The 47,000-nt window shown below is 55.3% G+C and carries 39 protein-coding genes; 14 read left to right on the top strand and 25 right to left on the bottom strand.

Annotated elements, in window-relative coordinates; genetic code table 11:
• Window positions 1-188 (top strand): isocitrate dehydrogenase (locus LAO76_26415; protein MBZ5494474.1); only part of this gene is annotated, 188 nt, incomplete at its 5' end.
• A gap of 58 nt (window positions 189-246) precedes the next feature.
• The gene (locus LAO76_26410) at window positions 247-495 is read left to right on the top strand and encodes a (4Fe-4S)-binding protein (GenBank protein ID MBZ5494473.1); all 249 of its coding nucleotides are present in this window, start codon (window positions 247-249) and stop codon (window positions 493-495) included.
• Here the strand turns inward: LAO76_26410 and LAO76_26405 are convergent.
• The 10 genes from LAO76_26405 to LAO76_26360 all read right to left on the bottom strand — a co-directional run bounded on the left by LAO76_26405 (window position 492) and on the right by LAO76_26360 (window position 5,236).
• Window positions 492-752 (bottom strand): translation initiation factor, encoded by a 261-nt coding sequence (locus LAO76_26405; GenBank protein MBZ5494472.1) that lies wholly within the window; start codon window positions 750-752, stop codon window positions 492-494. The two genes, LAO76_26410 and LAO76_26405, sit on opposite strands and share 4 nt — an antisense overlap.
• 434 nt (window positions 753-1,186) lie before the next feature.
• Window positions 1,187-1,435, bottom strand: coding sequence for a helix-turn-helix transcriptional regulator (locus tag LAO76_26400; GenBank protein MBZ5494471.1), 249 nt, complete (start codon window positions 1,433-1,435; stop codon window positions 1,187-1,189).
• Between the two features lie 220 nt (window positions 1,436-1,655).
• Complete coding sequence (locus LAO76_26395) at window positions 1,656-2,030, bottom strand: hypothetical protein (GenBank protein ID MBZ5494470.1); 375 nt, start codon at window positions 2,028-2,030, stop codon at window positions 1,656-1,658.
• A gap of 62 nt (window positions 2,031-2,092) precedes the next feature.
• The gene (locus LAO76_26390) at window positions 2,093-2,350 is read right to left on the bottom strand and encodes a hypothetical protein (GenBank protein ID MBZ5494469.1); all 258 of its coding nucleotides are present in this window, start codon (window positions 2,348-2,350) and stop codon (window positions 2,093-2,095) included.
• Complete coding sequence (locus LAO76_26385) at window positions 2,347-2,694, bottom strand: hypothetical protein (GenBank protein ID MBZ5494468.1); 348 nt, start codon at window positions 2,692-2,694, stop codon at window positions 2,347-2,349. The genes LAO76_26390 and LAO76_26385 overlap by 4 nt, the downstream gene beginning before the upstream one ends.
• A gap of 89 nt (window positions 2,695-2,783) precedes the next feature.
• Entirely contained in the window at window positions 2,784-3,047 is a 264-nt protein-coding gene (locus LAO76_26380; protein ID MBZ5494467.1) for a KTSC domain-containing protein, read from the bottom strand.
• The gene (locus LAO76_26375) at window positions 3,044-3,703 is read right to left on the bottom strand and encodes a hypothetical protein (GenBank protein MBZ5494466.1); all 660 of its coding nucleotides are present in this window, start codon (window positions 3,701-3,703) and stop codon (window positions 3,044-3,046) included. The genes LAO76_26380 and LAO76_26375 overlap by 4 nt, the downstream gene beginning before the upstream one ends.
• Window positions 3,704-3,806: 103 nt before the next feature.
• Window positions 3,807-4,040 carry a helix-turn-helix domain-containing protein gene (locus LAO76_26370; protein ID MBZ5494465.1) on the bottom strand — a complete coding sequence of 78 codons (234 nt, stop codon included), beginning with the start codon at window positions 4,038-4,040 and terminating at the stop codon, window positions 3,807-3,809.
• A 64-nt stretch (window positions 4,041-4,104) separates the two neighbouring features.
• On the bottom strand, window positions 4,105-4,884 hold the full coding sequence (locus LAO76_26365; protein ID MBZ5494464.1) for a hypothetical protein: 780 nt from the start codon (window positions 4,882-4,884) through the stop codon (window positions 4,105-4,107).
• A gap of 151 nt (window positions 4,885-5,035) precedes the next feature.
• Window positions 5,036-5,236 (bottom strand): hypothetical protein, encoded by a 201-nt coding sequence (locus LAO76_26360; GenBank protein ID MBZ5494463.1) that lies wholly within the window; start codon window positions 5,234-5,236, stop codon window positions 5,036-5,038.
• 364 nt (window positions 5,237-5,600) lie between these two features.
• Between LAO76_26360 and LAO76_26355 the strand changes: the two genes are divergently transcribed.
• Window positions 5,601-5,972, top strand: a complete 372-nt coding sequence (locus LAO76_26355; GenBank protein MBZ5494462.1) for a hypothetical protein — start codon at window positions 5,601-5,603, stop codon at window positions 5,970-5,972.
• 23 nt (window positions 5,973-5,995) lie between these two features.
• Here LAO76_26355 and LAO76_26350 read toward each other — a convergent pair whose 3' ends face one another.
• From LAO76_26350 to LAO76_26335, 4 genes are all read right to left on the bottom strand, one after another.
• On the bottom strand, window positions 5,996-6,580 hold the full coding sequence (locus LAO76_26350) for a hypothetical protein (GenBank protein ID MBZ5494461.1): 585 nt from the start codon (window positions 6,578-6,580) through the stop codon (window positions 5,996-5,998).
• 180 nt (window positions 6,581-6,760) lie between these two features.
• Entirely contained in the window at window positions 6,761-7,114 is a 354-nt protein-coding gene (locus LAO76_26345; GenBank protein ID MBZ5494460.1) for a hypothetical protein, read from the bottom strand.
• 162 nt (window positions 7,115-7,276) lie between these two features.
• Window positions 7,277-7,882, bottom strand: coding sequence for a hypothetical protein (locus LAO76_26340; protein ID MBZ5494459.1), 606 nt, complete (start codon window positions 7,880-7,882; stop codon window positions 7,277-7,279).
• A gap of 3 nt (window positions 7,883-7,885) precedes the next feature.
• Window positions 7,886-8,194 carry an HU family DNA-binding protein gene (locus tag LAO76_26335; protein ID MBZ5494458.1) on the bottom strand — a complete coding sequence of 103 codons (309 nt, stop codon included), beginning with the start codon at window positions 8,192-8,194 and terminating at the stop codon, window positions 7,886-7,888.
• Between the two features lie 56 nt (window positions 8,195-8,250).
• Here LAO76_26335 and LAO76_26330 point away from each other — a divergent pair, with 56 nt between their 5' ends.
• A complete protein-coding gene (locus LAO76_26330; GenBank protein MBZ5494457.1) occupies window positions 8,251-8,529 on the top strand; it encodes a hypothetical protein in 279 nt (92 codons plus the stop codon).
• A gap of 48 nt (window positions 8,530-8,577) precedes the next feature.
• Here the strand turns inward: LAO76_26330 and LAO76_26325 are convergent, their stop codons facing one another.
• The 5 genes from LAO76_26325 to LAO76_26305 form a co-directional block, all read right to left on the bottom strand.
• Window positions 8,578-9,042, bottom strand: a complete 465-nt coding sequence (locus LAO76_26325) for a hypothetical protein (protein ID MBZ5494456.1) — start codon at window positions 9,040-9,042, stop codon at window positions 8,578-8,580.
• Window positions 9,043-9,290: 248 nt separating this feature from the next.
• Window positions 9,291-10,520 carry an ImmA/IrrE family metallo-endopeptidase gene (locus tag LAO76_26320; GenBank protein ID MBZ5494455.1) on the bottom strand — a complete coding sequence of 410 codons (1,230 nt, stop codon included), beginning with the start codon at window positions 10,518-10,520 and terminating at the stop codon, window positions 9,291-9,293.
• A 516-nt stretch (window positions 10,521-11,036) separates the two neighbouring features.
• Window positions 11,037-11,663 (bottom strand): hypothetical protein, encoded by a 627-nt coding sequence (locus LAO76_26315; GenBank protein MBZ5494454.1) that lies wholly within the window; start codon window positions 11,661-11,663, stop codon window positions 11,037-11,039.
• Window positions 11,664-11,682: 19 nt separating this feature from the next.
• Window positions 11,683-11,826, bottom strand: coding sequence for a hypothetical protein (locus tag LAO76_26310; GenBank protein MBZ5494453.1), 144 nt, complete (start codon window positions 11,824-11,826; stop codon window positions 11,683-11,685).
• Window positions 11,827-11,942: 116 nt separating this feature from the next.
• Window positions 11,943-12,539, bottom strand: coding sequence for a hypothetical protein (locus LAO76_26305; protein ID MBZ5494452.1), 597 nt, complete (start codon window positions 12,537-12,539; stop codon window positions 11,943-11,945).
• An 830-nt stretch (window positions 12,540-13,369) separates the two neighbouring features.
• On the opposite strand from LAO76_26305, the gene LAO76_26300 reads away from it, so the two are divergent.
• The gene (locus LAO76_26300; protein MBZ5494451.1) at window positions 13,370-14,368 is read left to right on the top strand and encodes a hypothetical protein; all 999 of its coding nucleotides are present in this window, start codon (window positions 13,370-13,372) and stop codon (window positions 14,366-14,368) included.
• 2 nt (window positions 14,369-14,370) lie between these two features.
• On the opposite strand, the gene LAO76_26295 is transcribed toward LAO76_26300, so the two are convergent.
• From LAO76_26295 to LAO76_26285, 3 genes are read right to left on the bottom strand one after another with little or no spacing between them, the layout of a single operon-like run.
• The gene (locus LAO76_26295) at window positions 14,371-16,047 is read right to left on the bottom strand and encodes a hypothetical protein (protein MBZ5494450.1); all 1,677 of its coding nucleotides are present in this window, start codon (window positions 16,045-16,047) and stop codon (window positions 14,371-14,373) included.
• A 44-nt stretch (window positions 16,048-16,091) separates the two neighbouring features.
• Complete coding sequence (locus LAO76_26290) at window positions 16,092-22,703, bottom strand: hypothetical protein (protein ID MBZ5494449.1); 6,612 nt, start codon at window positions 22,701-22,703, stop codon at window positions 16,092-16,094.
• On the bottom strand, window positions 22,703-23,092 hold the full coding sequence (locus LAO76_26285; protein MBZ5494448.1) for a hypothetical protein: 390 nt from the start codon (window positions 23,090-23,092) through the stop codon (window positions 22,703-22,705). Before LAO76_26285 ends, LAO76_26290 begins: the two co-directional genes overlap by 1 nt.
• 128 nt (window positions 23,093-23,220) lie before the next feature.
• Here LAO76_26285 and LAO76_26280 point away from each other — a divergent pair, with 128 nt between their 5' ends.
• From LAO76_26280 to LAO76_26240, 9 genes are all read left to right on the top strand, one after another.
• Window positions 23,221-23,718 carry a YajQ family cyclic di-GMP-binding protein gene (locus LAO76_26280; protein MBZ5494447.1) on the top strand — a complete coding sequence of 166 codons (498 nt, stop codon included), beginning with the start codon at window positions 23,221-23,223 and terminating at the stop codon, window positions 23,716-23,718.
• A gap of 12 nt (window positions 23,719-23,730) precedes the next feature.
• Window positions 23,731-24,720, top strand: a complete 990-nt coding sequence (locus LAO76_26275) for a polyprenyl synthetase family protein (protein MBZ5494446.1) — start codon at window positions 23,731-23,733, stop codon at window positions 24,718-24,720.
• 90 nt (window positions 24,721-24,810) lie between these two features.
• Window positions 24,811-25,581: a LytTR family DNA-binding domain-containing protein gene (locus tag LAO76_26270; protein MBZ5494445.1), complete on the top strand. Its 771-nt coding sequence runs from the start codon at window positions 24,811-24,813 to the stop codon at window positions 25,579-25,581.
• A gap of 180 nt (window positions 25,582-25,761) precedes the next feature.
• Window positions 25,762-26,115 (top strand): metalloregulator ArsR/SmtB family transcription factor, encoded by a 354-nt coding sequence (locus LAO76_26265; GenBank protein ID MBZ5494444.1) that lies wholly within the window; start codon window positions 25,762-25,764, stop codon window positions 26,113-26,115.
• Between the two features lie 115 nt (window positions 26,116-26,230).
• Entirely contained in the window at window positions 26,231-26,641 is a 411-nt protein-coding gene (locus tag LAO76_26260) for a hypothetical protein (protein ID MBZ5494443.1), read from the top strand.
• A gap of 189 nt (window positions 26,642-26,830) precedes the next feature.
• A complete protein-coding gene (locus LAO76_26255; GenBank protein MBZ5494442.1) occupies window positions 26,831-28,186 on the top strand; it encodes a TolC family protein in 1,356 nt (451 codons plus the stop codon).
• Window positions 28,183-29,298 (top strand): efflux RND transporter periplasmic adaptor subunit, encoded by a 1,116-nt coding sequence (locus LAO76_26250; protein ID MBZ5494441.1) that lies wholly within the window; start codon window positions 28,183-28,185, stop codon window positions 29,296-29,298. Before LAO76_26255 ends, LAO76_26250 begins: the two co-directional genes overlap by 4 nt.
• Window positions 29,298-32,579, top strand: a complete 3,282-nt coding sequence (locus LAO76_26245) for an efflux RND transporter permease subunit (GenBank protein MBZ5494440.1) — start codon at window positions 29,298-29,300, stop codon at window positions 32,577-32,579. Before LAO76_26250 ends, LAO76_26245 begins: the two co-directional genes overlap by 1 nt.
• A gap of 16 nt (window positions 32,580-32,595) precedes the next feature.
• Entirely contained in the window at window positions 32,596-32,829 is a 234-nt protein-coding gene (locus tag LAO76_26240) for a DUF2892 domain-containing protein (protein ID MBZ5494439.1), read from the top strand.
• A gap of 475 nt (window positions 32,830-33,304) precedes the next feature.
• Here the strand turns inward: LAO76_26240 and LAO76_26235 are convergent, their stop codons facing one another.
• The 3 genes from LAO76_26235 to LAO76_26225 all read right to left on the bottom strand — a co-directional run bounded on the left by LAO76_26235 (window position 33,305) and on the right by LAO76_26225 (window position 46,492).
• Window positions 33,305-33,967, bottom strand: a complete 663-nt coding sequence (locus LAO76_26235; protein MBZ5494438.1) for a DUF4304 domain-containing protein — start codon at window positions 33,965-33,967, stop codon at window positions 33,305-33,307.
• Window positions 33,968-34,042: 75 nt separating this feature from the next.
• Complete coding sequence (locus LAO76_26230) at window positions 34,043-34,378, bottom strand: hypothetical protein (GenBank protein MBZ5494437.1); 336 nt, start codon at window positions 34,376-34,378, stop codon at window positions 34,043-34,045.
• A gap of 21 nt (window positions 34,379-34,399) precedes the next feature.
• Window positions 34,400-46,492 (bottom strand): Ig-like domain-containing protein, encoded by a 12,093-nt coding sequence (locus LAO76_26225; protein ID MBZ5494436.1) that lies wholly within the window; start codon window positions 46,490-46,492, stop codon window positions 34,400-34,402.
• Window positions 46,493-47,000: the final 508 nt, after the last annotated feature.

The raw sequence follows: 47,000 nt of genomic DNA, 5'->3' as shown, positions 1-47,000 counted from the left end.
GATCTGTTTATACCAACCTCGTGAATCAATACAATGCCCGGTTTGAAAGCGTTGATGCCGAACCGGTGCGTCAGCAGGATGTGATAGGACTTTATATCGGCTTAAGTGGTGATTTCAAAGTTTGTTCGTTGGAACTATTGAATATGTGGGGAGATAAAAGGGCTTATAGTCTGGCGCAGGGGCAATAACTATTTGAATGTTTATTTTTCTTGCTGTAACTTAATATAGATTATTACTAATTATTTCATGTCTCAAAAAACTTTCAAATACAGCAACGATGACATAACGGTTGTCTGGAAACCAGATGTATGCCAGCATTCCACTCTTTGTTGGAAAGGATTGATCGAAGTTTTCAGTCCAAGAGAACGGCCCTGGATAAAAATGGATGGCGCCAGCACTGAACGTATCATTGAACAGGTAAAAAAATGTCCCAGCGGTGCGTTGAGTTATTTTGAGAATGAAAAAGAAATCATTTCCGAAAACAAAATAGATTAATTAATTCTCTTTGATTTAGCATAATTATTTTTCTGCAACCACTGCATCACCTTTTCTCTCTGATCTCCCTGTATAATAATTTGGCCATCCTTTGAAGAGCCGCCGGTTCCGCAATACGATTTTAATTTTTTCTCCAGTTCTTTCAAATCTTCTTCTTTTCCTACAAATCCTTCGACCAGCGTAACAACTTTACCGGCCCGTTGTTTTGTATCTCGGTAAAGCAGTGCCGCGAAGCAACCGTGAGCCGTTAAGCTCATTCTCTTGGTATCAGCTAAAAAATCGCGTCACTAGCAATCCATCTCCGCGAGTAACTGCCGCCGGATCACTACGTTCTTTCTCACTTCAGTATGGGTAGCCTTGACATGGTGCGGGTACGTTCCTGGAGTGATTAGCGGGTAGGGGGCAGGCGCGCACACAGGACCATCGTTCCGTGGACGGCGCGATTCTGTTCGCGCACTTGATGACTTGCCTGATGAATTGACGACTGGCAGAGGGCGCGCAGTGGCGCCCATAATCTGCCCGCCATTTTGAATACTGCTGTTGTTTTTGCCGGGATGCTCGGCTAAAATCCTCATCAGGCTACTACCTCTGGGTGCTCTTTACACCCGGTTGAATTTGAATTGTGGGTTCGAAACATCCAGGCCATTCGCCTTCCATGCGGATGGCCTGACTATTTGACGACGAAGTTCTCCTACGCTGCTACAGCACAAAAATTTGATTTCAGTAATTGGTTGAATACGGACACTCGCGCTGCAAGGATCTTGCGGAGAGCGTCTGAACATCGGGCCATTTCATCAGGCGATAACTCAGTCTTGCCGTGAACCGCCAGATTCAACTTGGAGCGATTCACGCCGGCGATGCGCGCCCATTCGACTTGGTTTAAGCCAGCTTCTTCAGCGGCTTTCTGCATTGTCTTTAGATCAGCAATTTTTGCTGCCATCTCATTCCCTCGCTTGAGCGGGGACCAAAAAGAAAAGCCCCGCCGAGTTGGCGAGGTCGATGGAGCATTTTAGGAAGTCAGCCCCTACAATGGCCCTCGGAATCTCGCCCAAGTTGCATCTGCACCTTCACCGTCTGGATACCGCTTGGGAAATTCCGGGGACAAATAAGAACAGATCAGACACTAGCAGAACACGGCTGTTAAAAGCAACCATGCCAATTTACGGGCTTCCCGCGGTCGCGACCTTTGGCGCGCCCATGCCGACGAGCTTGGGCTGATCTGGCAGCGGCGACGGTGATCTCTTGCCGGGTGAGTGTGTGGCTTCGCCGGGTTCTTCTTCCTCGCCGCCCTGGTGGTCGTACTTGTTTCCCGTGGTCCCTGCCGGGTTGATGTGTTCTGGCGATTGCTTTTTCAATTCCTCCCATGCTTCGCTCATGGTTCCCAACTCACTTGCTAGTGCGCCGAGCATTTCAGCATCTTCCGCATTGAAGTGGAAAATGGGTTCGTCCGGGTAGTCCACGCTGAAGAGTACGGCCCGCCCGTCAATGTGCAGTTCGATCCATCCGCGATCTTGCCCCAGTGGGATCTGTATCATGCCTGCGAACCTCCCGAGTCCTGCCTGAAAAGGCGAATAATCTTCTAAGAAGTTGGCCATGTTTACCGGGCCTCCGCTTTCTGCTGCATCAGTTTGGCTGCATGCTCGACGGCTGCGATGACGTTTTCTGCCGTCACTTCATGCGACTGCAGCAGGGCGAACCGGCGCAGGCCCACGGCAAAATACAGCGTGATTGCCGGTGTCCTGGGTGGCGCGGACTGCTGCTTTTCTCTTTGTGGTGGCTTACGCTCTGCCGCGTTGGATGGAGCGGTGGCGGTTGCCATGCCATTGCGCCAGTGATTCTCAAGGGCTGCTTTCATGCGGCACGCTCCGAACCGCTGGCGGTTGTGGCCGTGGTGGGCTTTTTGGCTAACGGCTGTTGCAGAAGTCGCAGCGCCTGATTGATACTGTGCGCGATCCGCACGTTTCCGAAGTCGTGAATCATCCTTGTCACCTTCGAAGTCGCCCGGCAGAGGTCGAACCGGTTGGGCCAGAGAGGTAAAGCTGACTGAATGACCTGCACTCGGAAGGAACGCGGGTTGTAGTCAATCGCCGGATAGCGGCGCACTTTGTCAAGATTAAGTACTCGGATCGCGCGTAACTCTGCTTCGCTTGAGCGATCGAGGCGATGGTCTTTCCGTTGGGTTGGTGATAACGTAGTCATTGGGTTGATTGACCTTTCATCGAAGTTTCCAACCTGGCTCGGTGGCAACCGGAACAATCAGGTAGGAGATTTTTGAAACCGGGCGACCGTTAAACCTGACGGACCGCCCGGCCCGCCTCTAACGTCTTTCCCTGCTGCTTCCTCGTTTCACTGACCTGGGTAAACTTCCCCATGATCACGCGGCGATAAAACCGCCCCACGCTTCGAGCGCGAACGAGTTGCAGGAATGTCATGCGGGATACGCTGCAATATGTTTTCTTGGTGCCGTTCACGAACTGGACTTGCATCTCCCGCCGGCGAGCGTCGAATGAGGCTGACTGCAAGAGTGTGCTTTTCACCCGGACGGTGATCATCGCTTGCCCCTTTCGCCAAAATCGGGATCGCGCCATTGTTCAGCCCGATAGCTAAATAGCCCGGTCTGTACGCCCTTCAGTGTGGCCAGCGGGTCGGGACGAACCGGAACAGAGCTCGCCTTTGCAGGGGCATTTGCTTTGGGACTGGCACTGGCGCCGAACAAGAAAGGCTTTCGCCGCGGCTTGCGTCCGTCCTGGGGATTCGTCAGATCAATCTCATCCGTGCGGCACAGGCGATAATAGGGAACGAACCTTTCCCCGCTGCGGTCCAGGGCGCAAGCGATGCTCAGGCCAGCAGGCGCAAGCAGTTCAATCAGTTCAAAAATTCTGGTGTTTGCCGCCATCTGCGCGCCCGAGTCCACCGTCTCGACGAGCGCCAACTTGTCGGCCCAGTAGTTGAGATTACGCAGCAGTCGGACGGCGATATCGGCTCTGTCTGTTTTGACGTAGCCCGGAGCAGCGCCATAAGAGCGAACCGCGCCCACGGTGCACCGCAATACCCTTGCGATGGCTTGCTCTACTGTGGCGTGTTCAAGGTGGGCGAACGTGCGCCCGATCATGGAATCGATTTCGCGGGAAAGCTTTGGATCCGCTGAAGGCGCGAAGGGTGGCGAGAATCTATTGCCAGCGGCCGGATTTGGTGATACTTTTTCCATGTTCTCGTTCTGGTCTGAACTTTCTGGCTCACGGCTGCGAACCGTGAGCCTTCGCTTTTGTGGGTGCGAAGGCGAACCCGATTCTTAGACTGCTACTCTCCCCTTACGCGCTAACCGCCTGTCTGTCGGTATTCTGCTCAATGAATCGCTCGATCTCGGCGCAACTCACCAGGACGCGCGCACCAATGCGCGTGACGGCGATCCGTTTCAGCCGAATCAAGTTGTCAAGGTAGCGTGTGGTAATGCCCAGGTTGGCGGCTGCGTCGTCCCGACTGATAAGCCTGTTCGGAAGGATGGTCGGGGATGGATTGCTGCGCTCTGTGTTGATGTTCGCCATACTGTGACGGCGACTATGCGCTCCTATTCGAGTGCATTCAACTGCGCAAAATCCGCGAAACTATTTAGCGCGTTTTGCGCACTCGGAGCATGTTGCGGTAAGCGGACACCGTGCGAGTGGTTCCGGTTTCAGCGTCAAGGGCGGCGGCTACTTCTTTCCACTCGCCTCCGCTGCTGCGCAGTTCGCGGAGTCTGGCCTTGATCGCTTCAGGTGTGGCCGGCCTTCCAGCGCGAACCTTTGGGCGTTCGTCTGGCACGGTCGCGGAGTAACCGGGGCCAGCAATCAAGAGACGGTCGGCCAAGGCTCCAATCTCTTCACGTAGCACGTACTCCAAGCGCTCACGTAAAACATTCTGTCGATCACGGATGAAAAGCGCTGCTCCATCTTCCAGCTTCGCGTATGGGTTCATCCAGTGCGGAATCGCCCAGGCGTCGATGCTTTCCTTCCACGTTGGGCCTTTGGTGCGTGCCGCGTCCATGACGACGCTACTACCTTCGCAAGCGACCATAAACCACCATCGCGTGTGATCAGATGCAGGCCCAATAATCCAATCCGAGAGGCAGCTTTCCACAAAGCACTTTCGCTCGCTCACTGAGTTGGGGCATGTCTGCTTTGAGAGATTGATCGCTTCCGGCACGGCTTCGCGGACGAGTGGCGCGAGATGGTCATTCAGATAGTCGTCCCACTGTTCCAGCACAGCCGCGGCGCGCTTCTTCTCGGGCAGTGTCCGGGTCTGCTGGTAGGCAGCGAGATCCGTGTCGCTCCACGCGGTATAGGTTTTCCCTTTGAAGTGTGTCGCCTTCAGACTTAGAACCGCTTGCAGATCATCGGTTAAGGTGGGCATTATTGTCACCCTCCAGTGACTCTCCAGTTTTAGGACATGGGCGGCGCGACCTGGAGGGGCCGCGCTTTTCAGTCTAGAGCCGTCGCCCTGGACCTATCCCAATCTGAACAAGAGTACACCCGTTGCTGGTCGGATTGAGATGGTAAATCTATTACGCGGTGCGGCCAGCCCAGCCCATCGCCTTCTGCATGCGTTGAAGCTCGTCAATGACCTGTTGCGTTTTTTGCTGGTCAAGTAGGACGACTCCGGCATCTCCGCAGTCGAAGCGCAGGCCGATCTTATCCGGCAGATCGTTTGTTGCCCAGATCGAATCCGGCTCATGCTCAAGATGGATGCAGGTTCTATCAGCCATGGGCTCTATTTTAGCGGGGTAGCTTGCATTGATGGGTTTCGTGCCACTCCATGATTCTCTTCATAATACTTTCGTCGGTGTCGTCCGGCTTGCGGAAGTCTGGCGGCGTTTCCTCATTACAGAATGAGCAGCGGCCACCGGCAATCTGTTTGTTGCGGAAGAATGGGTAGAGGCCCATAAGGGATGGTAAACTTTTCCGGCATGTTCCGTGGCCTGCTCATCATCTGCGGTGGTCTTGCCCTGGCTGTGCTGGCTTCCATGCTCGGACGCTGGGCGCGTGAGTCTGTGCGCTGGTACAGGCGTTAGTCATTCCAGATTTACTTTCGCGTTGCATCCCCCCAACGTGTAGAATCGATTCCTGTTTATGAAAGACGCACCTGAAACGGCATCTCCAGTCAGGCAGTTTCTTGCAGCATCCCGCCCAGATAATGTCCCTTCCGAACAAATTCTCAGAAGCTCCGACAGTGGGCTAGATAAAGCTGCCGTTTTCACCCTTATCGTTGTCATGCAAGCCGCAGTCGTCATCTGGTTTGGTTACCATCTACATGGCAAACTTGAAGAGATACTGAGTGAGCACTCCGATATTCTGCTGGCTGGTGCGCATGAAAACCACAATGGAATAACGCTAGTGGCGCTCGCCTTTTTCGACCTTTGCTCAAAGATCGCTATCTCTCTCTCATGGTGTGCCGCTATTTTGTGGTGGCTTGGCCAGCAGAAGAAGCTTTTAAAACCGTGAACGGGGTTCTCCCGCGCCAGCAATCACTGAATGGTGGATTGTTCTAACCGATTCTTAATCGTTGCTGGCTTCTCGACGGTGACCGGTTTTCCAAAGACTCGGACGCGCGCCGGCAGTGGTTCACTGGGATCCATGATGCGGGCCTTGATCTTTCGCGCTTGCACAGCAACGTGAATCCGGAATTTGCGTTCCTCGTCACCCAGGGATTCCGAACCGAAAGTAATAGCTTGGCCGAAAATCGCCTCACGCTTAGCGTCGTTGGCAGCCATCAGGTAAGTCGCCATCCTGCAGCGATCCTCATCCCCAAAAACCTGTTGTCTGTATTCCAAGCGGATTTGGGCAGCGTACAGGTCTATCGCTGCCGTGATAGCTTCGTCCACTCTACGGAGGAATCGTGTGAATTTCGAACTTGGATAGTCCCGGAGCGTAGCCTGCCGGAACATTGCAGCCAGATTCGGCGTGACGATTTTCTTCAGGTCATCGGCAAAAGTGTATCCCCATAATTTCAGCCACCGTCGGGCATCAACCTCTGATACCTTCATACGGTACTCTTTCGAAAAGAACGCGATCACGTGCTTTGTGGTGATCTTAAATGTCGGTTTTGCCATTCGCCCTCCGCAGGGCCGCTATTTTAGATCACTCAACCGACGTTCTAAAGTCGAAAAAGTCGCTAAAAACACTAGTTCACCACTCACTTACAGTCGATAGCCTGACTCATCCACAGTCAGCGTAACGCGGTGGGGCCAGCCCAACCCACCTAAATCATCGTCGGGGAAACTACGTGATATCTACCTGTAAACGTGGTTGTCGTCGTCCTGCCCGCCGGCCCGATTACAGCCAAAATCAAGCCATGTGTACGGGTCGCCGTACATGATATTCGAGTACCGCTGTAGAACCTCTGCCGTATGTGGTTCAAATAGCCAGCCCTGAAACTGTAGGAGCGTCGTAGGCTTCCAGCCGTCAGGCCCACGGTTGCCCCGGTCACTCTTGAACGCCATGCGCTGAAACTCGGGATCTTCCTTCATGGCTTCCAGCGCGTCGACGGCGCGCTCAGCCCGGCGGAGCTGCAGGTAGTCAGCTATGGAAGTCGCCAGCGCGTTCCCAACCCCAACACTCTTTCGAGCATTCGAGCATTCGAGCATGAGTCGTTTGGTCGGTGCCTACTTCTGTGGCTTAGGCGGCGCGGGTGTTGGCCTTGGTGATGGTGCTGGCACGGGCCCAGGTTTTGGTGCCGGTGCAGGTGGCGATTTGCGCACCGGGTCCGGTCCATGGTCTTTCCATCCATTTGTCATTTCAAACAATCCTCACTTTACGGTAGACACAGTTGCCAGTTTTTCACGACCTGCTTCTTCCTGGAGGTGCGCAACGATCACTTTGCTGCGGCCGCTGTAGTCAACGAAACAACCCTGGGCCGTTACGATCAAAAATCCTTCGAGAAGCAAGAAACCTCCCACCCAGAAAATGATGTGAGCCGAGCCAGCGGTAGTCCATTTATCCCGCATCCAGCCTGCGAACATGACCGGCATTGCGACTGCACAGCCGCCATAGAACTGGTGATATCGGTAATGCTCGTCAACGACCGCTTTAAATGAGGTTAGCCGATCGCCAGTGAGTCCTTTGAACATTTCATGACCGAGCTTGTGTTTCCGGCAAATCCATTCCTGAAAGACGTAAAACCTGATGCCACCAACCAATAATCCGACGGTCAGTGCTGACAGCAGTAAGAAAAAACTTGGTCCTAGTGTGGCGTCTTTTGAAGTTGCCGGCTGCAATAAAGAGTGGACTTCAGGAAACCAGAAGCCAAGTGCGTACAGGCCGAGCATTCCCGGTAGCAGGAACCCGATCACGTAGCCGAATGATGTGGCGCTAACATCTTTCATTTCAACCGCCGGTTTGCCGTTTTCTGGCATGGTTTATTTCTTCGGATTGATTACGTCTTTTACGGCCTTGGCAACGCGGAACTTTACCACGGTCTTGGCCGCGATTTTAATGGGTTTTCCGGTTTGCGGATTGCGTCCCATACGCGCTTTCCGGTTGGACTTTACCAGGCGTCCCAGGCCAGGAATCACGAACACACCGTTCTTTTTGGTTTCTTTGATCGCGGTCTCCGCCAGGTGTTCCAGGAACGTTGCGGCGGTCTTATTGTTCGTTTCCAGTTTCTCCGCCATGTGGCGTACGAGTTGGGTCTTGGTCATGGTTTTGCCCTTCCAACCATTCGTCATTGTATTTCCTTAGTTCAATTTTCTAACTACACGCTCCAGTTTATAATGCCACGCTCGTGCGCTCCCTGATTTACTTTACCCGCCAACTGCCCGGCCTCAGCGAGGATCTGAGCGAGCACGGCCTCCAGGTCTATGAGGAGCTCGCTGTCAGGGAGGTTCTTTATCTCTGCGAGCAGCATCCAGGCTTGATCGTTGTAGTGGACCACACGGTTGAGTCCGAAGCGGCTAAGGAGGTAGCCGGGAGGCACATCACGCTCAGGCTGAAGAAGAAGGCGACGGTTCGAGACGTGGTGTGGGAGTTGTCCGGGCTCCTGTCGAACGTCCAGGTACAGTGACTACCGCCGGCACCCGGGGCAGCATTTTATCCGTGGCGGCATCCTCTGCTACACCAATTCTGCCGTCCTACGGATAAGAAGCCTTGTTTTGAAAGGTTTCAGATCGGCTTCTTCCGCGCCGACAACAGCACGATCACCATCGAGCAATCGCGGACAAAACTGTGGTAGTCCGTCTGCAAACGAGGCATTTCTAAATTCCTTAGGAAGATATTCATTTCGTTCTAGGGCCATCTGATGACGGAAGTTGTCGCAGTCCGCCTCGCGAAGAATGCCGCTCTGATATCCAAACACAAGCAGATCAAACGCTCGAATGGTAGGAATTGCCACATCATGGCCGTTTAACATCAGCTTCCGAATAGCGTCGAAATCATTGCTCATCACTGGCGCGTTAAGGATTACGCCGACCGCATGCGAATAGGCTTCACCTGGCTGGACGTGCAGTTTGTATTTTGCTCCCAAGCCCTGAATTGCTGGGAAGTACACGTCGGCCGAAGGCCCGATCAGTTTCTTCAACGAGTGAGGACTCAAAACGGTTAGGACATTCTTTGAAATCGCCTTCAGGACGGACGGCCCAACGCGCTTTCCATATCGTTGGTTTGATCTCAGTTCTATTTCCACTTCTTGAGTGATGATGGGCTGAAGGCCGTACAGCCTCTTGATCTCTCGCAGAGGGGCCACAAGATTAGCAATGAAAAGCTGAAACAGAGCGTCAGAATCACAAGCAAGAATGCCGACTCCAACGCGCGGAGCCGGTTCTAGCTCTACCACTCCTCTTGGACCTCTGCGTATGCGGGGAATCGTTCGATGAAGGTGTCTTTGTGGATCATCAGCAGTTCCGCCGCCCTGCCAATGCTTATTTTGTCTGCTCTGACGGCGTCAAGTACTCGATTGATGTAACCAACCGGAAGAGTCAGTTTGCGCGTCGGGATCGTAGTCGACCGCTTTCCTGCGAAGGGGGCATCCTTGAGACCTAAACGGCCAAGATACTCGTCTGTGGTCAGCGCTCGCTCGTCTATGTCCCGCAAAAGTTGGCCAATATCCATCATGGAGTAAACGCCAGCCTGTTCGTGGGTAATGTAGTCCGCCTCAACTGCGGCAGTCAGCACTGCACCAGCTTCAACCGTTGTCAATTGAACAAGCATGGCCAACTGCTCAGGCTGGAGACGGCTCCAATTGATGCCCTTCGTTTGAGTGGCGTGCCTGAGCACCTCTTTGGGAATTAAACACTCTAACGCAAACGCTTGTGCCCGCTGTTCCTTTACGTCATCGGTGTAACATCCAGGAGTAATAGAATCCACAGCTCTATAATCGAGCGATGCCGCGTCTCCGGGAGCATCGAAAATGGCGTGAGCAAGCTCGTGCATCAAGGTCATGTTTCTTCGGTGCCAAGTCGTCCTGTAGTTGTTCGCGAAAATGCATGGCCGATCATTCGGTCGCTGCCCAACATAAAAAGAGCACCCCTCCAAAACGGATTCGGGTATGTTGCTTTCAATTACCAATAGGCCCAGCATACGAAGGTGAGGGCGAATTACGCCACCGATTCCAGTTGCGCCATGCGTAAGGCCCCGTTCAGACCTGAAGATTCGAGCAGCTAAGCGACCCTGTTCGCGCGGTGCTGATTGCGTATCGACATTCTTAAAAACCGTGTCAAATGAGCTCCGCCAGGCAATCGAGCGCTCCTCAGTGACCTCTTCCAACTCGTTCAGATAGTGGGCAAGCTGCCGAATGAGGAAGACATATTCACGGTCAGATTCGCCCAATTCATTTGCTCTCAACTTGTACCAAATGGCACCAGCTTGGGTCACTTTTTTCGAGGGGACCAAAAACACGTCTGGTTCGACTCCAAGAATTGTCGCGAGCGCTGGAACGATGGATTGCGGGATCAGGCGCTGTCCGGATGCCCACTCGTCAAAGATTGATGGATTTATTCCAAGTAGGCCGGCGCAGGCCTTTGCGTCCAGGCGAGCGTCACTGAGTATTTGTTGTAGCATTAGCCGAATACCTCAAAGCCGTTCAAGCGCTTCGCTGGAGAGGTAAGTTGTATTGGACGAGCGGTTGACAATGTTTTGTCGGTCAAAATCCTCTTTTAGGAGACCCCAAGAATAGCAAAATGTTTCGAAAATACCTAGTCGCAAAATCAATAAATTAACACCAAGGTTACGTCATATCCGATCTGGGAGTACAGCAATATTACTGAATTTGAAGCACTTACGCTACTAACGGTTGTCTCGCCCTCTTCTATTGGATGGCGCAAACCGCTCCAGGACGCAGCGAAAGTAGAGTCTGACGCCTTCGATCTTCTCTGGCTAAAGGGCCATGATCTGAGGGGCCGGGCCCTGGTCGAGCGTAAGCACATTTTGCAGGAAGCCCTCAGCGGGTGTGGTCCGTTCGTCCGGTATGGAGTGCATCGTTGCCAATTGGAGGGACAGCACCTACTTGGAAAGCGATCGCGCGCCGGCCTTACTGAAGATCAAGAATCGCGATTACACCGGGGCAGCGGGTACTCGTCAATGTCGCGCTGGGTGAGCTTGGCCGGTTTCATGGCGTGCCGGTTCCAGTTTGCAGGCAATCGCCAGCACGATCAGCCCAGGCACATCTCCAAGCTGCAAGGCCAGCGGTGACACTGTGCCGGTAATCCATTGGATTTCAGGGAGCAGGTTGCCAGCGAGTACGGCGGCAAGCCCTACGGTTGCCAGCGCGTAACCTTTGGGCCATGTGATCTCAGAGACGAAGGCCAAAGCCAACAGAAGCAGCCCGGCGGTTGCGGTTGCTGAGATGCTGAGATTGAGCAGGGCGCGTGTTGAAGTCTCTGGCCACTGCCGCAAGATCGCCAGAATGAAGCTTGAGCAGAAGAAGATCGCCCACGGCGCAACGAACCGGCGCGGCAGCACGTCGGCAATGATCTCTAAGGCCACGGCGCAGAGCATGAGATTGTGGGCGATTTCCAGCAGCCAGAAAAATGCCCGATACGCTGAAGGCGTGAAGTGCAAGACGAAACCGCCAGCGATGCCGGCGAGGGCGACAAAGGCCAGATAAGCGGGTAGAAGTTTTGGGCGAGTGGACCGCGCGCGGATCGCGGCGACGGTTCCAGCCGAAGCTATCAGGATGTGAAGCGCGAGAAGGGCGAAGTTCATAACCTCACCCCTGCACGGTTTACCTGATGGGGCATTGCGGATGGCCGGGACACGGCAGGCCGCAACACCACTGGACTACCTGCACAACCTTTTCCGGCTTCACGGCTGCAACCGCGAACAGCGGAACAAAGGCCAGGGCGACAACTTGTAGCGTCTTTTTCATGGTGGCAATTCTCCCTGCTGGGAAGATTACCACGGCGAGTTTTCATGGTTCACCATCTCCAAAGGCAAAACCCCCCGGCGCAGTCTTTGGGCGAGAGCTGGCCGGGGGCCGGTTGGTTAGCGTGTGGGTTGCGTGATCTGTACGAGTGCGCGGCGCTGCCCGTACCATGTCGCCAGCCTCCAGACTGGAACCGCTACCAGCAGCAGCGAGAGCAGGGAAACGAAGCATTGCCAAGTCTCTTTGCCGTTGCATGTGTAACCGAGCAGTACCGCGCCAGCGAGAGCGACGGCACAGGCCAGCGACTCGCGCCACCCCGCACCCTTTGCGGGTGCGGTTTCCAGTGTCGCGCATCTCGGCAGCAGAAGCCCTGCCTGAATGCGGGTGACTTCCGTTTGCGCTTCGATCAGCCTTTGAGTTGAGAGATACGCAGAGAAATCAGTGAGCACTTTTGTGTAACGGGTAAGGACAGAATCAAAATCTGCATTGAGGCTTTCCACATCATGGCCAGAGCCAGAATAGAGCTCTGCCCAGAGCATCGCAGCAGTTTCATAAAGCGGATGGCCCTGTCCCTCTCCGGGATCGGTGCCGCCGTGAAATTCTGACTCGGTAAAGGCTTTGACAAGCCATAGACCTGCAAGGATGTTTGATGGGTGGGTGGCTTGTAATGAGGTGACTAGGTTCTGACGTGTGACGACTGCTGAGTTTTGCCGCATGGTGTTCCCTCACTTTCCATTGGATGCGGCACGCGGATTTATAATATTGCGCAGAGTGTTTGCGTGCCAATCCACGCTGCGCTTCAGGTCAGTTCGTGAGTTGGTAGCTCTCGGGCTGGCCGTTCTTGTTGCTGTTTTACTTCTTACCCCATCTGGCCTGTGCGGCCTTCCGGGCGATTGCTTTTCGCCTCGCGGGACTAAGCACCTTTTTCCGATTCTTTGCGCCTTCGCGTCCCATCCGAGCAGCTTCGTTAGGATCCAGTGTTTTACGTCCCATTGGCATATGTTACGATAAGCTAAGCATGAAAGTCAAGTAAATAATGAGTAATATGCTTGACATACTCATTTATCTATGGATAATTAAAGACTGACCGCGCAAGAGCTACCAACTCCCAAGCGGGAATTGCAACCTGATTGGAGGCTACGCAATGGCCACTCTGGCGGCGAATTGGGATATATCAGCATCGTGGAACTGATACAGCACCGCGCAGAGCTTGATCTATATTTCACGCCCCGCACCTTGCGCGAGATTGGCAAACGGGCCGGCGTGGAAGGAGGAAGCGCCGCGCTCGACGGTTGTACAGTCGTGCCACTGACTAGCTAATAGTCGTAGAGGTAAGCCGCTGATTCTTCATGATGCGCGGAAAGGAAACCATCTCAACTATCGGATAGTTAATCACCCAAAACAATCACGGCCAGCCCGGAATGCTGATACATCCCGAGCTGGCCTAACCAAAGTACCAAGGTGAAAAGGACACCTCAGCACAATGGCTACACCGAATTTTACTCGCCTTTCCAGCTACTCTCGATTACACTCCGCAACTATGCAAGTGAAAGCGTTCGTCCTGGGCCTTGCCCTCGTCTTGATCGGCTGCGGTGGCGGTCCTTCAACCGTCCACGCTGCTCCACTGCCAAGCGCCACCCCATCACCTTCACCGGCAGCGACACCCGCTCCGACTCCCACGCCGACGCCGATACCGGCAACGGTGCCGAGCGGCAGCTTGACTCCGATTGATGTTTCAGCGGGTAACGTCACACTGACACTGGAGCCCGGAGAGTACGGTTGCCCCGCGTCCATTCCTTCCGGCACTCGCATCATCGGGCATGGGACAATCGTTCCACCGGAACTGACAAACGATAAAGCCTTTGCGCCCATGAGCGCTGCTGCTGCCGCGCCTGTCAGAATCTTTTGTGATCACGATCTCGTGATCTCATCCGTGTCTGGCGTGGAAATATCAGGTGTAATTTTCTACTTTGAGAACCTGGGCGGCATGGTGCTCGATAGCATCACCGGATGTCAGTTCAGCATTGGCATCGCCGACTCTCCGCTTGCTATGAACCTAGAAAGCACAACTGGAAATGCCATGGAAAACACATTCCCGCGCCTCATCATTTACAACGTAGGCAAGGGAATAATACTTCAAGGGTTCAACAGTACGGGCGTCACATGGGACGATTTTGGGCATGTTGAAATTGTCCGTGCAAGGGATTACGGAATCAACATTTCCCGGTTTTCCGACACTAATAAGTTTGATCACGTTCTGATTCGTCTTGCCAATTCTGCCCAGGCTGGCGTGATCTTTAACGATGCCGCTGCGCTTGCGGATGTGGATGCCAGCGGAAACGTATTTTCTTTTCTCTCATGCGATGTCGATAGCTCCACAACGTACACCGGATACTGCGCTGATTTTCGCGGGTACACCGTGGGCAATCACATCCTCATGGGCTTCGGCATCATGCCTGATGCGAACAAGGTGCATTTCCAAAATGCTTTCAGTCAGCAAGCCAACATCGTTGTCAAGATTCAGGAGAGCCCAAAGATCCCTTAGTTTTACTGAATAAGCTCAACAGTCCACATCTGGGGCGTCATGGTATTCGCGGCAGCGCAGTTTCCGGTGAGCGTAATTGTTACGCTACCGGTTGTCGCGATTGCCAGCGCCCCGGATGTGGTGCCAAAAATAGAAGTGCCACCAATGGCGGGACGTGCTAGGAATGTCTGCGCGTTTGTCACCCCGGCATTGTTGAATATTAAAACCTCTCCTGTTACCTGCTCGTTTGCCGCATTCGTCGTGAAATTGTAAATATTGGAGCCGCCGAAGCTGAGTTTAAATGTGGTTGCAGCAGCATTGATAAGTACATCGAAGATTATCCTGATTCCTTTTCCTGCACCTAGCGTGTTGGCTGGCAAACTGTAGGTATAGAGAGGCTGGTCGGTTGCGTTGCCTGTAGTGGCACCCAAAATAAATTGAGCATTGAGAAGCGTGACCGCGTTACTGTTTGATGCCCCCATGAGGCTCGTATTGTTTAATATTGCTTGCAGCACGCCGCCTGATGGGATTGAGAACCGAGTCCCGCCCTGATTATCTTTGATCGTGAGCGCGGTGGCTGCTGGTTGAATGATCTGCCCAGTCGTCACGCTGGTCGGTGCAATCGTCCCGCCGTTGGCGAATACCAGAGGCCCGGTGCCGGTTTCATCCGTCACCAATGCCGCAAGCTGCGCGGATGTGAATGTCCCGGTAAACGATGCCAGGGAATCGTTCAACATCGCAATCGCTGAACGTGTCCCGCTGTTAATAAACTCAGGCCGATGCAGCGTGGAATCGTTGTACATGCAGGCCGTAGCTCCGGATGAGCATGTTGGCGTGGACTCTTCCGGCATCACGGAATCCCCGAACTTCATGGGAAACGTCCCTAGATCAAGCCCACCCGCAATGCTCTGTGTTGCATTCGCCGCAGGCGTGCTGATAATCGGAGTCGGGTAAATCGTGCCGCCAAAACTGATGGGCCAGCCGTTCGATACGTTCACGCTTCCATTTGTCCCGCCGTAGAACCGCACGGTGCTAATCGGATAGCCAGCAATCTTCGAGCCCTGCGCGTTGACCAGGTTGATGGTGTAGTAGGTGGTCGAGGGGATCATCGAATCGGTAAACGCGAAGGTGCAGACCGTGGTATTCGATACCGGCATGGCCGACCCAGCAGAGAGTGCCGCAGCCTGTGAGAAGTTTGCCCAGGTCCCCGGCGTTCCGGTCACGGTGCCCTGTAGCGTCTCGCTTCCGCTGGTGGCGCCAATGTAAACGCGAAAGCCGGTCGCGTTGGCTGGCTGCGTCCCAGGCGCGTTTACGATCAGCGTTCCCGGCCCGCTCAAAATAAAACTTGCTTCCGGCGACACGTTGCTGACTCCGCTTGCGTCCTGAATCGCTGTCTTTACAAAGTAAGTTCCGGCCGCCAGCGTTCCAGGCCCAGGAGTTGCAGTGCCGCTTGGCGCCGCAGTTTGATCGGGCTCGCCTACAAGGTTGCCGAAGTTATCGGTGAAGCATTGCACCTGCTGGGCTACAACTTGCGCTGTGCCAGGGACGTTGGCGACTTGGTTAAGTGTCAGGGTCAACGTGCCGTTGCGGATTGGGCCACCGGATGGCGTTTGAATGACTCCGTTGATGGTTCCCGCCTGGGCGTTCAGCACAGAAAGCGCGATCAGTACACCGCTTAGGATCATTCGTAAAAGTTTCATTGGCTTTGCTTTACCTCGTTTTGGAATCGGCTTCTCGGTGGCCGTCATTTCTCGTTGAACGCATCTAGCGCGCCCTCGCGCTGGCCCTCGAAGGGGTTGCTGCGCATAATCTGAACCGCCTTTTTCAGCATGATCGGACGGATAATTTCTTTCTCTTCCGGTGTGCCCGCGTGGAACACTTGCTTGATCTCGGAATAGCGCAGGTGCGGAAGATAGAACTGAAATTCATCTAAAGCCGCTTTCCTCATTTGGCTCTTGCGTTCCTTCTGGCTCATCTCTCCGCGGGCGATACGATCTCGCCGGTCCTGCAACTCGCGCCGCAGCTCTGGGGTGATTGATAGGTTGTCGCGCATGATGTCGTGCATCAGCTTTTGCGCCGGTGTCTGTGATTCGTATTTCGGGAAGGTAATGCCACCCTGAGAGAGCAGGAAATTGCGCGTCGGTTGGTCCTGGTGGCTGGCGTTCTTGACCTGCTGCACTGGCCCGAGTGGGGCCACCGCGTGCATACCGATATCGCTGAGGATGTTCAGGCCCGAATCGTGTTCGTCGTAAACCTTGCTTCCGGTATAAGAGTCCCGGTTGAGCGCTATTTCCGCGCCGGTCTTGAGCAGTGGGTTCGGTGTGAGCGAAGCGGTCACCAGGTCGCCCGGTTCTCTTTGTCCCTTGACTACCTGCTGGATTGCCGACGGCACAGCCGAAGCGCCGGAGCGAACCATGCGCGCGTTCTTGTCGCCGGTGGCGGACTTGAGAACGTGATCCCACAATTCGTAAAGCACGAACGTAACCAGCCCCAGCATGAACATGTGGTCAATGCCGCGCGCGCGATCCTTCAGGGAGGAATCAGGGGAAAACGTCTCGCGCAGCATCTGGCCGTAAGACTTCCACACGCCATAGTGATAGCGGCTGAAGATCGTTAAGAGGGGATGGCGCATTACGTCGCTGAGTCGCTTGCTGTTCATCACGCGATCGGGAACGCGGTAATCAGGGATGTGCTTGGCAACCTGGGCCATAGCGTCTTTGAAACTCAGGTTCGGATCTCGAAGCTGTTTTTCATAGGCCGATTGCAGCATGAAAATATCGTTCGACATCCACATGGTGCGCTGGCCATAAAGCCGCATGTTATCGAGCAAGCGGAAGCCGCTGATGCGCGCCGCGTTCGAAAGCAGCCCATGGTCTCGGGCGTTCTTAGGTTCCAGTCCAACAAATTGCGCGATCTTCTCCCGGTCTGTGTGGTCACTCTCAAGATGTTCCAGCAGTAATTCGTAAAGCTTCTGGTGCAACTGCTGAAGGTCCTGCCGGTGGCTCATCATCGGCGCGCCCTGGTCGAGAGCGTCAAGGAAATCCTCGTTCTGTGTCGTCACCGCCTTAATCGCCCGGATGCCGGCTTGAGCAGCTTTCGGCCAGGCCAAGGGGTTGAAGTTGCCGGACACTCCGCGCTCTACGAGCCAATGATTTGCGATGTTGAAAATGTGCCGTACTGGATTCAACAAGAGGCTGGCCGTCATAAAGTTCCCGATCCGGTCCAGCACCGTGTATGGTTCGCCGTGCATCTGCCGCGCGTAGCGTTCCAAAACCTCGGCCGTCCGCGGTTCAAATGACCAGCCCATGAACTGAGGAAGCGTTGTCGGACGCCAGCCCTCGGGAGGCATGTCGCCGTGGTTGCTCTTGAACGCCATGCGCTGAAACTCGGGATCTTCCTTCATGGCTTCCAGCGCGTCGACGGCGCGCTCAGCCCGGCGGAGCTGCAGGTAGTCAGCTATGGAAGTCGCCAGCGCGTTCTTGTAATACCGAAGATTTGTGTGCTGCTCTATTTCCTTCGTCGTCGCCTGCGTGAGAGTCCATTCGTCGCCGTCTTTGTCTTTGAACGTGTCGCCAACATTGAGCCCAGGCTTATCTTTGGCAAACTCAAACCCTTCACCATCCTGAAATCCTGTGATCTTGCCGTCGCCGCGGTGGACCACAATTCGGTTTGGCCCTCGCTGTTCGTCGGATAGAGGTAACTGCTCGTTGCCTGTCCTCTCTGCTGCAAACATCTGGCGCCGCTGTAGCGAGCTGGCATGCTTGGAGAGAACATTCCCCTTGCCGGTGCCTTTCTTGCCCGCCGTGGCCCGTCCTAGCTGGCTGGCGCGTCCCTGTACGATCCGGTGGATATATCCCGGCGGTGCTTCCCCAACAGGGACGCCCAGGCCGTTCAGGGTGGCCCGCATCTGCCTGCTGGCATCGTTCAGTGGATTTATGTACTCGTCTATGAAGCGCTGTTGCGATGGCGTGACCGGCGAGCTCGGGTCTTCGATGTGGTGATAAATCGCTTCTTGATCCGCCGGCGTGGTCGTGATCGATTCCAGCAGTTTCTTGGCGCGCAGCACGTCGGCTTCATAGTGCTTTTCAAGATCAAATAGCCTGTCGTCCACCGACCGCGCTATTTTGGTTTCGTCAGACGGTTCGAGCAGTCGCCGGAGCGCTGCCTTCGCTAAGGTGCTGGGCACGTCCATTCTGGCAAAGCCTGCCTCCCCTGAGCGATTGCCAGATGTAACCACGTCACGCAGCGGGAAGGTCTTTGTTTCGCCGCTGGCAAGCTGGATGCGCACGACGCCCATCTGCGGATCAACATACTTGACGGTTCCGACCTGGCCGCCCTTGAGCGTTACCGTGTCGCCCTTCTGTGGCAGTGCGGGTGCGTTGCCGGGGCTTACTGAACCTTGCTGCCGGACGTCGGCTTCTTTAGGCTCTGCTCCAACCGCTGGCCTTCCTTGAAGTCGTCCAGCACTCGCGTCATTGCCTCCGGAGAGAGTTTTTCGTATTTCCTCTCGGACTGTGGCGTAGGCTCGGGATTTGATGTCTTGCGGTTTGTGGTATCCACTGGCTAACTCCCTGGCGGCATTATCAAGCGCCTCGTTGACCGGGCCAGCATACGAGCTGAGTTTATTGTAAGCCTCTTCCGCCTGGGCCGCTGCCTCTGCTACCTGGCGGTTCTCGCTGGCCTTGATGCTCTGCCCTTCGATTGTTTGCAGTGCTTGCGCCTTGCTCTCACTGGAAACGGCGCTAAACACCCGGCGCTCTTTGGCGATCTGCTGCTTGATGTACGCGGAAATCTCGGCCTTCTCCAGAGCCAGCGAGTGGATCTGCTGGTTCGCCCCAAATAACCCGCCCTGCTCAACTGTGCGGTTTCCGGAACTAGCTACGAATCGGGCCAGCTCCGCGACAGTGGCCTCGGTGACGTTCTTCCCTTGGGCCTCGCGCTTGTCCAGCAGTTTTACGATTGCTTCCTGATGGGCTGGATCATCCGTTGCCTGACCGATGGCAACGCCGCGCCCCTCGCTCATCTTCCCCGTGGCCACCTTCTCGAAAATCGACGGATCAAGTTTGGAGAGCGCCAGTCCATTTGCGGCCGTGGCTTCACCAAGGGAAATGCCTTGCTTGTCCAACTGCTCGGGTCCCATGCCGGTATCGCGGAAGAATTTCGCCGCGTCGACCGCGGTTCCCCGGCCTTCAGCTATATTCTGCAGGGCACCGCGGGAGCGCGCTTCTTCCGCTGTATCGACATTCAGGTGACGCACTAAGAGATCAGGAACATGGTTCTCTTTAGCCAGATGGACGCGGTGATGCCCGTTGACCACGTACAGCTTTCCGTCTTTGGGATCACGCCACACCGAGACGACGCCGGCTAGTTCATCGTTCCACCGCCTGCCGCTGAGCAGGTTAGTGACGCCCTTCTCGTTGACGTTCATTTTGTACTGGAAACGCTTGGGTTCGAGAACCAGTTTGTCGACGGGAACGCGCCCAGCCTGGCCTTTCGCGGGTACGCCCTCCGGAAGTTCGTGCTCGATCTCTGATTTGTGGAAGGTCTGCGGCGCTACTTCTGCGGCGGTTTTTTGGGTTCCACCGTGATCTTCTTTACCTGGTTCGGATCCAACCTGAGTAATGCTTCGAAGCTCCCCACGTTTTCGTTCTCCGCTGGCTTCTCTGGATTCCTTGTGGGCGTGGAGTCCTTTTTCTGCTCCTGCGAGATCGGTTCCTGTGCCATAAGAGAAATCTGCTCCCTTGAATTTTAGTACCTTGCCATCCGGTTGTTCCACGGAAATAGTACGGTTCTTTAATATCTCCCGGGCCTTCTCTAGTCCAGTTTTCAACTGCTCCGGCGATTCGCCATGATAAAGAAATTCATCGCCCTTTTGATGGTAAGCGTCAAGTCCGGCTTCTTTCGCTGCTTCGCCTTTGGCCACCAGGAGCGCGTTCCCGGCCTTGTAGCCAAACTTGTCGTTGAACGCTTTCAGCCCGTCAGAGTCGGACATGGCCACGGCTGGCGAGGCCGGCGCATCATGGAAGGCGCGCCCGTTCGGGATTGGCATTTCGGTATGCGTTCCATCGCCATTGTCCAGCCGTGAGGTGTGCAGCTCCCGCGCCATCTCTTCCGGATTCATGTCGGCTACGCGCTTGCGCTCGGTTAGATTGGTACGGCGGTCAGGCTGAATGTCCTGCTCGGCGAACTGCTGAATTTCCTTTGGATTATTGCCTTCGATGATTGGCGCTTGCTTTTCGCCGGTAGCTACAACATCCCGCGCCTCTGGCTTTGCGACACTCTGTCCTGGGCTCGGCGGAATTACCTCGCCGCGGCTTCCCTCATTCCCGGTAAGATTTTGGGTAGTGGGCTGCTGGCCCACGGATACCGGTGACGTTGCGGCCGGCTTCGGTGTTGGCCTGGTTGTTCTGAGGAATTGCTGCATCGGTTGCGCTGGCACTGGCGCCGGAACTGGCGCAGGCGCAGAGGTTGATTCCTGGGCTGGCTGCTGCGCGGCTGATGATGTGGCTCTATCGTGCTTTGCGACTGCCTCATTGACCAACTTTGCCGCCAGCACATCGGCTTGGTCCGGATTCCGGACGATGTGAATTTTCCCGTCAATGAACACCTTGCCGTTGTCGCTGATCCAACGGCTGAGGTTACTGTGTGCTTCGTCAATCAACGCATCGCGCTGTGCGGGTGGGTGAGAGGCAATCACCTGGGCCATCGCGGCGATGTGTGATCCGTCCAACTTGTTACCAAATTGCTGGCTTGGTGTCGGCGGTAGCGCGGGCGCTGGCGGCACGGCTGGCCTTCCGGCGACCACGTTCTTTGCTATGGTCTCGGTTGCGTTCGCCTGGACCATCGCGTTAACCGCGTCTCTGTGGGTCTTGGCTGCTGAAGTTACCGCTTGCGGCGTGATCGTGCGCTCAACGGGCACTGAGACATTGAGGCTACTGCTTCCTCCGCTCGGGACCGGGACGGTTCTCAATTCGGTTTGTGTGCCTGGGGTGTCGTTCGGGCTAACTGGAACATTCTCGCTAATTGCCGGTGGCATCTCGGCACCCCTGCCTCCATTGCGCGGGACGTTGACCTCGAACTGTGTGCCGCCGATCTTGACTCGTCCTGAAGTCATATCCGGCGTTCTGGCGATACCTGCTTTCACTCGCCCGCCCAACGCTTCCGCCGCCGAGAAATCACCTTGCGGAGATTCCAGCTTAGCTGTCTTTAGCCCGATGCCACGGGCCGCAATGCGCGCTGACGGAATAAAGAAAGCCAGCGTGCGCGCAAGGTCCTCTTCTTCCGGTGTCGCGCCTAATTTGTGCGCTGCCTTACCAGCGAGAGGACTGAGTACGGTTCCAGCAGCGAGATCAAGTCCTGTTGCGATAGGCGACTCTATGGCTGCCGCCGGAGCAAAGACCATGCCCGCGCGTCCTGCAGCGTCCACAACTTCAGACACGCCGCGAACCGATTGCTGTTTGTATCGCTCGTAGGCAGACTGCTCTTCCGGAGTCCTTGGGACGTGTGGATCGCCGCGCCCGGTATCGGGAATGGTGACAGGCGCGGGAGGCGCAGCATCCAATTCCGGATTGCGTACCCACTTGCCATTCTTGAGGACCGTCAGCGGCTTTGGTTCGTGCGGTTGCGGCAATGGCGCAGGACGCAAGCCAGTGACTCCGGGTGACGCTTGGTAGATGTCAGACAGTCCACTCGCCAGCGGCTCGGGGAATGTGGCGATATGGAGTAGCGGGTCTTTCCATCCAGCCGCTTCAGGTACGGCTTCATTTTGATGAGGAAGGCCGCCACGATCATAAGTAACCTCGCCCTGCGGCTCTTGTGGCTTGCCCGCCACATCAGCCACCGGCATCCCTGCTGCTTTACTGGCCGTAGCCCTAGGGCTCGACGTGCGCGCTGCCCCGGCTTGCGCTTCAGTGCTTACACGCGGATACCAAACATCGGTGAATCGTAGCTGTGGCCGTGGCGGAGCAGGAGCAGGGGTTTTGTATCCGACTGAGCCAGGCCCCAGAGGATTCCCACCCAGCGGTGTAGTTTTCGCGGGAAGCGATTTCGCTTTGTCGGCCTGAACATCTTTCCAGATTTCATCGTCGCTCTGAGAATGGCTGGCGGTATGTAGCTTGCCAGCGGCGTCCGCGTAAGGGAAGCGCTGCGCATCACTGCCGGATATCTCTTCTTCCCCGAACGTGACGGGCTTATCTATTTCGTGCTCGCCAAAGGTGACGGCGCGAGACGTCCGCTGTGCGCTCTTTGCAGCGGGTGGGTGTTCTTGGGAAATATCCGACTCGCCAAAGGTGACCGGCGATTGCTCGTCAAGATCTTCTTCACCGAATGTAACCGCGCCGCCCTGCGGATCGGCCATTAGTCCACCAGGAACCAGAAGCCATTGCCGAGGACGGTATGCACTGAGGAAAGCCGGATGCTCACCAAGTCGTCGGTCTTGCCTTCAGCTTCAGGCCCGTTCAGTTTCTCGGGTCCGTCAATGCCTTCAACCGTGGCACCGTTCGACTCGCCAGCGTAAACAAAGCCGCCAGCAGCCAGCATGAGCTTCGCGCGCGGTGAGCATTTGATCTTGCGCCCGCTTTCGGTGCTCAGTTCAACGTATTCGCCCGGTGCCACTGAGAATTGAGCTTGAGCTTGGCCGTTGCCTTTGGTTGCGACCGTCGGTGAAAGTCCGTCAGCGTCGGCCAGATCGCCGATCTTCTCGGGGTGGCCGTCGCACATGGTAATTTTAGTGTCGCGGGTGAACATCGCTAAATCTCCTTCAAAAGCGTTTGCGCCTGGTTTGCGTTTCCTGCTACTTTTTGCCGCGTTCTGCCGAATCGTCCCTTGTAAACTCAATGGTTTCAGTGTGGTCGGTCTGGTAAGCTATTAGAGACATGGCAGCGGACAACTCATTTGACATCGTTAGCAAAGTGGATTTGCAGGAGGTCTCCAACGCGATTCAGAACGCGCTCAAGGAGATCCACACGCGGTTTGACCTGAAAGACTCAAAGTCTGACATTCAGCTTGAGGGCAAAGAAGCGCTGGTGCTTTCTTCCGCCGATGAGTACAAGCTGAAGGCCGTGACTGACATTTTGCAGAGCAAGCTGGTCAAGCGCGGCGTGCCGATCAAGGCTCTGAGCTATGGCACGGTGGAGCCGGCGGCTGGCTCAAGCGTGCGGCAAAAGATCACCATGCAGCAGGGAATCCCGATTGAGAAGGCGCGCGAGATTGTGAAGCTGATCAAAGATTCAAAGAAGAAAGTGCAGGCTTCTATCCAGGGTGATACGGTGCGCGTGAGCGGCAAGGACCGCGATGCGCTGCAGGAAATCATTGCGCTGCTGCGCGGCCATGACTTTGGCATTGATATGCAGTTTACGAATTACAGGAACTAAATAAAGGACACTTTGAGTTCACCGGCCACAACCACTGCCAAAGAAGTTTTTGAGCTGTTGCGTGACGACCTTGCGGCGATTGAGCGCGAGTTTGGCCGCGATACGGTTTCAAGCGTGCGCGCCATCACCGATATCGGCGAGCACCTGCGCGCAGGTGGAGGCAAGCGGATACGCCCGGTGTTGTTGTTGCTTGCGGCCAAGCTGTTTCCCCACGGAGAGACCAGCGCCATCAAGCTGGGCGCGGTTGTGGAGATGCTGCACACGGCGACGCTGGTGCATGACGACATTATTGATGAAGCCAAAACGCGTCGCGGTCGTCCGGCGGCAAACACGAAGTGGGGAAATTCAAAGTGCGTCCTGGCCGGGGACTGGCTTTACATGCAGGCCTTTAAGATTGCCGTACAGGAGCGCAATTTTCGCGTGCTGGACGTGCTGATCGATTTGACGCAGCAGATGGTCGAGGGCGAGCTGCTGCAAATGGAAAAGCTGGGCAAGATCATCTCTCTGGAAGAGCATTTTGATTTGATCTTCCGCAAGACAGCATGTTTGTTTTCTGTGTCCACGCGGCTGGGAGCGCTGATCGGCAACGCGACGGAAGAGCAGGAGAGCGGCCTGGGCGAATACGGACGCAATCTCGGCTTGGCCTTTCAAATCGTGGATGACGTGCTGGACCTGACTGCTTCAGAAGAAGTGCTGGGCAAGCCGGTGGCGAGCGATCTCCGTGAAGGCAAGGTCACCATGGCGGTGATCCATGCGCTGCAACATTGCACAATCGAAGAACGCAAGCTGGTGGAGACCGTGCTGGAAGAGCGCGCGTTCGTGAGCGTGAAGCATGAGCAAATCCTTGAGATGCTGAACCGATATGGGTCCATCCCATATGCGTATGACGCAGCGGCCAAACATGCTGAGTTGGCACGAAAAGCAATTTGCACCTTCCCGTTATCGGAGATCAAGCGTGCGCTGCTGTCGATTCCGGATTTTATTGTCGAGCGAAATAGCTAGGCGGCTAGCGAAGCCGCCTCCGACGCGCAATGCTGTTATCGTTGAGCCAGCGGGCCGCGGCTTTTATACTTAAAGGTGGAGAAATAAATCTTGGCTCTCTCTGTTTTAATCGTTGATGACGAACAGCTCGCGCGGGAAGAGTTGAGCTATTTGCTTAAGTCCATTGACGACGTTACGGTGGTGGCGCAAGGCCACAATGGCATTGAAGCCGTGAACCTGGTCAAGGAGTTTTCCCCAGACTTACTTTTTCTTGACGTGCAAATGCCGGGGCTGGATGGATTCGGAGTCCTAAAAAAGCTAATCGACAAAAAAGTGGCTCTTCCGCAAATTGTCTTCGCCACGGCCTTTGATCAGTATGCCGTTAAGGCCTTTGAAGTCAATGCGGTTGACTATATTCTTAAACCTTTTGATAAGAAACGCGTCACTGCCGCGGTAGAGAAAGCCCGCAAGAAAGTTCAGGGAGTTCCGCCCGATCAGCAACGCTTGGACACGCTGGTCAAGCTTCTGGAATCGCAGCGTCCGCAGAATTCCAAGGTGCTTCTCCGCAGCGCTGGACGTCTCCTTTTGGTCGACCAGAAAGACCTTTGCTTCGCCTCCATTGAAGACGGGATCATCAGCGTCGTGGCGACGAATCTTGAAGGGCAATCCAACTGCCGCACCCTTGAAGAATTACTTGAAGGTCTTGACCCTGATACGTTTTGGCGCGCGCATCGTTCTTTTGTGGTCAACATCAATCGGATCAAAGAAGTTGTGCCGTGGTTCAAGAGCTCATACCAGCTCCGCATGGACGATCGCAAGCAAACTGAAATCCCCGTCAGCCGCGCCCAGACCAAACGCCTCCGCGAACTTTTCGGTCTCTAGCTTAAATCCGCATTTCCAACCTGGTTGATCCGCGCAACACAATCGATCCAATCTTGTGGCGAATGCTGCATTCATGCCTTGACGGTCCTTACTCAGTTTCCTCATGTGACGGCAGTCACAGCCATCCCCTGATTATTGGAATGTAATTGAAGATGCCTGCATGGTCATATGAGCATGCGGATGTCGCAAATGTTAAATGACACCATGACCGAGCTGGTTGCAAAGCGGTTTCGAGCGCTGGGAGAGCCAATGCGATTGCGGATTCTTCAGGCGCTGGAGGGCGGAGAAAAACCAGTTGGAGAAATTGTCGATCTTCTGGAGGCTAGCCAGCCCAATATTTCCAAGCACCTCAAGGCGCTTTGTCAGGAAGGTCTGGTGAACCGCAGGCGAGAGGGACTCAACGTCTGTTACAGCATTGCTGATCCGGTGGTCTTCAAGCTCTGCGCATTGATCTGCCATAGCGCTGTTCAGCAAACCAGGGCGCAATTAGCGGAATGGGATGCTCCCTCCGCCAAGGAGACGAGCAAGATCTAAAAGCAGCCCTTAGAAAGTTAGGTTTTGACCGGGAACTATTTGATTGCAATAACCGACGGCTGGAGGCGCAATGAAGATACGTTGCCGTTTCGCAGTTTTCACGAAGGAGGCAGTTATGAAAAGAAAGTCATTGTTGTTATTACTGGCGCTGGTGGCGACTGTTGCCCTGGCGCAAACTCGAGGCAAGGGGCAAGGCCCCATGTTTCGTTATGACCCGAGTGCCGAAACCACGATTACCGGGACCATCGAAGAAGTCCAGACGCTCGATTCCATGTGTCAGTCGGGAACGCACCTCACGGTGAAGACCGACAAAGGAAACACCGAAGTCGCCCTTGGCCCAACAAAGTTTCTGGCCGATCAGAAGCTTGAGTTAAAGAAAGGCGACCAGGTCCAAATTGTAGGAGCCAAGACAAATACCAGACGCGGGGAGATGTTCGTGGCCCGCCAGATTACCAGCAGCGGCAAAACCGTGACGCTACGAGATGACAAAGGAATGCCGAGCTGGCCGGCCGGCACATGCCGCTAAATGGACAAGAGGAGTGCGTCGCAGGACGCATTCCCTTTTTTCATCTGCAAACTATCGTCATCAAGAAATGGAGCCTTCCAGCATGACCGGTTGCAAGCCAGGTTCAATATCGATATGTGGCAGGCTCCTTCCGCAAGAAGTAAGACGGAGCGGAAAGAAAAAGAAAGCACAGCACGGCGGGGCAGGCTCATGAGAAGAAGTTTCATTGTCGCGATGATTGTGTTGGGACTAACGGTGGCGGCCGTCGCTCAACAGGAAGAGCCTTTATCACTGCAGCAGGCCGTTGCCATCGCTCTGGAACGCAATCCACAACACAAGGCAGCCCTGGCTGAGACACATGCCGCCAAAGCTGACGTGAAAGAAGCACAGTCTTTCTTTTTTCCGCGAATTACTTTTTCTGAAGCTGCCATACGCAGCAACGATCCCGTGTACGTGTTCGGGACCAGGCTCCGCCAGTCAAGATTCTCCGCCGCTGATTTTGCGCTCAACCAACTCAACAATCCCAAGCCGATTGGGAATTTCGCAACCCGCTTCGGGGGCCAGTGGAATATTTTTGATTCCTTCTCCACCACTTTCAACGCGCGCAAAGCACGGGAGCTGAAAACTGCGTCCGCGGAGCGGCTGGCAAGGGCAGATCAGATGATTTTGTATCGCGTGATCCAGTCATATTATGGAGTACTCTTTGCTAAGCGGCAGGTCGAACTTGCTGAACACGCCGCCGGCACGGCACAAGCAGTTGCAGATCAAAGCCGCGCCCGCTTTGAAGCTGGCACAACGGTCGAATCGGATTATCTCGTAGCCCAGGTAGATGTTGCCTCCCGCCAGCAGGAACTTGTACGCGCGCGCAACGCACTGGCCTTGGCGGCCGCGGAGCTCGAAGTGGCGATGGGAGTTGTTGCCGATCACAGTTATCGACTGACCTCCGAACTGGCAGAACGCACGCTGCCTGCGGTGTCATTGACCGAATCGGATGCCCTCGCCCTCAAACAGCGCTCTGACTTAAAAGAAGTCACGGCAATCATGAGAGCGAACGATGCCGGGCTTCAGGCGGCGCGGGGCTCCTATGGGCCGCGCATCAATGTGTTCGCCACTTCAGAGTTAAACAACGTTTCTCCTTTCAGCAATGGCAGCAACAACTGGGCGGCTGGCGCTGAATTGCAGTTCGATATTTTCTCCGGCGGCCAAAAGGCAGCTTCGGTGGACCGGGCGCGAGCCAACGTCGAGCGGATGCAGGCCCTGAAGCAGAGCGCAGAAGACGGGATACGTCTTGATGTTCGCCGCTCCTATTACGACTACGACAGCGCACAGCAGATGCTCTCTGTAACAAAAGCAGCGACTACCCAGACGGAGGAAGGCCTGCGAATCGTGACCAATCGCTATCGCGCTGGAATGAACACCATCACAGACGTGCTTCGTGCTGAAGATGCGGCGAGCAATGCGCGCACCAATTATTGGCAAGCCGTCTACCACTACATTGTCAGCTACGCCTCGCTGGAGTTGGCGACAGGCTCACTCAATTCTCAATCGCCGGTGGTGACGCCATGAAATCTGCAAAACTACTTCTAATCGTATTCCTGGCGGTCCCGCTGGGAATTGCCGGATGCAGCGCTGACCGCACGGTTGTGGCCAAAACGCCTGAGACCGCGCGCGGTCTCACCTTAACGCAGGTGCAAGAGCGGCCTACACAGGACCTATTTGAAGTTGTCGGAACGGTGCGCGCCTTACGAACTGCTCCGATTTCGGCGGAGATTATGGGGCGCGTGACGTCGGTCAAAGTCCAAGAAGGCGATAGCGTAAAGCAGGGCGAAACACTCCTTACGATCGAGGATGTGCAGCCGCGAGCAGGGTTGGAACAGGCGCAAGCGGCTATAACCGCTGCCGATCACGAAGTAGCACTGGCAGAATCCGATCTTACTTTGGCCCAGTCCACATTCGCACGTTTGAACAAGCTGCATGAAGAGAAGTCGATCAGTCCGCAAGAGTTTGATGAGATTAAAACACGCGTGCAATCCGCGACGGCCCGGCGCGATTCCGCAGTCGCCGCTCGCGCTCAGGCAGCTGCAGGCTTGCAACAGGCAACTATCTTGCTGGATCGCGCGCGCGTTCGAGCGCCATTCGACGGCGTGGTTACAGAGCGGCGGATCGATCCTGGTGCTCTGGCTTCGCCCGGCTTGCCGCTGCTGACCATAGAGTCAGCGGGGCGTTACCGGCTGGAAGTCAACGTCAACGAAAACGATCTTAAGTATGTGTGGCTCGGAGTGTCTGTTCCTGTTTTGCTCGATGCATATCAGGGAACGCCGATGACCGGCAAAGTAGTACAGATAGTTCCAGCCGCTGATCCCGCAAGCCGTAGCTTTGTCGCCAAACTTGAGTTGCCCGCAAACGCAAGCCTGCGCTCAGGACAGTTTGGCCACGCTGAATTCACGCGTGGACAAAGGAAAGCCATCTTCATTCCGCATACCGCTGTGCTGGAACACGGCCAGCTTCAAAGCGTCTATGCCGTCGATGACAATAATGTTGCTGCTCTTCGGTATGTCACGCTGGGCAAAGCACGGGCAGCAGACATAGAGATTCTGTCTGGACTCAACCCAGGAGAAAAAGTGGTTTCTGATCCTGAGGGACGCGATCTGGCGGGAAAGAGAATTGAGGCGCGGTGATGAATGGTCTTCGCATGGCGGGGCGGATCGCGCTCACCTTCATTGAATCGAAGTTGACGCCGCTTGCCATTACCGCCGCCCTGCTTCTAGGAGCGGCGGCCATCTGGCTCACGCCGCGCGAAGAAGAGCCCCAGATTGTTGTGCCCATGCTGGACGTAATGGTGCAGATGCCCGGGGCTTCTCCGCAGGAGGTGGAGCAGCGCGTCAGCATCCCCATGGAGAAGCTGCTGCGTGAGATTCCGGGCGTTGAATACTTGTATTCGATTTCTCATCCCGGCATGAGCGTGGTGATCGTTCGCTTCTATGTGGGCACCACGGAAGAAGACGCAATCGTCAAGACATACAACAAACTGTATTCGAACTTTGACAGTATTCCGCCGGGGGTGTCGCAACCCATCATTAAGGTCCGCTCCATTGACAACGTTCCCATTCTGGCCCTGACACTCTGGGGATTGAGATCTGGCGCGAAGTACGATCCGTTTCAACTACGCCAGATCGCCGCAGAACTCGAGCACACTATCCAGCAGGTAAATGACGTTTCAGAAACCAACATTATCGGAGGGCAAAGGCGATCCGTTCGCGTGGTCCTGGATACGAGCAAGCTCGCGGGATATGCCTTAACGCCAGGTCAGGTTGTGAGCCAATTGCAGTCTGCAAATTCGCGCGAGAGCGCCGGCAGTTTTGCGCACAATAATCGTGAGTTTCAGGTAGAAGCAGGAAACTTCTTTACCCGCGCGGAAGATTTGCAGCTGGTTGTGGTAGGCGTTCACAGCGGTCGTCCTGTGTACCTGAGAGATGTGGTCCAGAGAATTGAGGATGGTCCGGCCGAGCCGGCAGACTATGTGCTGTTCGGCAATGGCGCAGGCACATCCCACGCGACGCAGGAGTCGGGAAGCGCGCAGACAGGCGGCGAATTTCCTGCTGTAACCATCACCGTGGCCAAGCGCAAAGGCACGAATGCCACCATCGTGGCGCAGGGCGTTCTCAAGCGTTTGGAAGAACTGCGCGGCAACACGATTCCAGCAGACCTGAACCTTACCGTCACGCGCAACTACGGTGAGACGGCCAAAGACAAGTCTGATGAGTTGCTCAAGCACTTGCTGCTGGCCACCTTGTCCGTCACATTGCTGATCGCACTTGCGCTGGGCTGGCGCGAATCTGGAGTCGTTCTTGTCGCGATTCCCGTAACGCTGGCCCTTACGCTCGCCATCTTTTATCTATTTGGGTACACGCTCAACCGCGTTACGCTCTTTGCGCTGATCTTCAGCATTGGCATTCTGGTGGACGACGCCATTGTTGTAGTGGAAAACATTGTGCGTCATTTTCGGCTGCCGGAAAATTTTGGCAGGCCGCTGGCCCGGGTAGCGGTGGAGGCCGTGGATGAAGTCGGCAATCCCACTATTCTTGCCACGTTTACCGTAATCGCCGCGATCTTGCCAATGGCGTTTGTCCGGGGATTGATGGGGCCTTACATGCGACCGATCCCCGTAGGAGCATCGGCGGCGATGCTTTTTTCTCTCGCAGTGGCTTTCATTGTGTCGCCGTGGGCCGCCCTGCGATTGCTGCGCCACTATTCCCACCAAGGCTCTGCCCAGGCGCATGGGACTGAAGGCTGGATGACGCGCCTTTATCGCCGCCTGATGGAGCCGCTACTTGCCAGCGGAAAACGCCGCATGATTTTCTTTATCGGCATTGCCGTGCTGTTGCTGGCCGCCTGCGCTCTTGTGCCGTTCAAACTCGTGCATGTCAAGATGCTGCCTTTTGACAATAAAAGTGAGTTCCAGGTGATTGTGGATATGCCGGACGGTACTACGCTGGAACAAACCACGCGCGTAGCCCAGGATTTGGCGCGCTATCTGGGAAAGCAGCCCGAGGTAGAGAATTATCAGATCTACTCTGGGACCGCGGGTCCATACAACTTCAACGGACTCGTGCGCCATTATTTCCTGCGCGGCCAGCCCAACCAGGCGGATATCCAGGTGAACCTGCTCTCGCGGCATGATCGCAACGCACAGAGTCATGAGATTGCCCGGCGGTTGCGTCCCGGGCTGCAACAAATCGCTCAACAGTTCGGCGCCCGCATTAAGGTGAGCGAGGTCCCGCCAGGCCCACCGGTGTTGCAGACGCTGGTAGCAGAGGTTTATGGGCCCGATCACAACGGCCAAGTGGCACTGGCAGCAAAGATCAAGGACATCTTTCAGCACACGGCTGGAGTAGTGGACGTTGACTGGTACGTGGAAGATCCGCAGCCAAAATACAACATACAGGTAGATCTTGATAAAGCGGCCCTACATGGAGTCTCGGCAGCTGACGTGACGCGCGCTGTTCAGGTGGCCCTGCACGGCGCCGAAGCCGGTCTGCTTCACAGTTCAACCAGCCGGGAAGATATTCCGATTGAGGTCCGTCTTGGGCGCTCAGATCGATCCGGGATTGATGAGCTATCAAACATCAAGCTGAGCACTGCTGCTGGAGGACAAGTTTCGCTCGGGGAGGTAACCCGAGCCACTGAGACAACGATCGACCGCAGCACCTACCGCAAAAACATGCAGCCGGTGGTCTATGTCACAGGAGATTTGGCGGGTGAGGAAGAGAGTCCGGTCTATGCGATCTTCAAAATGAATGAAGCCATTGATCGCCTGAAACTCCCGGACGGATATTCCGTACAGCGGTACAACGCAGTCCAACCGGGATCAACGGAACACTATTCAATGAAATGGGACGGCGAGTGGCACATCACGATTGAAGTGTTTCGCGATCTTGGGCTGGCCTTTGCGGCCGTACTGGTCCTTATATATGTGCTGGTGGTGGGCTGGTTCAAGTCCTTCCGGACTCCGCTTGTCATCATGGCGCCGATCCCTCTCACACTGGTCGGTATTCTTCCGGCGCACGCCATGATGGGAGCTTTTTTTACCGCGACTTCCATGATCGGTTTCATTGCCGGAGCCGGCATTATTGTGCGCAATTCAATCATTCTGGTTGATTTCATTGAGTTGCGCCGCTCGCATGGTGTTCCCTTGGCTCAGGCCGTTGTCGATGCCGGCGCCATACGTTTCCGTCCTATGCTGCTGACGGCGGCGGCGGTTGTGGTGGGCGCGAGCGTGATTCTGTTTGATCCGATATTTCAAGGTCTGGCCATCTCGCTGATGGCCGGTGAAGTGGCTTCTACGTTTCTCTCGCGCATGGCGGTGCCGGTGCTCTACTACCTGAGTGAACGCCGGCACGAACATGCAATTCCACCGCACGTTGATGCGCCGGAGAACGTGGCTGAAACAGTTGCATGACGATGGAGGTATAGCAATGACAGTTGAACGCACTCTCAGATTAATGTCGGGCACATTTGTGTTGATCTCGCTCGCACTTGGCTACTGGGTATCCGCTTATTGGTTCTTGTTCACGGCATTTGTGGGGTTGAACCTGTTCCAGTCCGGGATTACCAACTGGTGTCCCGCAATGGCAATCCTTCGTTGGCTGGGCATGCGTGACGCTGGCGAGCCGCCCAAACAGGTAGGCGCCGAATCACAAGTTGCGTGATGGTGTGACGATAAACCGACAACCCGCGATCAAAAAAACACGCCGACAGAATGATGTTTGCAGGATTTGAAGGGTTATGTAATCTCTGACAGTTGATGGTGCGCAGGGGCCAGATCATGGATGAGTGAAATTGTAACGAGGTAGGGCAGTTGCAACGGACCAGATATCAGCCGAAGCGCCATATCGCGCGTCGTGGTCTGGCGACGGCTTCGTTCAGGGAAGTTGCCGTAGGAGACTAGGGCTAGAAATCGAGCTTCAAACACCGGCAGAAGTGCCGGCCCCACCATTGTACAAACTCACATGCATCGCTCTTCCTGGGCCTCAATCAATTGCACGAGGGGAAGCTCCGTTACGCCTTTTCCTCAGCATCCTCGGGACTCTTCCCATACGGGAACAATTCGTTTTCGACGAAGATATTTTAAGAACTAAGATAGCCGTGAGGCTGGTTCAAACCTCATCCAGCCCTGATTCTAGATTATCGTGCAAGTTCAATAGCCGATTCGATCTTAGGCGCCAAAGTCCCAAAACAACCTGCTTCAAGCGCTTTTTGCAGGTCAGTTGCCGCCAGTTTCTTATCGCCGACTTGCAGCGCAACGAATCCTGTAAGTAAATTGCGCACGGGTGACTGGATTCTCCCAAAACCAAATGCCTTGGCTTCGTCCTCTGAATCCTCACGCAGGATCCGCAAAACTTCACGCAAATCCGAAAAACGCTGAAACCAAGGAAGCGCCTCTTGTGATAGTCCGACCTGCAACTGAGAAGTTATTTCCTCTAGGTGACTACCTACCGTGTCAACAAACCATATGTCTTTTCGATTGCACCCGGGTTGAACAAAAGCTCGGAAAAGAGTCTTCCGGATATGGCAGTGCGCTTCCTCAGGAAGAGGTTCGCCGTTCATCATTTCCAGCGATGCCATCGAAGGGATGAAGCGAAAATAGCATCCGAGTCTCACACTGAAGGAATTCGGCGTGCACTCCAGGCGCTTCGCCAGAGCGCCGCCAAACCATTGGAGCCCGATCACATCGATCCAGAGCGGAAAAAAACGGCGCGCGGTATTTCCGAGGATCCTAAATCCAGCTTCGTTGAGGAACGGGGCTAAACCAGCCCATATATTCTTTTGCACAGCATTCTTATTCACTTCTTCACAATGCCCCTATTGGTTTTTGAACCCCCTTCCCCGTGGGGATAGATAGGGTGATCAACAGCCATGAAATTATCTCAGATATGCTCCTTCTTGTTCGTCGTAAATCCGCCAATCCAGCGCCTTAGCAATTTCCTGGCACCGTTTCAGCGTTTCAGCTTGTGAGCTTTTGAGAAGTGCATAGGGAATATGCACTTGTAAACAGTTCACCTGATTCCCGGGTTCGCCGAAAATACCATTTTCCAGCCACGCCAGATCCATGTCCGCGCTGACATCATCCGTTGCCTGGATCAGGAAATGGTTTTCGCGGTCAGGACGCCACCCGAGTTGAACAAGGTGCTTTGTAAGCTCGGTTTTTTCCACAAAAGCGCCGGGAACGCGGCTAAACAATGAAATGTCGTAGCTCATTGAACTCCAGCGGAAATGATTTTATTTAACCAACAACCGGACAATTTGCCCTCCAGTGCTCTCAACAGCATCGATCAGCGGCTGTGAAACGTTCGTGTCTGTACGGCAGAATATGTAGAACCGATAGCCATTCTGCAAAGCATAGGCGACATAATCTCTTAGCTGAGCCGTGTAGCTTAAATTGGCTACAAACTTTGCGTCTGCCATGAACGCCCTCGCCTCATCAATAAAGTCCGGAATCCGGGCAGCGCCGTTCATTATGTAGGTGGTCGTATTCTTAGCTATCTGGAGCGTATCCTCAATAAATTCCTCTGCTTGCTGCCAAGTCGCCACCAGGCCTGGCGATGCTCCCAGCCAGCGGAGTGAAACCGGTCCCAGTTGATATACGGCCACGCCTACAACAGCGCCGATTGCTGCTCCGGTTAATGTCCAGAAAATGAACTTTTGCAGGCTGAATGCGCCCTTATGCAAAAGCGAGTAAAGCCCGCCGCCTGCAAGAGCTCCAATGATCGCTCCTGCAACAGCAAACTCTACCAGATCAAACTTCCCACTAGGATCCACCCGGTTAACGGGATCCATGCTCGCGTAGAGGTATTTGTGAAGGGAGATCGGTTCCGCGGAAATACCTTCATCCGTGTCCATGCTCCAGAATCGCCCGCTTCTCTCGTCATAATAGCGGGCGCGATTGTAATAGATCCCAAGCGCCGGATCGAACTGCTGCCCGGCGAACAGATAAACGTTGGGTGTAGAGCCAATCGAAGAAATGAGATTGCCAAAGGCATCGTAGTCGTATGTGTCTGTGATCGCGCCATCGGAACCGGTCAAGAAGCGCACCGAGCCATGGCCGTCGTAGCCGTAGAAGCTGGTTGTAGGAGTGCCGTTGATAGCTTGGCGCTCATTGATCAGTACCAAGCCATACGAATACGTTCTTACAACAATGCCATTCTGGATCTCATCCAGCACCTGCGCGTAGCCGGTAAGGTTCTGGTCGGCCACCAAGTATTGAGTGGCGATGCCGGCCACGGTCTCGCTTACGCGATTGCCGTCTCCGTCGTAAACCAGATGTACGCCACCGGACTGGACCAGATGATTTTCAAAGTCATATACATTCGATCCGGCACCGGCATTCAGCAGGTTGCCGTTGCTATCGTATGGGTCGGTGGAAATCCGGTCATTAGCGTCGTAATCCAGCAGACCTGTGGCCGGAACCGCGGGCACGGTGGAATTGCGTTGTGTCCGGTTGCCGACAAGGTCATAGGTGTAGCTGATGACGCCATTCTGGTGGGAATCTCCCGCGATCGCTTCGGAAGTAAGCCGGTATAAATCATCATAAGCGTAGTTGACGGTTCGTCCGCTCAACTCAGCCACGGACAGCCGGTTGCCCGCTGCACCCAAAACATAGGCGTAGCTGGCAAGAGGTGTGCCTGGAGTTGGGCATGCAGCGTTAGAAATCGTGCAATTGCTCTGCAGCCGTGTCAAGCGGTTCAGAGCGTCGTATGTGTGATTTGCGAATACTCCGTTGGGGTAGACATAGCTCTGAAGGTTGCCGACATCATCGTAACTGTACGTCGTTGTGCCGGAAGTATCCGCCACTGAAGCCAGACGGTTGAGAGCATCAAAGGTGTAGGTCATTGAAGCCCCGCCGGCATTCGAAGACTTCAAAGATGCAGTATTCCCCGCAGCATCGTAGGTATAAGACAACGTGCCGAATGGCGTCGCCTTGGTCAGCAGGCGGTCACGGCTGTCATACGTGTAGTTGGTAGTACCGGAGCCGTCGCTCATCGAAAGCCGCCGGCCTGTGGGACTGTAAGTAAAACTCACCTGAGTGGAGCCGCATGCCCCTCCCGCGCAAGCGGCGGTAGAGAAGAAGACATCCGCAATCTTTTGCGTTAAGCGGTTCAGACTGTCATACGTGTAGGTAGTGGTGTGACCGTTAAAGTCTTTCCTGGAAATCAGGTTGCCGGCTGCATCATAGGAGTAAGACTCGCTCATGCCCATCGGCAGTGTGCGGCTAATCCTGCGGCCCAGCTGATCATAGACAAATGCAGTGGTATGGTTATTCGCATCCGTCTGCGTGAGCCGGTGACCCAGTTCGTCATAAGAGTACTGTGTTACTTGTCCCAGGGAGTCCGTGACCGAGACAAGCCGGCCTAGCGCATCGTAACCATAACGTGTGATCTTTCCTGCTTGGTCAGTCTTTGATATTTGCCGGCCGGCTGCGTCATAGCCGACCGAGTCCGCGGTCAGATCGGGATGGACGATTTGAACTCGCCGATTGGCGGCGTCATAGACGAACTGCGTGGTGTGATTCAACGCGTCCGTTATCGAAGTTTGATTGTCGGCGGCATCGTACCCGAACTTGGTCAAATGGCCCAGGGCGTCTGTGGTGGAAATATAGCGGCCAGCGTCATCGTAGGATTTCTGGGTCGCATTTCCTGCCGCATCAATAGTCCTGATTGTTCTTCCCACAGCGTCATAGACCGTTTGCGCTGTCGCACCGTCCGGATAGGTCGTCGTGATGAGACGATTGAGAACATCGTAACTGTAGGACGTGACTCGATTTTCTTTATCCGTTGACGTCAGGCGATTGCCATTGGCGTCATAGGTGTTCGTTTCGGTGGTTCCGTCAGGATACGTTGTTTTGACTAATCGACCATTGTTGTCATAGTCAAAATGCGTCTTATGGCCTAAGCCATCAATCGCGTCACTCTGCTGGCCGATTGCGTTGTAGGCGGTCTGTAAGATGGAGCCGTCTGGCCTTGTGGTATTGAGCAGGCGATTAGCGCCGTCATACTCATAACGTGTAAGAAGCGTTTCCCAGGTGCCGTCAGACTTAGTGCGAGTTACTGTCTGGCTTAGTTTGTTGCCGTTGTTGTCATAAGTGAAACTGCTTGCAGTGCCAAGAGCATCAGTCTGCTGCACAACCCGGCCGGCGTTGTAAACAAAGCTGGTGATATTTCCCAGGGGATCTTTAACGGAGAGCGGTGAACCCTGGGCATCGTTGGTATATGTCGTGGTGTTGCCCAGCGGATCCTGGGTCGAAAGCAAATTTCCCTTGGCATCGTATGTGTTGGTGGTGGTGCGGCCCATCGGATCCGTGATCGTTATGGGCTGCTTGCGAGAGTTGTAGGTGATACGAGTGATGTGGCCAAGCGGGTCGGTGACGGTGATTGGGTTTCCGGATGCATCATAAGTAAAGCTGGTCGTTTTGCCGAGCGCATCCGTTCTCGTTAATTGATTGTCATTCGCATCGAATGTCGCTGCCGTAACGTTGCCAAGTGCATCCGTCTTGCGGACCACGTTACCGTCGTCGTCATATTCATAAAGCGTGGCATTGCCCAGGCGGTCTGTTATGGTTTCATGATTTGCAGCAACATCATGCGTGAACGTAGTCGTGTTGCCATTCGCATCAACAGTCGAGATTAAACGTCCAGCATCATCGTAGGTGTTTCGAATAGCCTGGATGCCGCGTGGATCTGTAATGTCGGTTAACAAATGCGTGGGGTCATAGCCGTAGGTAGTGACATTCCCAACCGCATCCGTAAAGCTGGCAAGGTCACCAGCTCCGCTATAAGCATAGTGGACGGCGTTGCCTGCAGGGTCGGTAATCTGTGTGATTCTTCCAAGAGTGTCGCGAGTGAAAGCCACACTAGCTCCAGTGGAGCTGGCAACGCCCGATGCATTGATGGTAAGCGTATTTCCGTTAGGATCAGTGACCGAGGTGGCGCCGAGTTTCTGGTCCAGAATGTAAGTGAAGCCCTCCGCCGTCTTTAGCTGGAACTGGGTGAAATCGGCAAACTCGACCTCGGCGTTGATGAGGTTTACAGGGCCGGGAATTCCGGCGTCGAGCAAGAGATCGGTATCGCCGATCGGCGTGAGCGTGGCTCCCGCTGTTGCCGAGCCTGTGGAAACCTGGGTAAAGCCAATCTGGGGAACGTCAATGGGAACAAACTGCTGGCATTGCGGCGTGCTGACGGCCTGGAATTTATAAACTTTTCCGTCAGGGAACGTGACGCTTACCGTATGGTTCTTGACCGGTTGCAGGCAATAGGTGGGGAAGAAGCCGCTCCATTGCACTTCCTCATCCCATCCGGTGCCAATGGCTCCGCCAGTTTTCTGCACTCGAACGTTTGCCACGCTCAGCGTCCAGCCCACGCCAAAGTCGCCAACCCGTTTGTCGCGCGAATCATAGGTCCGAGTGACGGTAATTGGCAGTCCAGGCAGGGGTACGCTGAGATCGTTAAAGGAGAGAGTGAAATTGCCGACTTTCGTATTGCGGCTCACATCCACTGTGCTGCTGGTGGAAGAGGTCTGTCCTGCATTGTCTGTCGAGCTGAACCGGACGACATATTGGCCGTTCAGAAGCACAGTAGGATCGAAAGTTCCAAGCGTGGCATTGCTCACAGGAGCGACGCCGGACGCAAAGATAGTAAATGTAGTTGGATTTCCGGCGCCGTCAAGCAATGAGTACTCAAGCTTCCATGAGCCGGTGGTCACAGAGCCGATGATCGGCGTGGGCTTGGTGATTTCCTGGCCATCAGTAAACCCAGTGAAGCTCACAGACGGAGGCGTTGGCGGCGGGACAAAGGCATTGGCGACGGTGACGGTCACTTGTGCCGTTGTTTGCAGTTGGGAATCACTAGCGCTTAGTTGCAAGACATACACGCCGGCAACGCTGAACGTCGCTTGCGTAACCACGGAGCTCGGATTGCTAAAGGAGACACTGGCAGGACCGCTGATCTCACTCCAACTCACCAGCAGCGTGCTGCCGGTGGGCAGGCCATCGTCTGCGGCATATCCGTTTAGCGTGAGGGTATTCTGAGGCAGCTGGATAGACTGGCTTGGGCCAGCGCTAACGGTTGGAGGCTGGTTCCCTCCGGAAGTCGTCACCGTGATTGTGATTGTGGCTTCACTGGAGAGTTGTCCGTCATTGGCGGTGAGCTTAATCACGTACACGCCCGCCGCCGGGAATGCAACTTTTACTGAAGTGGATGTGACCTGGGCGATGTTGACGGCTGCTGGGCCGCTGATCTGCGACCATTGGGTAGCAATGGTTCCATTCGGCAGCCCATCGTCATTAATTACGCCGTTCAACGTGACTGTATTTGTAGGCAGCGTTATGGACGTATGGTCAGCAATGATCGCCACCGTGGGAGCCTGATTGGTGCCGACAGAATTGACGGTGATCGAAATGGTGGCGGAGCCGGTCAATTCTGAATCGGAAGCCGCCAGTTGCAATACATAGGTTCCCGCAGCGGGGAATCCTATCTGCGTGCTGCCGCTCGCCGGAGAACTGAAAGTAACAGGCAGCGGCCCGCTGACCTGCGACCATGCAGTGGTGATGGGAGCGCCGAGAGGCAAGCCGTCATCTGAAATCTTGCCCGACAATGTGACAACGTTGCTCGGCAAAGTAATGAGCGTCTGGCTGGCGACGATGTTTACCGTGGGCGCCTGGTTGGGCGCAGGCGGATTAACCGTGATTGTGACATTCACAGACGAAGTAAGCTGCGAATCGGAAGCGCTCAGCTTCAGAACATACGTTCCCGCTGCGGGCAAGGTGATGCTGGTATTTGGGCTGTTGGGATTGCTGAATGTTGCCGCGGCCGGCCCGCTTACCTCGGTCCACTGAATGGAGAGGGTTGAACCAGTGGGGAACCCGTCATCAGTAACGGTTCCTGTTACATGGACAGAGTTTGCGGGTTGCGTAATTACAGTGCTATCCACGCTGATGCTGATGGACGGCGCCAGATTTTGTTGATTGACCGTGATGGTGACATTGGCGGAAGTGGTCAGTACGGAATCCGACGCACTCAGCTTGAAGACATAGCTTCCAGGTTGAGTGAAACTGACCACAGTCGCGAGCTGGTTGGGATTGGCAATTGCAGCCTGCACCGGACCGCTGACTTGCGTCCACGTGGTAGTCAAAGTGCCATTGGGCAGGCCATCGTCCGTGGCCGTGCCGCTCAAAGTTGCCGAATTGGTCGGCAACGTGATGGTCTGATTGGTTCCTGCATTCACCACAGGAGCGGTGTTGGCCGCGCTGTTCCAGGTGACCAGCGTCTGGTTTGAAACCGCGGTCATGCCGGTGATTTGCGCGTTCGCCTGAACGATGTCCGTTCCCGTCCTGAAGCTCTGGTAACTGAACGTCGCTCGGCCCGTGCTATCGCTTACACCCTGGAACTGGATCGTGTTGGCCCCGGCCACGTTGAACAGCACCGGAACGTTAGGAATGATTGCCCCGGACGCATCCGTTAGCAGTGCGGAGAATGTTGCGGTCCCTCCAATGTTCTTTGAAACATTGGTGCCCGGAGTAAGAGTAACGGTCCCGCTGGATGGGACACCGTGGTTCCCACTCAGGCTGGAAGTCATAGTGACCGCCAGTTCTCCTGCACAGCACTCCGAGTAGTCGATTTCATACTGGTACGTGCCGGGGCCGGGGAAATGGACGGTAATGCTATTTGCCACAGGCGCGGTAGCGGTGTTGAAAGCCCCCATCACCGGATAGCCCTGGAACGGCGTAAGGCCGGAAGGCGGCGGGTTGAACAGGCTGCCACTGACGCGCGTCGCGCCATTGTTCACGCCGAAAATGAAGCCGTCATCGCTGAAGAAGTTGAAGGTCACATCTCCGGCTGCGGCAACCGTGTAGCTGCCGGTGAATACAGCCTGGAAATTGAACAGCGCACCAACGCCCGCCTGCAGTCCATTCCCTTGCGCAATGATGCTGCCGGTAAAGTTTCCATTCAGATCGGTAGTTACATCAGTAAACGGCCGCGTGTTCACGCCGATAGAACCTGGCATGCCTGGGACCGTACCGGTGGGCGGATTGAAATTGATTGTGGGGAAGTTCTGGACAAATGCGGGCGTCGCCGTGGGAGGCGTATTGAATGGGCCGGAACCGTTCGAAGCAAAGATTCGCCCGTTGATGGTTGTGGTTGAAATCGGCTGTGCAGGAACTACCCAGTTAATGGTGCTGGTGTTGGAGTTGAGAATCGTGGAACCCGCCGAAACACTGGCGACTATGGAATCCACGCCTGAAGCGGCCCCGGAATAGACGAATTTCGCTTTGCCGGTGCTGTCTGTAGTTGCAGTGCCGGTTGTAGCGTTAGGTCCTGTTACGGTGAACGTAATCACCGCATTCGCAACTGGAGCATTGTTGCCGTCAGTAAAGAATGCCTGAAGCTGCTGTGCAGTTCCAACCACCACCGGCCCCGCGCTGGCGGGCGAAAGCACCAGCGTACCAAGAGGACTGATGCTGGATTGCGTGACCACATTCAATACGTAAGATTGCGTATCAAATTGTCCTGAAGCCTCACGCACTTTTACTGAAACAGTGTGCGGTCCCAGGTCGTTTTGCGTCGGCGTCCAGGTGATGGCGCCGGTCACGCTGTCAATCGACATGCCGGCGGGAGCGGCGGTCAGCATGTAATCCAGCGGATCATTTTCCGGATCCGTGGCCACCACAACGTAGGTATAGGTCGGCAGAGGCGTAGCAGAAGGATCGGTGATGAACTGCGTGATCGGCGAGCTGATGATGTGGGGAGGACCATCGATCAGGCTGCGAACGGTGATCGTGACATCATCGCTGCTGCGGAATTGTGAGTCATCCGCGGTCAGCCGCAAAATGTAAGTGCCGGGAGAATTGAACCGCACGGTCGTATTCAGCGCCGTGGGATCGCCGAAAAGAACTGCGGTGGGACCTGAAACGAAGGCCCAGTTGGTCTTCAAAACGCTGCCCGCAGGCATTCCATCATCTGTGGCGATGCCGGCCAGCGTGACCGTATTGGCCGGCCAGATAATTGTCTGGTCCGGACCCGCGTTAACTACCGGAGGATCATTGAAGGGAAGAACGGTCACCCGCATCTGCGCGCTTCCCGTTAACTGGGAATCTGATGCGGTGAGTCGCAGAAGATAGGTTCCGCTGGCTCCGAATGTGGCGGTGGTACTTGCCGAAGTGGCGTTGCCGAATGTGACTGTGCCTGGTCCCGCGACTTTACTCCACAGGAATGTCAATATGCTGCCGGCAGGCAGTCCATCATCCGAAGCGCTGCCGGTAAGGGAAACCGTGTCCACCGGGAGAGTAACGGTCTGGTCGGGACCAACTTTCACCAGCGGGGGCAGATTCGCGGAAGTTGTGGTGATGGCAACATCAGCGCTGGCCTGCAACTGGGAATCATCCCCGGTGAGGCGGAATACATAAGTTCCAATGGCCGTCAGCAACGCCGTCGAGGTGGGCGAGTGCGGATCGGAAAACGTTGCTAGTGCAGGACCGCTGATCTGAGTCCATGTCGAGATCAGCGTCGCATTCGGCAAGCCGTCATCAGTCACGTGTCCCTGCAGCGGATAGGCATTGGGGAAAGGCACAGTTTGATTCGGCCCCGCATCTACTACCGGCGGCTGGTTCGCCTGCTTCACATTTGTGGTGGCGGATGAACTCAGCGGACCATAACTGTTTGCCGCAGCGTCATGCCATGTCACCACAGCCTGTGCGCTCACCGGACCGCTTGCCTGGCGCAGGGGAACTGGATAGCTCGCTGTGGCAGTAACGCTTCCGGCCGGCGGAATCGGGCCGCTGCCAAAGTTAAGCGTCTGCTGCGTCCCGTTCGGAAGAGTAATTGTCGCGTTGACCGATGAGGCTGGCGCTGAACCGACGTTCGTGAGCGTCGCGGTATAGGTGATGGTTTGGCCGGAAGTTATCTCTGCCGGAGCGGAGAGCGTGATGCTCAGGATCGGCAACTGCTCGGTTAAAGAGAACGGATTGTCAGTCGGCCCGTAGACATTTTGTGCGGGATCGGTCCAGCTCAGGATCGTATTCAGGTTCAGGGAGCTGTTGTTCAGTGCTTGCAGACGGCTGATGTAGTCGGCGTCCGATTCTGCCACTCCCTTGGGCGTAAGTGCGGGCGCCTGATAGTTGGCAGTGGGTGTCGCGCTTTGTCCACCCGGCAAGCTGAAATTCGGAACGTTAATAAAGGTCCCGTCCTGCCGCTGGATGCGCAACGTGACCTGAACTGCATTGCCCGTGCCTGTATTGGAAACGCCAAAACTGAGTTGCGTTTTCTGGTTGGGCAGCAGCGCCTGCGTGGCGGGAACCGTGGTCGAGACGACTGGAATGCGTTGCGTCAACGTGACAAAGGGCTGCTCCACCGGGCCGTATGCGCCGGACAAGGCATCCTGCCACAAGGCACTGAGCACTGCCGCGGGCAGAGTAGTTCCATCATTTGCATGCAGCCGTGCCAGATATGAGTCTGTGGTTTCTGTCGGTGACTTGGCGGCGATTCCCGGCGCGTGCCAGTTCACCGTCCCTACAAACCTGGTTCCAGCGGTCAAGTCCGCCACCAGCGGTGTGGCTGTGGTGGAGTCGGGAAGTGTTAGTGTGGCTGCAATGTGGGTTGCGGTGTTGCTGCCCACGTTTTCCACCGTGACCTGATACGGAAGCGTGCTGCTGGGTGCGATACACGTAGGGCCGGACACGCCGACGGTCAAACGCGGCAGCGTCAACTGGCTGAATGACGAGATATCGAGAGGCGTATACAGCTGGCTGAAAGGATCACTGAAACTGATCTCGCCTTCGGAAGTAAAGAGCCGTCCATCCTGGGCCGCCAGTCGCGATGAATAATCCACGCTGCTTTCCGTGCCCTGACGTGGGCTGATGGCGGGAATGGCAACAGGGAAATTGCCGCTGGCATTGAGGCCGGCAGCAATCGTACCCAGGTTGGCATTGCCGGTGGCTGGCGTGACCTGGTCAAAGTTCTCATTCAGGACTACACCCGTCGCGTCAGTCGTGCCCTGATTGGCAATGCTGTAGTTGACCGAAATATTTTCGGCTGGCAGCACAAGGCTCTTCTGCTGCTGAGACGCGGCAAGAACTGCCGGTCGGGGGAAAATTCCTGCGCAGTCGCCATTGACGGCTGCGACCGTGCCATAGCCATCCTGTCCCGGTACCGCTCCGTAGGGCGGAGTGTGGTCCACCTGAAGAACGGCCCCGCAAGCTATGTTCCCGAAAACCGTGTCCCCGGATTTGTCGATCACCGTGGAAACCACCACCTCAATGTAAGAAGGCAGTACCTGGTCCGGAGGAAAGCTTTGGCCGGGCTTGACTTGCCAGCATGCCATGTCGAGCGTGGCGAGCGAGGCATTGGCTTCACACGAGGTGAACGAGGCCACTGATCCAGACCAGCCTTTGAACGACGGATTAGCGCCGAAATATAAGCCGTTGATGACCTGGCTCTCCCATTGCGAGCCCCAGAAGTTCACTCGCTGGCCGATTCGCAGCCCTCCGCTGTTGCCTCCCCAGATTACAAATGGCATGGGCTGATAAATCTGTATGGGAACGGCACGGCTGCTGGGTTGATAGCTGGCATCGCCGGCAAAGTTGATCTGTAATTGGCCCGCTCCGGTTGGCAGCGCCGTGGCAAAATTCAAGATGGCCGAGGCAGCGCCGTTTGCGTTCGTGACCGCGGATGCGCTGACGCCGTTGATGGTGAAGGTGACGGTCCGCCCTGCCACCGCTTTCTGTCCCAGTCCATCAGTCAGCACCGCGGAGACAGTCTGCTGACCCAATGCCGTGATCAGACTTGCTCCGGTATAGCGCAGCAGCGTGGCTGCGGGAACAACATTGACCGTGGTGCTTAATTGTGCAGCCTGAAAATTTGCGTCGCCGCTGTAGCTGATCGATACCGCCGAAGCTCCTGCTGGAAGCCCCGATGCACTCACCGTGGCTGTGCCGTTGACATCCGTGTTCGCAAGCAGGGTCTGTCCAGCAAATACAAACGAAAGTTGGCGCCCGCTGAGCGGATTGCCTGTTCCATCCGTCAGCAGGGCGGCAAGGCGCAGAATGCCGCCGAAGGCAATGCTGTTCTGTCCCACATAGATCAGCCGGCTGGCAGCCGCGTTGGGAGCAGCGGGCGCAACACAAACATCGGCTGAGGCCCAGGTAGTGGATGCCTGCTGTGATTGCATTACTCCATTGCTGGCGTTTTTGACTGCAGCCGTAATCAGGTCTGTGCCTTGCAATGTGCCGCTATAAGCAATGCTGGCGCTGCCGCTTGCGTCGGTGGTTCCGCTAAATGTTTTGCCCGCATTCGGGCCGTTCAGTACGCTCAACGTAACGGGCGCGTTCGCCAGCGGCAGATTGCCCGCATCTTCTACCTGGACCGTGAGTGTGTCCTGGGTTCCCACTGCATGCGGCGCGCCATCACTGATCAATTGAATCGAACCGGCTGGATTTTCCGGACCTGCCGTCCCAATGGACCGCCACTGCAAGGATTGGTTTCCGCGGCAGCTTGAATCGAAGCCACCGGTATCAAGTACGTGCGCCGTGTCAGGATAATCGGTGCTGGTTCCAGCAACCGTGATCGTGATCTTGGGAATGCGGGTTTCATCTGGCGCCAACGGCAGGCCGCAGCCCACGATCGATGACGCGCTGGTATTAAAGTTTCCATCCTGCGTCTGCGTCAGGATCGTCGAACCGCCAGCGGGAACCACAACGTTCTGCCAGAGCTGGAACACCGGACCCGGCCGGCCAAGATCAACCTTTACGCTATCCACCGTGGCCGGCGAGCTGCCCGGATTGTCGAGACGGATCGCACCTGCGTGATATACGGTTCCGCTGCCGACAAAATTCACCAGCGGATTAGCCTCGTTCCAGGGCTCGGGAAAATTGGCGGAAGGCGAGCTGTTATCGGCAAAGCCTACTGAAACTTCCAACGGAGAATCCTGCGCCTGCAAGGGCAGAGCAAACAGCCCACCGCTAAACGCGTTCAAGAAAAAATCAGAGCCCTGGCCGCCAAGGTTGCCGGGAAGAGCGGGAGGATGAAGGGCCGCAACCATTGGATTGGTGGCATGGCGCGGCAATGTAACGGCTTTTGCTATTGCCGAGCGGGTAGTCATTGCCGGGTTTGGTCGAGGCTGCGTCGGGTCCGTTATTGGCTTGGTGATGGAGTTGTCATCTAACGAATGCACCCATTCTGCGCGAGGCTGGTCCGTCGCATAGACCGGCAGTGAACTCATGACCATCGTCCAGGCCAGAAGCACACTCATCAACTGCGAGAGAATACCATTGCGATGAAAATAGCCAGCAGCTTTGCGCGTTGCAGCCGGAGCATGGGATTGCATCATGGAGAAAGTCCTTTCCACAAAACCAAGTCAAATAAAATTTGGGGGAATATCCTTCTCCATGAAGTGACCGGGCAGACACTTCACTAACAGAAAGCAGGAACTCTGGAAAAGTTGATTGTTTTGTAACACTCATCCTTGTGGGAGTTCAAGGAGAAAACCTCTTTTTTAACAAGATATTTTTACTTAGAAAAAAAGTTCATGGCTTTCTTCTCAACGCACATGGCAAATGTGATATGTGAATGAGATCGAATAGGCCGAGCACATCTATCAAAGGACGCACCTGACGTTGCGCGCCATCAATAGCGGCTAACTGTGACATTTCAAGAGGTTGTCCATTCGAGCAAAACCAGAGAAGCTGATTGTGATGAGCAGTCAACTCAAATCTGGAGGCCCGAATGGACATTCATAAGAATGCACGACTTTAGTGCCCCAATCATGGGACCGCTGAAAGAAACATTCACAACTTGTAGGCCTGGAAGAAGCGTGGCTACCGTATAATTATATGCGT

Source organism: Terriglobia bacterium, from assembly GCA_020072645.1.
In the GTDB taxonomy this organism is placed as follows: domain Bacteria; phylum Acidobacteriota; class Terriglobia; order Terriglobales; family Acidobacteriaceae; genus Angelobacter.
The sequence above is the reverse complement of the archived record's forward strand: the minus strand, read 5'-3'. Positions and strand labels throughout refer to the sequence as shown.

Coding starts and splice junctions, on each gene's coding strand:
- LAO76_26410 (MBZ5494473.1), top strand. CDS start 247: ATGTCTCAAAAAACTTTCAAATACAGCAACGATGACATAACGGTTGTC.
- LAO76_26405 (MBZ5494472.1), bottom strand. CDS start 752: ATGAGCTTAACGGCTCACGGTTGCTTCGCGGCACTGCTTTACCGAGAT.
- LAO76_26400 (MBZ5494471.1), bottom strand. CDS start 1,435: ATGGCAGCAAAAATTGCTGATCTAAAGACAATGCAGAAAGCCGCTGAA.
- LAO76_26395 (MBZ5494470.1), bottom strand. CDS start 2,030: ATGATACAGATCCCACTGGGGCAAGATCGCGGATGGATCGAACTGCAC.
- LAO76_26390 (MBZ5494469.1), bottom strand. CDS start 2,350: ATGAAAGCAGCCCTTGAGAATCACTGGCGCAATGGCATGGCAACCGCC.
- LAO76_26385 (MBZ5494468.1), bottom strand. CDS start 2,694: ATGACTACGTTATCACCAACCCAACGGAAAGACCATCGCCTCGATCGC.
- LAO76_26380 (MBZ5494467.1), bottom strand. CDS start 3,047: ATGATCACCGTCCGGGTGAAAAGCACACTCTTGCAGTCAGCCTCATTC.
- LAO76_26375 (MBZ5494466.1), bottom strand. CDS start 3,703: ATGGAAAAAGTATCACCAAATCCGGCCGCTGGCAATAGATTCTCGCCA.
- LAO76_26370 (MBZ5494465.1), bottom strand. CDS start 4,040: ATGGCGAACATCAACACAGAGCGCAGCAATCCATCCCCGACCATCCTT.
- LAO76_26365 (MBZ5494464.1), bottom strand. CDS start 4,884: ATGCCCACCTTAACCGATGATCTGCAAGCGGTTCTAAGTCTGAAGGCG.
- LAO76_26360 (MBZ5494463.1), bottom strand. CDS start 5,236: ATGGCTGATAGAACCTGCATCCATCTTGAGCATGAGCCGGATTCGATC.
- LAO76_26355 (MBZ5494462.1), top strand. CDS start 5,601: ATGAAAGACGCACCTGAAACGGCATCTCCAGTCAGGCAGTTTCTTGCA.
- LAO76_26350 (MBZ5494461.1), bottom strand. CDS start 6,580: ATGGCAAAACCGACATTTAAGATCACCACAAAGCACGTGATCGCGTTC.
- LAO76_26345 (MBZ5494460.1), bottom strand. CDS start 7,114: ATGCTCGAATGCTCGAATGCTCGAAAGAGTGTTGGGGTTGGGAACGCG.
- LAO76_26340 (MBZ5494459.1), bottom strand. CDS start 7,882: ATGCCAGAAAACGGCAAACCGGCGGTTGAAATGAAAGATGTTAGCGCC.
- LAO76_26335 (MBZ5494458.1), bottom strand. CDS start 8,194: ATGACGAATGGTTGGAAGGGCAAAACCATGACCAAGACCCAACTCGTA.
- LAO76_26320 (MBZ5494455.1), bottom strand. CDS start 10,520: ATGCTACAACAAATACTCAGTGACGCTCGCCTGGACGCAAAGGCCTGC.
- LAO76_26315 (MBZ5494454.1), bottom strand. CDS start 11,663: ATGAACTTCGCCCTTCTCGCGCTTCACATCCTGATAGCTTCGGCTGGA.
- LAO76_26310 (MBZ5494453.1), bottom strand. CDS start 11,826: ATGAAAAAGACGCTACAAGTTGTCGCCCTGGCCTTTGTTCCGCTGTTC.
- LAO76_26305 (MBZ5494452.1), bottom strand. CDS start 12,539: ATGCGGCAAAACTCAGCAGTCGTCACACGTCAGAACCTAGTCACCTCA.
- LAO76_26295 (MBZ5494450.1), bottom strand. CDS start 16,047: ATGAAACTTTTACGAATGATCCTAAGCGGTGTACTGATCGCGCTTTCT.
- LAO76_26290 (MBZ5494449.1), bottom strand. CDS start 22,703: ATGGCCGATCCGCAGGGCGGCGCGGTTACATTCGGTGAAGAAGATCTT.
- LAO76_26285 (MBZ5494448.1), bottom strand. CDS start 23,092: ATGTTCACCCGCGACACTAAAATTACCATGTGCGACGGCCACCCCGAG.
- LAO76_26280 (MBZ5494447.1), top strand. CDS start 23,221: ATGGCAGCGGACAACTCATTTGACATCGTTAGCAAAGTGGATTTGCAG.
- LAO76_26265 (MBZ5494444.1), top strand. CDS start 25,762: ATGTCGCAAATGTTAAATGACACCATGACCGAGCTGGTTGCAAAGCGG.
- LAO76_26260 (MBZ5494443.1), top strand. CDS start 26,231: ATGAAAAGAAAGTCATTGTTGTTATTACTGGCGCTGGTGGCGACTGTT.
- LAO76_26255 (MBZ5494442.1), top strand. CDS start 26,831: ATGAGAAGAAGTTTCATTGTCGCGATGATTGTGTTGGGACTAACGGTG.
- LAO76_26250 (MBZ5494441.1), top strand. CDS start 28,183: ATGAAATCTGCAAAACTACTTCTAATCGTATTCCTGGCGGTCCCGCTG.
- LAO76_26245 (MBZ5494440.1), top strand. CDS start 29,298: ATGAATGGTCTTCGCATGGCGGGGCGGATCGCGCTCACCTTCATTGAA.
- LAO76_26240 (MBZ5494439.1), top strand. CDS start 32,596: ATGACAGTTGAACGCACTCTCAGATTAATGTCGGGCACATTTGTGTTG.
- LAO76_26230 (MBZ5494437.1), bottom strand. CDS start 34,378: ATGAGCTACGACATTTCATTGTTTAGCCGCGTTCCCGGCGCTTTTGTG.
- LAO76_26225 (MBZ5494436.1), bottom strand. CDS start 46,492: ATGATGCAATCCCATGCTCCGGCTGCAACGCGCAAAGCTGCTGGCTAT.